The following is a 57,671-nucleotide window of genomic DNA, read 5'->3' on the forward strand; positions in this document are numbered from 1 at the left end:
AACTAAACCAAAAATACATGAAACCATTCAAACTTTTTTTTATTACCCTGATAACTACGTCAATGATTTGTTCTTGTACCCAACAAGATAGACAACCCCCTTGGGTAGATTTATTTTCCAATAATTCTTTAGATGGATGGAATATAAAAGGTGGTAAAGCAACATACATAAATGAAAATGGCACCATTATAGGTACAACAGCATTAAATACACCAAATACTTTTTTAAGTTCAAATAAAATATATGATAATTTTATTTTAGAAATAGACTTTAAAGTAGATCCTATTATGAACTCTGGCATTCAAATTAGAAGTAATTCTTTACCTTACTACAAAGATGGTATTGTTCATGGATATCAAGTAGAGATAGATCCCTCAAATCGTTCATGGAGTGGAGGCCTTTATGATGAAAAAAGACGTAAATGGCTAAACCCTTTGGAAGATAATCCAACAGCACAAGCAGCTTTTAAACAAAATGAATGGAACCATTACAGAATAGAAGCCATAGGAGATACTATTAAAACTTGGATAAACAATATACCAGCAGCATATTTAATTGATGATAAAACAGCTTCTGGTTTTATTGGCTTACAAGTTCATGGTATTGGAAAAAACGAAGACAAATTAGGAAAGCAAATCATGTGGAAAAATGCAAAAATTTTAACCACAGACCTTGCTAGATATACTACTAAGACACCACTTAATCCAGTTATTACTAAAAACAACTTAACATATCAGGAAGAGAAGTCAGGATGGAAAATGCTTTGGGATGGCAAAACTACTAATGGCTGGAGAGGTGCTAAATTAGATAAATTTCCAGAACAAGGGTGGTTTATAGAAAATGGAAAACTTATTGTTGCTGAAAGTGGTGGAGGTGAATCTACTGCTGGAGGAGATATAGTAACTACCGAAGATTATAGTAATTTTGAATTGCAAGTTGATTTTCAATTAACACCAGGAGCTAATAGTGGTATAAAGTACTATGTGGATACTGAGATTAATAAAGGCCCTGGCTCTTCTATTGGGTTAGAATATCAAATTTTAGATGATGAACTTCATGAAGACGCTAAAAAAGGAGCACATGAAGGTAGTAGAACAGTCTGTTCTTTATATGACTTAATTCAAGCCAACCCTAAAAAACCTATAAAGGCTATTGGTGAGTGGAACACAGCTTATATAAAATCTATAGATAACCATGTTGAACATTGGCTAAACGATGTAAAAGTATTAGAGTATGAGCGTGGTAGTGATAATTTTTTAAAATTAGTTTCCGAAAGTAAATATGAAAAGTGGCCAAATTTTGGAATGTTAAAAAAGGGACAAATCTTATTGCAAGATCATGGAGATAAAGTAGCATTTAGAAATATAAAAATTCGTGTACCACAGAATAAAAAGCAATAATTATGAAAACTAATAGAAGAAATTTTATCAAAAAAACTGCAACTGCAGCAATTGGAGTTAGTTTAGTTGGTACTGCTAATACCTTATCCGCCAAAAGCTACAATAATATTATTGGAGCTAATGATAGATTGAATATAGCTATCCAAGGGTTAGGACGCCGTTATTACTCCTTTATTGAAGGTATAGCAGATAAGAATAGTAATGTCCACCTCAAATATTTATGTGATGTTATGCCAAATCAACTTGACAAAGCACAAGAAAAAGTAGGAAAGGTTATTGATTATAAAATTAAATCTGAAATGGATATTAGAAATATAATCAATGACAAAAATATAGATGCCATATTCATGGCAACTCCAGATCATTGGCATACACCCGGAGCTATAATGGCTATGCAAGCTGGCAAACATGTGTATTTAGAAAAACCTTGTAGCCATAATCCATACGAAAACGAACTTGTTGTAGCTGCTCAAAAAAAGTACAATAAAGTTGTACAAATGGGAAATCAGCAAAGATCTTCTATAGAAAGTACAGAAATTATCAATGAGATTCACAACGGTATTATCGGAGATACATACAAAGCCGTAGCGTTTTACACTAATGGTAGAGGACCTGTTCCTGTACCTGTTAAAGCAATTCCTCCAGAAGGCTTAAACTGGGAGCTTTTTCAAGGCCCTTCCCCCAGAAAAGACTATACCCATGATACTTGGAATTATAATTGGCATTGGTATGGATGGGATTTTGGAACAGCAGAAATGGGAAACAATGCTACACATGAACTAGACATTGCACGTTGGGCATTAGATGTTAAATACCCAGAATATGTGGACGTAATTGCTAGTAAAAGACAATTCAAAGAAGATGGCTGGGAGATGTATGACCAAATGGAAGCTACTTTTACATTCTCTAACGATAGAATTATACAATGGGATGGAGATAGTAGAAACGCCTACAAAAAGTATGGTCGTGGTAGAGGTACTATTATCTATGGTTCTAAGGGCTTAGTAATTGTTGATAGAATAGGATATGAATTATATGATTTAAAAGGAAAACTCATTAAAGAAAATAAATCTGATGGTTCAGAAGGTGGTTTAGCTTTAGGAGGTGGTGGCAATCTAACCACTAGACATGTAAAGAACTTTTTTGGAACCATTCGTGGGAAAGAAAACTTAACTTCATCAATAGAAGTTGGTGCTATTTCTCAGATGTTAACACATTATGCAAATATTGCATATCGTATTGACAAAGGCTTTAATGTTGATGAAAATTCAGGTAAAATATTTGACAGAGATGCTATGAAACTTTGGTCTAGAGAGTATGAACCTGGTTGGAAACCAAAGTTATTATAGAGTGTTTTATATTATAAGACAGCTCAGGTTTCAAACTACTCAATTAATTACAATTAAAAAAGATTGAGATTAATATAATCTATTGAAAAACCTATTATTTTACGGTAATTACAACTTGCAACTCTCTAGATGATTCTTGAAAAAACACTTCTATAGGTAATGCCTCAACCCCAGGTACCATATTAAACGTTCTTTTCCCTGAAATGTCTTTTATTTTAATTGGTGTATTTGCCGCAATAGTAACTAAGCCTTCTGGTTTTTGAATAGTGATTTTATTTTCGCTTACTTTGGTTACAACTTCGTTTGAAGGTGATACGATTGGCAATACAAAAGCAGTTTGCACTTTAATATCTTGATTTGTTTTTACTTGAATTTCTGTTTTATCAACGGTACATTTATAAGCGATATTAAACGCTGAAGCAGTATCTTTCACCTCTGCTCTGTCTACATTTTTTAATTTTACGTTTGCCAGTAATTCTATACTACCATTCTCGTCTTTACTTGAGACTGTAGCTGGTAAATCGTAAAGATTAGTGTACCAAACGTCATCTATAAAGGTTTCTATTCTGGGTGTTAATGCAATATCTTTATTTGGTTGTTCTTGCTGATTGTAAGGTTCTACCATATGATATTCTGCCATACTTGCAGCGCATAAAAGCCCTACTTTATTGTGATATAACACACCTAATGCGCCTCCTGAGGCTTGACGAAAATCGTATTTATAGTGATACTCCGCATCATAAGCGCTTACTGTACCTCTCCAATCGCCTCTAGCAAATAGAAAAACATCTAAATCTTTAAAATGCTTGACACCATCGGCAGTTACTCGAGGTAACGCTGTATTTTTATTTATTTCTGGTAAATGTTGCCAATGATCTAACATGGCTGCGAGTGGTTTAGCGTGTGCAAATGTATGATGTACACATGGTGGAATTTGAGCCGAAATGAAGTGTGGCCCACCGTGAATCAATCCGTTAGCGGTACAAGCTTTTAATAATTCTGTGTTTTTTACAGCGGCTGTTCCAAATGCTGGATTAATATGCGCCATCATACCAAATGCTGGTTGACTACCATCGCAAGTACGACTGCCCCAATAGCTCCATTTATACATACGATTGCCCCAACTATTATCCCAAGCACCATCTGGTAACATAAACTCTAAGTGACTGTGCAATGATTTTGTAACTAATTGTAATAATGCTTCATCCTTAGCCTTTAAAGCATACATTACGATGCTATTAAGCGACTCTTCTACATTATATCCCAAATCTACACCATGCAAGCCTTTTTCACTTAGTTTGCTTGAACTCTTTTTACATTCTCCAAACAGAAGTCCTTCGTTTTTGGTGAAATATGATTTTACACCTTCTGCTAACTCTTTACTTTTGGCTTTAAAAGCATCGTTATTTAATACATCGCCTATTAAGCTTAGCCCGTAAATAGCGGTGGCTCCATAATTTATATTTGTAAAATCTATAGTGAATGTTTTATTTATATATTCACCAGCGCGTTGCAATCTATTTGTCCAAGATTTTCGAGTTGTTTCGTCTAAAACTTGCCCATGGTAATGCAATGCTTCTGCAAGTGCAATAGCTCCAAATACAGTAATACCTTTCCATGATTTTGGATTTGGCACCACCGTCCACGCTCCATTTTCCTGAGACACGTTATTCTCAGCCCAAGTCATTACCAATTTAGCAGCTTCTACATATTTTTCATCTCCTGATACATCGGCCATATACAAAAATGGATATACGGCATCCATACAACGCCCATGAATATGCGAACAAGACGGACAACCTAATGCACCATGTTCTTCTAAATTTGAGGGATTATTGATTTGAACATGTATCATACCATCACACCAGTCTTTTAAAAGATTTGAGATTAGGTTTTTAAATTCTAAAGAATGCTCTGGATGGGTTGTACAAGCATTTAAAACACCTGTTAATGGTAATGTTAAACCTACTCCTGCTAGGGTTGATAATTGTATAAAGTTACGTCTTTGCATATTTAATTAATAACATATTTATTGCCTTTTTAAAAGTATTAAAAATTAAGTGATTATCTATCCTGTTTTGTCCTGTTTGATTATATTAAAAAAGCCAGAAAACTCTGTTTTCTGGCTTTTTTAATATAAATTTTAGAAAGTATATTACCTCTTTACAAGTTTGGTATGATACACTTTATTTGTATTATCAATAACTTTAACCAGATAAACGCCCGATTTAAGATCATTATCAACTACAAGGCTATCTTTGTTGGTAGAGTTTTGATAAACAACCTTCCCTAAGACATCATAAATACTAACTTTTACACCTTTCATATTTTTAAAAGATATGGTAAATCTTTCTACCGAAGGATTAGGATACAATTTTATTCTTGAAGATGAAAGCTCATTATCATGAATACTTAGTGATTGACTTAAAGGAATAACTTCCCATTTACTTCTATCATCAGTCTCTGAAGCTGTGATATTGGTCACACTTCCATTTACTTCATGATACAAATATCTACCACTGTTACCTGCTTCAAACCTATAAGTATCATCAGAAAAATCGCGTGAAACCGTCCAAACTTTATCGCTATCACTTGATGGTGCACCTGTACCTGTACTCACTACAGCATAAGGTAAACCAGCGAATCCAGAACCTGTTGCACGAAGTACACCATAAGATTCACTATCTATATTAAAAAATGCTCCGCTTTCAGTAAAAGTCCAGTGTGTATTTGTTGCTTCACCTGAATCTGTCATTGTAACTGGCGTAGCTGACACCCCTGAATCTGTTAAGAATTTTCCTGTAGCTACATTTCTCATCCTGTAAATATCATCATCTGTTGATCCACTACCATTATCTTCAAATTCTGCTTTCTGATACATGGTATTTGCCCATCTGATTTGTGCTCTACCGCCTCTAACTCGGTAAGCACCATATCTAATACCAGATTCTGTACCTCTTTCAGGATCAGGAATATTCCAGTTAAAAACATCTCCCCCAATTACGGCATTACAGTAATGAATTTTTTTAGTGGAATCATTTGGATCTTCAGCGAAACCTATCTCCAACTCAAAGCTAGTTTCGGCATCCTTATCTACTCGCTTTAAAAAAACCACCTCTCTTCCACTACCCGATCCGCCTCGCTCTAAGATGCGCTCAGCATAAATATCGAATGCTACTTGCTTATCTGCATCTACACCAGTGCCATAAACAGGGTGCGCTCTATATAAACAAATTGCAGGATCTGGCGGTCCGCCACCACCTGTGTGTTTACCTTTGGCTTGAGCTATGTAACTACCACTTTGACCAAAAGAACCCGTATCACCTACTTCAAGGATTCTAAATACTCCTGTTAATCTTGCGAAACTTCCAACTCCTGTTTCAGTAGACCTAGGCATTGATCGTTCAATTCTTGGCTGCAAAGTGTTGGGAGCATCCCAGTGGTTAGAATTGTGCGTTATGTTATAAACGCCCCAAGTTTTACCATACACACTGCTTTCAGAATAATCAGAGTAGCAAGTTCTATCATCTGCAGTACCTACGTTCACGGAGTTTGGTATGTCTACTACTCTTGTGTTATTATTTTGAAATTCCCCCGAAGCTGGACAAGAAATGTCTGGATTTGTATCTTCATCAGGAGCTACTCCTACAGAAACTTGTACAAAAGGAATGAGTTCCCAATTACTTCTGTCATCTGTGTCCAAAACTTCAATATGAGTTACTGTTCCATCCTCATTATGATACATAAATCTACCGCTATTACTTGATTGGAATCTATATGTATCATTTGTCTGGTTATGTTGGATTGTCCATATTTTATCACTATCAGTTGTTGGAGTGTTTTTAAGAGTACTAACAACCACAAAAGCACCTCCAGGTCCACTAGAACCTGGTGCACGCAATGCACCTGAAACTTCACTGTCAATGTTATAAAACGCTCCACTTTGTACAAAAGTAAAATGTGTGTCTGGTTGTTCACCTGTATCTGACATAGTAACAGGAGCAGCACTTACGTTTGAAGCCGTTAAGAATTTTCCTGTAGCCACATTTTTCAACCTAAAAATATCATCAGAAGGTGGTGCATCTTGAGCTGTTATGCAAATAGAGCATAACATAAAAACGGAAAGCAAGATGGATTTAAAAGTATTTTTTTTCATAGCTGTTTTGTATATTTATTATATCTGTATTAAAAACAAATAACATGTAAAGTTGTTAATAATAGCTCAAAAGACTATCCTGAGCTGTCCTGCATTTAAGATAAGACACAGTACAATAAATTTTCATAAACTGATTACGAAACTATTTTATAACCAATTTAGAATAAAGCACCTTATTATCATTTGAAAAAGCTTTCACTAGATAAACACCTGTTTCAAACCTTATATTTTTAACTTCTATAACATTGCGTTTTTGTGAATTTTGATAAATAAGCTCCCCCAGAATATTATAAATTTCAACCTTAGTGGTCTTTAGGTTTTGAAATTTTATAGTAAAACTATCTTCTGCAGGATTTGGGTATATATTTATTGAAGACTCGTTCAATTCTTCATTTGATATACTCAAAGATTGACTTGTAGGTAGCACTTGCCATTTACTTCTTTCATCTGTTTCATCAACCTCTGTTGTAATTACACTTCCGTTTTCATGATAATACAAAAAACGGTTACTAGTACCTGCTTCAAATCTATATGTCTTATCATTGTCGTTATAATGAGAAGTCCAAACTTTATCAGCATCTGTTGCTGGTGAAGGTTTAGTAGTACTGACTACTAGAAAAGCACCTCCTGAAAAACCAGCGCCTGTAGCACGTAAAATACCACTATTCATATTATCTATATTAACAAAGTTTGTAGCTGAAACTTCTTTAATTTCCCATTGCCTGGAATTATCCCCTACATCATCATGCATAACAACAGGTTGCGCACTAGACGAACCTTCTCCTAAAAACTTGTCTGTTGCTACATTTCTAATCCAAAAAATATCATCTGATCCTTCACCATTACTAGTTTCTTCTCCAATAACCATACGGTCAAAATTAAAACCACCAACTTCACCAACAACTCTAATTTTTTGTACTCCTTTTTGAAGCGTAATAGTCGATTTAGTTCCTAAAAACCTTGTGAGGTTTGGTGTAGTTCTAAGTGTAATAGATTTAAGCTGAGAGGAACCTTTCATAATCTTTAGCTTTTTTGAAGCCCCTATGGAGGCAGTAAAAACCTCAATATCATAAACCCCATCTTGTGGAACATCTATAGTATATTCTGCATAGTCATTTTCGTTCCATGAGTTTAGGTAAAAAATTGAATTACTCCACCTTGTAATATTCACCCCGCTTTTAGTAGTATAATGTTCCGCTTCAATTTCTGTTGGTATTGAATGCGTTTTAGCTTTAACAGTAATTGTTTTTGAAACTTCTGCTGGTGTAAAATAATCATTTCCAGTATCAGTAACTGTTATCGTTGCAGTACCTGCTCCTAACGCATGTCTTACCTGATTATTCCAAACAATAGCTACTTGATTATTAGGGCATAAAAATCTGAAGTTCGCATCAGAATTATTACTAGTTGCGACAAGACTAAATGCTGGATCTCCAGAAGTTACTTCTGGAATAGCTGCAAAATCGATTACCTGTTGACGAATTGGCACTGTAAATTCATAACTAACTATTGGAGCTGCGTTGTATGTGTTATCACCAAATTGTAATGCATTTATTGTTGTTGATCCTGCGCGTTTTACTTGTATTTTCCCATCTACAATAATAGCCACATCGGTATTAGTACTTTCATATTGCACTAATAAACCTGAACTTGCTGTGGCATTTAAAACTTGATCTGGACTTCCCCAAGTATATGTATTTGGAGATAAACTGAACGTAATGGTTTGATTTAATTTTGATGCATCTGTATTAACCACTAAGGTTTGAAGAACCTTAGGAGCTTCATCATAAGTACCATCACCGTTTTGGCTTGCAGTAATTTCGCAAGAACCCACACCCATAATTTGCACTTCATTGCCGTTTATGATACGTGCAATATTAGTATCTGAAGATGCGTAAGATACTGTCAACCCTGAACTTGCTGTAGCATTTAATGTGAAATTAGAATTACCTTCTGTTTTTTGAGTTAATGCTCCAAAATTGATGGTTTGCGGTGTGTATTCTTCCTTTTGTAATTGAAATACAAAGCAATGAATTGGAACTGTAGCACTATTTACAGCTTCACTAAATACCACAGCAATAACACCATCATCCATTACAGTAATACTTTTTCTATCATTTATTCCTATACTGGTTCTAAAATCCTCGCGCCATGTGTAAGTTCCAGCTAATGCACTTGTTACTACAAAATTACCTCCTGTTAAATTAAACTTATACATACGATTTCCATAGAACACACCTAAAGATCCTTTATTTCTATCCTCAGCAAATTCAATTTTATCTTGTTTTCTAAGATAATTATAAGCGTCCGTGCCTTTGGGTTTTATATAGGTGTAAATATCATTTTTAGGAGAAATAGCTAACTGTGGTCCTCCTGCCCAACCTGCATTATCTGGCACACTTCTAGGATTAGCAATTAAAAACGGGGTGTGATCTATAATTGGTAAATTATAACTCTTACCATCAACTGTTGTGGCTTTATCGTTCATTCTCGAGCCTAACTCCATCACATAAACACCTTCGTTTAATCTAGTTGGAGACTCTGCCCAACGAGGTGAATAAGCGTAGTAAAACTTATTATTTATAAAATAAGCACTACCATAACTAAAACCCCTTTCGCCTTGAGTAACTTCACTCCCTCTCCCTCTAATTATTGTAGACTCCTGCGACCAATTATTACCATCATAATAAGTCATTACGATATCACCACCAACTGCAGACCCTAATCGTCTTTCAAAATACATTTCACCCAAATCGTTATTAAATAAATCTGGATAAGTTACACTTGTTATTTTCTTACCAGGTATTAAATAATCTTGCTGTGGCAAAAAATTATCAGCTGTAAAATCACTATCAGGACCAAAAGCTATATTCTTTTTTGACCTTATATAATTTAAATCTTCATTATGATGATCAAACATTAAGTGTATAGTACCATCTATAGAACAAACACCAACATTAGTAGTTAAATGTGTATCTCCTTTACCTCCTACTAGACTCATTCTAGCAGGTAATTCTACATGAACCCAATCTCCTTCTCCTATTTTTTTTCTTGAAATCATTAAAGTACGGTCTGACCACCCTCCGCGATACCAGGTATAAAACACAAAACCATTTAAAACTTTCATACAGTTACCGTGTGGATTTATACTCTGACCATAGTGAAAAGGTTTTGGATCATCTGCTTTCCAAAAATAAAGCGCTTCATCTGTTATCGTTGAGCTTTCTATGAAAGTCACTTGTGCGAAGATCTTATTAGGAACAAAGTACAATGCTAAGAATAGTAATGAAAATGTTACATACTTTTTGAAAAACACCCTTTGAAAAAGTACTTTCATAAAAATTGGTTTTAGTTTATAGTTATAACAGGATGCTTGCAGTTTGAACAACTCAATATATATTTTCGATATTATTTAAACACCAATTTTTTGTTTGATGTTGCTCCATTTTCATCCGATACCTGAATGATATAAATCCCAGAAGAAAAACCATCTGTTCTTGATAATTCAACTCTTCCATCTGAGGTATTTGTTTTGTATATTAATTTACCCAACATATCGCTAATTTTAACTTCAGCAGTGTTTAGTCCGTCAAATGTTATGATAAAACTATTTTCTGCAGGATTTGGGTATATTTTTATTGATGATGATAAATGTTGATTATCTATTGTGCTTAAAACCTGACTTGCAGGAATAGCTTGCCACACGCTTCGTAAATCTGTATCTTGAGCATTAATGTTGTAAACACCTCCATTTGCATCGTGGTATAAAAAACGTCCATTATCTTTAGATTCAAATCTAAAAGTATTATTGGTTTCGTTGTAATGTACTGTCCAAATTTTATCTCCATCGCTTGCTGGTGCTGATTTCCCTGTGCTTACCACAAGATATGCTCCTGCTGAAAAACCGCTTCCTGTAGCGCGTAATATACCGTTGTTTTCACTATCAATATTAAAGTAGTCTACACCGCCAACATTGGTTTTCACGAAAGACCAGTGTCTATTGTTTTCTTCTGCCGTGTCGTTCATAGTTACAGGGTTAGCACTTCCACCTTCATCACCTAAAAACTCACCTGTAGCCATATTACGTAATCTATAAACATCTAGTGTTAAATCACTTTCATCTACCTCGGTAACTTCAATAGTAATTTCTGATGATGTTATACTTTCTCCACCCGTTTTATAGGCTACTGCTTTCAAAGTATATGTCCCAACACTACTTGGTGTCCAATCTAGAATATAAGGCTTTGAGGTGTCTTCTTGTAATAAAGCATCATTTACCATAAACTCAACTTTTGTTATTTCACCAACATCAGCGGTAGCAATAGCATATAGCTGTATATTTTTATCTTCAGGAAACGATTGGTTATCCGTTGGTGTTACCATATTCACAGCAAACGGTTTTGGGCCTTCAATTACGTCTAAATCTATTATTTGTAAATAAGTAGGTTGTGTTTCATCATTATCTGATGTATTATTTTCTAAAAGGTAATAATAAAGTTTACCATCAGAAATATGTACTTGTCCTTTTCTAAAGCGCTTTCCAGAGGTTTGCTCATAAACTCTAGTAAAAAGATTTGTACCACCTTCTGTTCTATCTACAAATGGTCTACCTGATGAATTTAACCCAACAACAAATACATCATCACTCGAGGTATACAATGCTTGTGCTCCCGTAAAATCTGTAGAAATTATAAACTCGCTAGCACCACTAGGTTTATAACTATGTATATATTTGGTAACGTTGTTTTCATTATCTTTTACTCTACTTATTATGTGTACATCTTCGTTATCAGTTACCGTCCAGTCAAATCCACTTACAATATGTACTTTATTTTGAGCTGTAGTTTCTACATAATCCCCGGGTTCGTAAACTAAAACCTCTTCTGCCTTAACTAAAGGAAGCGTCATATCTTCACCTTTATGATTTTTCCATTGAGATTCACCTGTAGGGTCATCAGAATAAGCATAGTACACACCATTTTGATATTGATATTTATCAGCTCCCGTATTTAATCTTCTTTGAAAACCTGCTCTTATTTTACCATTAGCATATTTAATACTTCCATAAATACTCCAGTTATGAGTTTCTCCTTTTGCTTGAGCTCCTAAAGCATTAAAATACTTAAATCGTCCCCATTTGGTTTCACTTGCTTCATATTTAATAAATGCCTGTGCACCATCATGAGATGTTCCATCTCTTGCTGTTAAAAATAATTCTCCATCATCATTTAAAAAGAATTGGGGATAAGTAAATCTATCATAGTGTGGTGCATCTCTAACACCGTCCATAGTACAATGCCTATAATCATCATCTAAAGGATCTTTTACAAATTTATCTAAAGTAAACTCTTCATCAGAAAGTTCGGCAGCGTTTGGTATAGAATAAGTATACCTAAAATAATCGTTTACAAAAGCTCCACTATTTGTGTAAGCGTGCATATCATAAACCATGTGTATGGTTCCATTTATAGGACTAATACCAATAGCAATAGTATTATGTGTCTCTCCAATCCACCACTTGCCTTTTAACCCTGTATGTTGATGCGGAAATTCAATTGTTTTCATAACACCAGTTTCGGTATTATAACGTGTAAGCATTACATGCCTATCTAGTTTACCTCCTCGATACCATGTCATAAACACATATTGTTTATAGGTTTTGATACAATCGCCATGTGGTGATAAAGCTGGACCGTAAGCATAATCGTAGGGTTCTGACTCAGCTTGTCTCGTGCTATTTTGATTTTGAACACCAGTAAAGTACATCGCTAAATCTGTAACTTTAACTTCAGATTCTAAAGTTACTTGTGCTGTACTTAAAATAGGAAACAATAGTAGTACTGAGAGTAATACTGTAGTAATAGTAGTTTTTTTCATAGTAGTTTAGTAAAAGTTGGTGCTTATAGAGCACATCAATTTATTGAAAACCACAATACATTTGCATCCTGAACTATCCTGTATTTAAGCTATTTAAGTTTTGTTTTCGGTAAAAGACATTATATATAAGATAAAAAGCTCATTGATAAACTATTGTCTAATCTATTGACCTTAATTTTACATCACCAATTATACCTAATGCTTCAAGTTTTAGATTATTACCTTTCGGTGGATTTGTTGTCCAAGTCTTTTTTAAGTGCTTTGGTCTAGATGCATCAAAAATAAGTTGATTTCGCCACGTATTGGTTACTTTAATTTTAAACTGGTTTTTCCCTTTTACAACATAATCCGTTACATTAAACTCAAAAGGTGGCGCCCACTTTACGCCTACTTTTTTTCCATTACAAAACACCTCAGCTATATTAGCTACCTCTCCTAAATCTAAAATTAAACGCTGGTTAATGTTTTCTATTTCTATTGATTTTGAATAGGTTATTGTCCCAGAATAGTGGTTAACTGCAGCATTAGGCAGTTTAGTTATTGACGTTAATTCAGGTAATTTAATTTGCTCTGGAGTTTCCCAACCTTTTTCAAAATGTAATGTCCAATCTTCTTGAAGTAAAGTTTCATTAACCGCAACAGTTTTTGATAACACTTTTTCATTTAAATAAAATTTATATACGCCAGATTGAGAAGCGATAAGGTTATCATCTTCAAATTTTATTTTTACAACATCGTTAGTGTCATGAATTTTAAACCATCCTGTTTCAGAATTTAAAATAACCTCATCTTCCAAAACAATTTTTGTAGCTAATGGCTTTTTATCATCTTTAGTGAACACTATAATAGCACTTCCACTAGATGGTAATGATAATGCCACATTAGTTCTGCCATTTGTTATATTCCAAACCTTTGCCTCTTCTTGATTACCCGTATAAGCATCCCATATTTTTGGATTTCCTTTTACATTAAAACTAAGGGCTACATCAACAGGTTTATTAAGTCTTGAGGCTACAAAGTAAATATCGGCATCTTTTGTTTTTCGATGAATCCAATTAATATCTAATTCTTTAGGTACAATTACATCTGGCGATATATGTTCTGCCTCAAGAACGGCATCTAGTGTTTTTCCCCAATATACTTTACCTTTACCTACTTGTTTTACGCCGCTTTTAGAGTCTCCCCACAACTGATTTGCAATTGTTTGAAGGTGTTCTAAATCGTTTTCATCATCCATTAAACTTGGAGAATCTTGAGGTTTATCGCCCAAAATAACAGCACCAGCTTCCACTAGCGCTTTCAACTTTTGAACTGTAGATAATAACATTTCCTTTGAGTCACGAAGTGTGATTATGCGGTAGTCGCCGCCATCTTCAACATGAATTTTACCATTTTTAACACTTAATTTATCCTGCAATATTTCTGCATTTAAATAATCAAACCGGTAGCCTTCTGGGAATGCATCTAAATCGAAAGGCGGTCTATCAAAATGATCACCGCAATATCTTAGCACATCAGCCACGTATTCGCCTTGTTGCAAAACATATTGATTTCTTGATAAATAATCCGTCCAATCTTTCATATAAGGCCACCACGTTTGTTGGCGAACCAGAGGAAACCCAATATTTCCTCCAAAACTAGAACCTGGATATACATTGGTTTGTGGTGTATGTGAAAACGTATGAAATACCAAATGATTAACTCCTTTTGCGAAGTTATAGTCTATTAAGTATTTAACAGAAAATGGATGCTCGTTCCATTTAACGCCTAATTGCGTACAAGCCTCAGCAGCCAAAACAGGTTTGTTATACAAATGCGTTGCAGATGCTGCGTTGTAGATGGGTTTTGCGTATTCATTTTGAGCTGATGGCGCTTTGGGATACCAAAATTCCGTCATAGGTACATCGCTTACGCCATAATAACGCATTGGGTCTATAGGCAATACTTCACCTCCTGCGCCTTCAGTGTAAACTTCAGCACCCATATCATGGGCTACTGTAGCAAAATGTTTGAAGAAATTATCAATAAACACTTCATCCATAGTATGACGTAAATCTCTTAAAAATTTGGTGGTTATCTCAGGACTATCCACAATATATCCCATAGTTGTGGGCAAATAGGTTTTCATGCTATAGCCTCTTCTGGTTTTAAATTCGGTAAACAGATCCTGAGAATTTATAGTCCAAGTAGGCACGTGGCTTTCCCAACTATCTATTAATAAGCCGTGCAATTTACCATCTCCTATTGGACCGCCAGGTTTAATTAAATTACCAATCATTCCATTTCGTAAATGGTTCTCAATGGCTATTTTATCTAGCTTACTAGATTCCCAACCTGTAGCTTCAGGAACCGCAGGTTTATTGGTTAATCTCATGTTAATATGGCCAAAACGTACTATTGTCCAATTACCTTCAGGCACCTTCCAAGTTAAATTTCCTTCAGAAGTCATTTTATCGGTAATATTGATAATATTTTTAGACTTAATCATTGTGTTTTCAGCATAATTAAACTCTACGTCTTTTTCAAGACGCCTTAATACTTTAGCTGCTTTGGCTTCATGATTATGAAATTTTGGTTTTGAACTTAACCGCATGAATTCTGGAGCTATTGTATGTTCGCCTTCAAATGTAAATACAAATGTATTTGAGGTAGTCTCTGGAATGGCTAATGTTAAGTGTTTTCGTCTATCATTCCAATTAGCGTCTGGCAAATTTATAGTAGTAATTTCTGTTAACGTATTAGCAATTAATGCTTCAACTTTAATAGCCACATTTACTTTAGGATATTCAGTACCCATGATGATATGACGTAATTGTGGCAACGTAATTGTACGTAACGTTACAGGAGAATTAAAGCTTGTTTTTACCCAAGTTTTTTGATTGTTTACTTTTGAAATACCTTTAGCGCGATACGCATTTAGTGGCTTATCAAGTTGTGTTGTTTTTCGTGTAACTATAATTTTTGAATTGGGATTGAAGATATCCTTCCACGGCACAATTGAATTATTTGTTTCTATTTTTGAAGGATGCAAAGGTTCTATATTATCGCCTTTTGGTGTTGGAAATGCTAAAACCTGTATATCTTTATAATCATAATCTGTTGTCTGGTATACACTATCTATCGTTAAAGTATCATCAAATAGTTTACCTCCAGATATTCTGTAGATTGTTTCAACAACTTCGCGTTGCGCTTCTTCAACTGGTACCCACGGCCCACCAGTCATTGACCAACCTGGACAATTTTGCATCGTAAATTTTAAACCTAAACGTTTGCATTCATCTGCGGCATGACGAATCATATCTTCCCATTCGGGGGATAGGATTTCAATAGGTTTTACATTTGGGAAAGGTCTTCCTGCTTTATTAAATAAATGAATACCTTGCAAACCAGCTGCTTTTATAGCCTCTAAATCTAGTGTTAAACCCTCTTTACTTATATTATTTCCGTTAAGATGAAACCAGGTTTCAGGACGGTATTTATTGGAAGGTGCCTTAAACTCTTCGCTCAATTGTGATAGCGTTACATTGGGCTCTCTTGTCTCTATTATCTGGTTATTTTTTTGACAACCACAAATAATAAACAATATGGGTAAAAAGTATCTATATTTTTTCATTTTAAAGTAATTTAAACATGTCATAAATAATACCCAAGAGTTTGTAAATGTACCTAGTAGTTAAATTAAAACCCGCGGGTATTAATTTACTTTTCTAAGTTTAATACCACTTAATCGGGTTTTTCCTTTTGCAGCGTTAAAATTCACAGTGATGCCTTTATCATCTTCAACCGTAATTAAAAAGCGTTTGGCAACACCTCTGTCTACACCAAATTCAGATTTTAAATTCAAGTTATTCCAAAGGGTAATCCCATTTACAGTAATGTTCATAACGTTACTATCTCTGGTTTTTAATTCGGCTAAAAGCAAGGTTAATTCGTAACTTCCTTTAGGAACGTCAAATTTATAAGCGTCAATACCCACGCGTTGGGTTTGGTAAATTGGGTCGTTTTCAGTGCCTTTTAAACTCACATCAACACCAATATTATTTCTTCTTTTACTTTTAAATCTTAAAAAATCGCCTCCAACATAACCAAAACCTCCTTTTTCATAAGCTTTATCGGGCATCCATAAATAATCTACATTATCGGTTTCAATAAAATAACAGTAGGAGCCAACGTTAATTGCTATTTCTTTAAATGGGTTTTCTTTACTATTTAAATGTTTTGGTTGAAGTGTGAAATCAATAGTGGCAAAATCTTTTAAAACCTGACCGTTGTTTTCTGAAATCACTTCAATTACATTCTCTCCATTTTTTAGTGGCACATCAAATGTTGCAGTAGAAAAATCAAATGTTTTTTTATCTAACGATTTTCCATTGATAATAAGTTCTACTGTTTTTGAATTCCCAACAATGGTAATAGGCTGTGTGGCTACTTTACCTCCTTTAACATCGGCAATTCCTGCTCTTTTTTTCCATGATTTTGAAGCTATTTTTAAAAAAGGAGTTTTACCAAGTAAGGCTTTATAAAGGTAATAGGCATCTTTTTTCTTTCTATCTGCCGACAGCAATCCCTTGTTATTAATATGTGGCACTGCATCCTTACGATGTTCTACCTGAAAATCGGCATAATTCCAAACATTGGCTCCTACAATTTCAGGAATATCAAGAATTGCCTTCATATAAGCTTTATGAAGTAGAAACTGATACTCTACACTAAAATCAAAACGAGTTGGGTTGTAGGTTCTCAACCTTGGGTCTGCACCACCACCATATTCACTTAAAATAAAAGGTTTATCTGGATTGAGCTCTAAAGAACGTTTAACTAAATCTCTTAAGTTTTTATCTATATCTTCTAATTCTTCAATATACCATCCGTAGTATTTGTTATAACCTACCAAATCGGTTAATCGAATACCTAATTTATCTTGATAAGCTGGTTCTCTAAAAAATACCGAATAAGAATATCGGGTTTCATCTTCTTCCTTAATCGTTTTTGCTAAAGCTTCATGTGTACTTATAAAGTGTTTTGTGTATGTTTCACCCAATTTATCAGGTGCTTTCATGGTAGTTTCGTTACCTAAATTCCACGCCACAATAGCGGGATTATTATAATTAAAGCGAATGGCTTCCCGTAACATGTTAATACTATTTTGCTTTCCTGCTTCGTTGGCCGCGGCTTTATCAACAAAAGGAATTTCTAAAGTGGCTACAAAACCCATTTTATTACACATTTCTAAAATAGCAGGATCTTGCGGATAATGGGCAATTCGCAAAAAGTTTGAACCCATTTCTTTTAGCAATTTCATATCATTTCTATGAATTTCGTCACTTACAGCATTGGCTTTCCCAAGAAAATCTTGATGACGACACGTGCCTATTAACTTGGTTGGCTCATCGTTAATAAAAAAGCCTTCTTTAGCATCAAAACGAAACCATCTAAAACCTACAGGATTTTCTAAACGGTCTAAAACCTTGCCTTTAGAATCTAAGATTTCTGAGACTAATTTATACAAATATGGATTTTGGGGCGACCAAAGATTAGGATTACTGATTGTTAATTCACTAAACACATCATTTTTATATTTAGATGATGATTTTATAGATTTGACTATAGTATTTTCAGCATCAAACAACTTATGTTGCACATAGTAACGTCCTTTTTTTGGTCTTGCTAATTTTGATTGTACTGAAACTTTAGCTGTTGTTTTCGAAACCTCTGGTGTTCTAATAAAAATAGCATTAGCTCCTAAATTCGCAACCTCAAAATGAACTGGCTTGGTAATGATAAGATGCACATCGCGATAAATACCACCATAAAACGAAAAATCGGCTGCTTGTGGTACTATTTCGTCGTTATGCGCATTGTTTACCTTAACTACTATCTGATTTTTACCAAATTTTAAAGCCGAAGTAATATCTCGTGTAAAGGTTGTGTAACCTCCAATATGATCGTTTCCAACAGGTTTACCATTTACGTAAAGTGATTTTACTTGATTGACACCCTCGAACATTAAGAACACTTGCTGATTGTCGTAAATTTGCGGAATTGTCATCGTTTTTTTATACCAACCATCACCTCGGTAATACCCAGCTTCATCATCAAGAATATCGTCTGTATTCCATGAATGCGGAATTGTTACGTTTTCCCAACTAATAGATTTGTTTTCAGCAAAAGGAGTTTCTAGATTGCCTTTGTAAAATTGCCAAGACTCATTAATAGTTTCAATATGGCGAACTTGTTGCGAATAGCTTGTAATGCAACAAAAAAACAATACTAATGTGATGATTTTTTGCATTTTTGTGATTGATAATGTTATTGAAATTGAATGGTTTCACTCGCTTTAAACCCAATACGATGTGCTTTTACAAGTAATTTTGCACCTTCTGGTAAGCTTATCGGGTTTTGATAGATGGTCCAAGATTGTGGTGCTTTTCCCTTACTATTTACCAGTTTATAGCCTATTGAAGCGCCTTTAGTATCACAGCCTATTGTAACACTACCATTTTGATTTGATATGTTTGGTGCAGCTGTTACAGGCTGTGTCTCACTAGTATTCCATAACTTTTTAATAAGCTCGCCTTCTGGTAACTCTGGATTGTCACCAATAGTTTCAAGCCATTCGTCCATTTCGCCACGTAACCTGTGAAGTTGCGCCTTGTATTTTGGGTCATCGGCAAGATTGTTTAATTCATAGGGATCTACCGCGCAGTCGAACAATTCCTCTACAGGTTTTTTATCTCTAAACCACAGGCTTTGGTATGCGTTAAGCTTACCTTCATCTCGCAACCTCAACAATTCTTGCATTGCTGGAATACGCTCTCTGTAGGTAATTGGCAAATAATAGGCTTGTTCTGGCCTGTAATTTCTAATGTATTTAAATTGCTTGTCTCTTACTGCCCTAATCACATCGGTTTCTGCATCAAAACGGTCTGCAGCCGCATGAATATAATCGCGTTCTTCAGCTTTATACTTTCCTAAAAACGCTTGTCCTTGCATATAGGGTTTTGGCTGTTCTCCAATAAGCGATAGTAACGTTGGTGCAAAGTCTATAAAACTGATTAGTTGGTCGTTTTTTGTACCTGCTTGCAATTTTTTAGGAAAACGGATAATCATCGGGGTGTTTAATCCAGAATCGTAAATCAATCGTTTTTCTCTAGGTAGTGGCCCACCATGATCGCCGTAAAAAACAATTATAGTATTGTCTAGCAAACCATCGTCCTCCAATTGTTTTAAAACTACACCCACTTGCTTATCCATTTCGGCAATGTTATTGTATAGCTTCCACATGTCTCGTTGTACCACGGCGTTATCTGGCAAATATGGCGGCACTTTAAATTTTGTGTCTTTTGAAATGTGTACAGGTGTTTCTGATTCAGTCATTTTATTGTTGGCGTGGGATGCTCCAAAATTTTTCCATTTGTAGTTTTTATCGCCAGCGTGGTAATGCCTTGTTTCTATTTCTCGGAAGCCATAGGGTTCGAACAATCCAGATTCATGCGTTACTGTAAAATTAAATATTGAAAAAAACGGTTGCTTATCTGCTCTGTTTCGCCAGTGTGCATAAGGGCTATTTTCATCCCAGGCGGTTACCGGTGCTTTAAATTGATAATCGGTTTTGTAGTTATTGGTACAATAATACCCAGCGCTACGCATCCACTCGCTTATCATTTTTGTATCTGGTGGCGGTACTGCTTCATAAGCTGGTAACCCTCTTTCTTTTGTATATGAGTTAACTCGCATGTGGTTTGCCCCAATACTAGATGGATACATGCCTGTAGCTATTGCTGCTCTACTTGGCGCACAAACACCTGATGTAGAATATAGATTGGGATAAATAACGCCTTCGCTAGCTAGTTTACTTAAGTTTGGTGTTGCTACTGTTGAGTCGCCAAATGGTGGAATATACGCGCTCATATCTTCGGTTACTAACCACAGGATATTTGGACGTTCGGGCAACTTTAAATGTGTAAGATTTTTTGATGTAGTTGCTTGATCTTCTTTTTTTGTTTGACAGCTTACTACACATAAACTGAACACTAATAATACAGTAAATATTCTCATTTGAATGGTTTTTTAAAAGCACAAATGCCGCATTGTAATATATACGGCAAATAGGCTTTAAATTTTAGATGGACTTACAGCCAGCAAACAGACCCCGCGTTAGGGATTGCAGTGGAAAGCCCACAGCGGAGGCACGGAGCGAGGACTTGCAACGTAAAGCCCGACCCCTTGTGGGTAACGCCCAAAAAAATAGTGTACTAATCTAATTTTAATATCTCGCTACCCGCCATTAAAAAGGCGCCTGTACCAAAATTTTGCCAAGAATCTGCCGATGCTGGCTCTGGAAATGCGCCGATATTTTGCACCCAACCTACGCGACCATCGTCGTGCTGGCATTTTGCTATAGCGTTCCAAGCTTTAATAACTGCTGGCTTATGTTTTTTATCTAACAAACCGTTGTTGATACCCCAGGCTAAGGCAAACGTGTGGAAACCACTGCCGCTTACTTCACCATGATTATAGGATTCTGGACTTAGTAAACTTGTTCGCCAAAGCCCATCTTCTGGTTGAATTTCTAACATTTTTGCAGCCATATCTTTATATAATTTTTCGTAAAACGGACGGTGCTTATAGTCTGCCGGCATATCGTCTAGAATTAAAGCTAAACCTGCAATAACCCAACCGTTTCCGCGAGACCAGAATACTTTTTTGCCGTTTGGCTCTTTACTATCTTTATTTGACCCTGTCCAAACAAAACGCATATCTCTTGCGAATAACCGCTCTTCTTCATCATACAATTGGTTGTAAGTTTCCATGTAAAACTTATGCATATCGTCCAAATACTTAGGTTGGTTGGTGTGTTTTGCATACAGGTTTAATACTGGCGGTGCCATAAATAAGGCATCGCACCACCACCATAAAATGGTTCTTCCGTATTTTGATTTATCGGTTCCTGCTTTCCAATTATCGTCATCGTATAAATGCGCGTCTAAGAATTTTTTTGTGGGTTCTAGATCTACAAAATTCTTTCTACGGTCTGTCATATCTATATACAAATAGCTATACGAAATAGCTACATCATCGGCATGGTGTACGCGATCGAGCGTGTTCCAGTTGTTCCAATACCCTTGGTTTTTTAAAGCCGCCATATACATCATATCTTTTGTGGCTTTGTGGGCTCTAACCACGCCTGTGTAATAGGCACCGTTAGTCCAATCGGTTGGTGCAAGAGCAATAATTGGGTGTGCTTCTTGCCACTCTAAAGCATTAATCATAGATGCTTTTATTTGAGTTTTATCAATTGCGCTTTGTGCTACAGTTTTTTGAGCTACAGAACAATTAAAAAGCGTAACTACTGCTAAAAGTGTTAATGCTATTTTTTTCATTTTTTTAGTATTATTTTTTTAGTTTGAATGTTGTTTCTAAATACTCTTGAGAAGACGTACCCACTTTTACAGTGTAGTCTCCTGCTTCTAAAACTTTTTCCATTGCAATGCCTGTAAATTCTAGCATTTTTGGTGTTATAGTGAAAGAAACCGTTTTACTTTCTCCAGCGTCTAGTTCTATTTTCTCAAAAGCTTTGAGCTCTTTGTCTGGCCTTGTTACTGAACCAATTTCATCTTTAATATACATTTGCACCACTTCTTTGGCTTTAACACTACCATTGTTAGTAACTTTTACGCTAACTTCTAACTCAGTATCTGGTGTTATTTCTGCATTTGAAATTGCGATATCTGAATATTTGAAATCGCCATAACTTAACCCATGACCAAAAGGATATAACGGCCCTTTGCCCAAGAACAAATATTCTTTTTTATAGTTGATTTCTTTCATGCTATAATGGTATGGCAATTGCCCAATAGATCTTGGAATTGTTACAGGTGATTTACCTGATGGCGATACTTCTCCAAAGATGATTCTTGCTGTAGAATGATCTCCAAATTCACTTAAATCCCAAGTATCTAAAATAGCATCGGCATGTTCTGAAATGGCATTTATAGATAGTGTTCTTCTATGTTTTAATACTACAATTACTGGTTTTCCTAAGGCTTTAATTTTTTCTACCAACTCGTCTTGAGGCCCTACAGGGTCTATTGTAGCGCGGTCTCCTAAAGTACTGCTGCTAAAATAAGCTTCTTTAGCGGTGTACTTATCGCCTCCTAAAAACAATATAGATACATCGGCAGACCTCGCTTTATTCACCAAACTGGCAATGGCCTTTGGATCTCTTTCTAAAAGCTCTGGTGCACCACCTTTTTGATTGGTTAATTGAAAGCCTTTTTCTGCAATAAATTTTATATTGGAACCTGCTGCAGACTCAAACATTTGTTTTGTATCTTCATTTAATAGCGGCCCTAATAATGCCACTTTTAAAGACTTGTTTTTCGATAATGGTAAGGCTTTATTTTCGTTCTTTAATAAGATAACAGATTCTAAATCTGACTCTTTAGCTAATTCTAAAGACGACTCAGCTCTTACTCCTTTTTTAACCGCTTCAATATCGATATAAGGATTATCGAACAATCCTAAAATAAATTTTGTTCTTAGTACACGTCTTACAGATCTATCTATTAGTTTTTCTAGATCTGGATTATCTTTTACCATTTCTGGTAAGTACGCATAAGAATCTTCAGCATATAAATCAATATCTATTCCTGCTTCTAAGCCCATTTGTGCTGCGGCTTCTGGAGACTCTGCCACATTCATAAAATAATACAAGCGTGCGATATCGTTAGAATCTGACACCACGTAACCTTCAAACCCCCATTGGTCCCTTAATACGCCCGTTAGTAATTCTGGATTGCCATGACTTGCCACACCGTTTAAATCGCCATGAGATGCCATAACACCTAAGGTTTTTGCTTCTTTTACTGCCGCTTCAAACGGTGGATAAATTTCATCAATTAATGTTCTTTCAGAAATTTCAATGGCTGCAAAGTTTGAGCCTCCTAATACTTGCCCGTACCCTGCAAAGTGTTTTGCTACGGCACCAATATGTGTTCCGTTTCCTAAACCTTCGTAATTACCTTGCACACCAATTATGGCATTTTTAACCATCTGCGTTGTTAAATAGGTGTCTTCTCCAAACGCCTCACTCATACGTCCAAAACGAGGATCGCGAACAATATCTGCTTCTGGCGAGTGGCACATATGCATACCTCTTAATCGTGCTTCTCTACCTACAACATCCCACTGGCGTCGCACTAAATCTGGATTGAATGATGCTGCAGACGTCATTGGGCGACCAAATTTGGTACAACCTTCGGCATCTACACCGTTATAAGATTCTGTAACAAACAATGCTGGAATACCCCAACGGTTGTTTTCTATAATGTATTTTTGAAGTTCATTGTTCAGCTTAGCAGCAGCAACAGCATCAATATGCTCTCCTGGGTTTTTAATACCTGCAATACCCAACTTTAGCTTTTCTATAACTTTATCAGAAAGTTTTAAGTTCCCGTTTTCATCAGGTTTTGTACCAATATTAGCATGAAAAATTCGCATTTGAGCTACTTTCTCTTCAAGTGACAACTTTGGCAATAATGCTTCTACACGCTCATCAATTGATAAGGACGCATCTTTATAATCGGCAGAACTAGATGCCTTTGTATTACATGACACTACAATTAATAATACGGCTATAAAAAATAATTTCTTCATTAGTTTTTAATTATTTATTTGATTGTTAGTTTTAAATTTGAATCGGTTTAGTTTGAAAGATTGTTGGTTTACGCCTTTAAACACAAAGCACAACGACTGATTATCTTTTATATTTTTAGTTTTAAAATTTCTTTTTTGAAAGGTATAAATTTCATTTTTAGGCACATTACAAGTAAACAAGAGTATACCATTTGCATCATTTTCTCTCACTTCTATTTGTAGTGCTGCTTTTGCAATAACTTCTAATTCTAAAGTAGCTACGTTACTTAAATTCTTAATATTTGGATAGACAACGTAGCTTAAATCTTCGGTTGGTTCTATTGAAAATCCACCTTTGGTATTTTCAACTTTTACTACATTATTAGACTTGAAAAAATCTTCAGCCTCAATAGTAGTATTTGCATTATAATTGCCCACACCAACACCATCAACTCTTATCGTTGCCATTTCGCCATTAGCTTTATAATGCACGTAACTTATAAAACTATCTCTAAAATAGCGATTTCTAGTTTGACTGATATCACAATATACGTAATACCATTGGTTATGCCACTCAAAAAAACTGCCATGACGGCCTTGTAAAAATCCGTTAGGCCACGTTGGAGCTTCATATCCTTGTGCAAAACTTTCTTCTTTTATTACAGTGTCTTTATAATCGTAGGGCCCATAAACATCGTTAGACATGGCATAAAAACAACCCCAAGACAAATAGTATTTACCATTGTATTTGTGTACAAATGGTTTATCATCAGTTGGCATTTTTGTATTACTACCATCAGGATTGTAAGGTCCTCTCGGGTTATTTATAGTTATTTTTTTTGGTGTTTCAGCTAAACTTATCATATCATCATTAAGCTTTGCTATATAATAGTCCCAAACACCAAAAATGATATAGTGCGTGCCGTTATCCTCAAAAATTGCCATGTCGTATTCATGAGTTGGCGTTAATGTACTATCCAATAATGGTTTTGCTAAAACGTCTTTCCAAGGCCCAACTGGAGTATCGCCTACTACAACCCCTGTTTGTTCATTCCCTTCAGAAAAATACCAATAATATTTTCCGTTTTTATAGCCTACATCTGTAGCCCAACATCTTGTAAAGTCTTTTCCTATGTATGTATTTTTGGGATTTAACACACTACGTTTTGTCCAATTTATCAAATCAGGTGATGACCAAATCCACCAATCTTCCATGATGAATTTATCATTATTTATAGATTTATCATGTGATGCGTAAACGTATGCAGTATCGTTAAAAATATGAATATGCGGATCGTTTAATCCTTTATTTGGTACTATTGGGTTTTGAGCATAAGTAAACACTATACATCCAAATAATACTATTTTAAATAGTTGTTTATTCATATTCTTAAACATGTTTGCTTATTTACATGTTATTTCGCTGAAGTTAGCAACTTTGGCCTGTTCTAGTGTTTTATCTGTTTTAAATAGTACAAATTGATCTATAGCATGCGACCTTGAACGCCCAGAAATTTCAACATCGTAAGTTCCTGCATTATCAAATGTTACAAAAACATCATACGGATCATTATCATTTGTAGATGATCTCCAAAACCATTCTCCTAATCTATTCATATATATTTTAAACCATCCATCTTTACTAGACCCTTCTGGGTTTGGTGTTTTTCCTGAACCTCTTGGATATACCCGTTGCCCAGTATTCAACTTCTCTCCGTAAAAATCATCTCCTTTAATTCTTAACCAAGAGTCATTATGTTCTGTATTACTATTACCTGTGGTTATTCTAGAGTTCCAAACAAATTGATAAGTTCCTGGTGTATTTATTTTCACAGAAAACTTCATCAATCCTTGCCCCGGATTATTAAAATTATCAGAACCTGTCCAAACCAAATACCCATCACCTTTAAAGCCTGCTAGAACTCTAGCTTCTGTCCATCCGTTTGCTGTACTACTTGGATTCTCAATATCTACACGTACTAATCCTTCTTTTTCTAAAAACAAGTTTTCTGTTTCGCATATTGCTCCTGTGTCTTCCTCTTCTTCATTTTCTTCCTCATCCATTATCAGCATTTCATCATCAGAGGATTCACCTGAACAGGATATTAAATATAAAGGACTTACAAAGCTTAACATCACAAAAACTAAAAACGCTGTTTTTTTAACTCCCTTTATCATAATTAATACTTGTCTTTATAATATAATTTATAAAAAAATAAAGATAGAATTTGATACTCTTAGAGGTATCCTGTACTGTTCGGTAAAGTGTCTATTAGATGATTAAGCATATAATAAAAAAAGAATTAACTTTGTTACATCTGCTTAAAATATTTTTTTTGAAAACACTATTTACTGTATGTATTTTAACATTTAGTTTTAGCTTATCAGGATTTAGTAATAATAACCTAGATTCTTTATTAGTTGAACTTGAACGCACTATGAACAAAAGGATTGTTTTTGATAGTGCCAAAAAATTAAGAATTGAAAATTTAAAAAAATTACTTAAAGAAAGCAATTCTACTTCACTTCAAAATAATTATTTTTTGATTAGTGAAATCATTAAGGAGTATGAAAAATATAGTTTTGATAAAGCACTAATTTTTATTGAAAAAGGTTTAAATATCGCCAACACACTTAATGACGATAATTTAAAAAAAGAATCTCAATTAAAATTAGCAAAATTATTAGTTACTTCTGGAAGGTATAAAGAAGCTATAGATGTTTTACATGAAATAGAAAGACCTGAACTACCAGAAAAACTCTTAGATTTATACTACTACAATTACAAAGAAGGGTATTCTGGATTAAGTTTTTACACAACTGTAAGTAACAGTAAAGAAAGCTACTCGAATCTTTATAAAATCTACCAGGATTCGTTGCAATTACGATTAACACCTAATTCTAATGAATCTTTGGCTTTGATTGAAAAAGAATTTCGAGATAATAGAGAAATTAAAAAAGCATTAGAAATTAATTCTAAGAGATTATCAAAAGTTGCATTAGGCACTCCAAATTATTCACTAATCACCTTTGAAAGATCACTATTATATGGGTTGAATAAAAATACAAACGAACAGAAAAAATATTTAATACTTTCCGCAATTTCTGACATAAGAGCATCAGTTAAAGACAATGCTTCGCTTACCGAATTAGCTATGATTTTATTTGATGAGGGAAACATAGAAAGGGCTCATGATTTTATAGATTTTTCTGTTGAAGATGCTGAAATGTACAACTCTAGATTACGCTTTGTAAACATATCAAACAAACTGTCTGTGATATCAAAAGCTTATGAAGAAAAGAATTTGGAGCAACAAAATGAATTGAAAAGATTGCTCACTTTTATAAGCATTCTAGTATTATTTTTAGTTTTAACTATAATATATATATACCAACAGATTAAAAAACTATCTGCAGCACGTAAAGAGTTAAAAAAAGCCAATGATCAACTTTTAAGTTTAAACGAAAAATTAAGTTTTACAAACTCTGACCTTAACAGGCTATACAATGAACTTTCTGACTCTGACAGGATAAAAGAACAATATATTGGCACTTTTTTAAATCTATACTCAGACTACATCAACAAACTAGACACTTACCGTAAGATGGTAAGAAACTACCTTGTTTCTAATAAAACAAAAACACTACTCGAACTCACCAAATCCAAACAACTTGTTGACAACGAACTTAATATTTTTTATGAAAATTTCGATAAATCATTTCTCCATATTTACCCCAATTTTGTAGAATCAATAAACAAATTACTAAAGGAAGACCAACAAATAACACTTAAAGACGAACAAAGTTTAAATACGGAATTAAGAATTTTTGCTCTTATCAGATTAGGTATTACTAGCAGTACTAAAATTTCTAAGATTTTACGGTACTCTGTAAACACTATATATAATTATAGAGTAAAAGTTAAAAACAATGCTAAAAACAGAGACACTTTTGAAGATTCTGTAAAAAGAACATCTTAGTATTATTCACAATTATTTATTCCTGAAAATCGTTATATTTTTCTCACATATGTAATATAAACATACTTTTAAAAAACCACTATTAATCTACTTTTTTTTATATATAAAAAATTACAAATAAATGATTATCAGTTATTTATTTATTTTATAAACATTTTATAATCTACTTTTTTAATACTCTCATTTGATAAACACATTTGTTAGGTTGTAAATTTGTCTTCCAGCGTCATATAGTTTTAAACTATTGAACGCAAGCCACTAACTAAATACATTATTAATGATTACCATAAAGAAAATTCTATTTCTCACTTTTCTTGTACCTGCATTTTGTTTAAGTCAAAATATTATAAGAGGAAAAGTTACTGACAATTCTGGACAACCTATTCCTGGAGTAACTGTCTTAATCAAAGGCACATCTAATGGTGCCTCGACAGATTTTGACGGACTATACTCATTAGACGCCTCGGTAAATAATGAATCCATCTTAGTATTCAGCTATTTAGGCATGAAAACTATTGAAGAAACTATTAACGGTAGAGTCTCTATTGATGTATCAATGGAAGAAAACACTCAAGCCTTAGAAGAGATTATTGTAGTAGGCTATGGGGCACAACAAAAGAAAGACATAACAGGGTCTGTATCTCAAATTAAATCAGAAGTATTAGAACAACGTAGTAATGCGCAAATTGGCTCTCTTTTGCAAGGACAAGCTACTGGTGTTGAAGTTTTAGCAAACTCTGGTAAACCATCAGCAGGTTTAAGTATAAGAATTAGAGGCACAAACTCAATCACTTCTGGCAGTGAGCCCTTGTATGTTGTAGATGGTGTTCCTACCACAGACACACGTTCTATTAACCCTGCTGATATAGACGCTATTTCTGTTTTAAAAGACGCATCTTCAGCTGCAATATATGGAGCTCAGGGCGCAAATGGTGTAGTTTTAATTACAACAAAACGAGGTACTACTGAGAAAGCAAAATTAACATTCGATACCTATTTAGGTATCTCTCAAGTATGGAATACACTTCCTGTATTAAACGGTGAACAATACAGGGATTTAATGACTGAACTTGGACAAACTACAGATTGGGAAATGTTTAATCAAAATACAGATTGGCAAAATGAAATTTTTCAAAACGGGATTTCTAATAATTATCAATTGTCTATGTCTGGTCGAAACAATGGAACTAACTACTATGTCTCGGCAGGTTATACTAACCAAGAAGGTATAGTTAAAAGCTCAGAACTACAACGCTTTAATTTCAAAATTAATTTTGATCAAGATGTTAATGATTGGCTTAAAGTTGGTACAAGAATAGCTTACACACAATATAGTGACGTAGATGTTAATGATAACAACAATGTTAATCAAGGTGGTGTTTTACTTGGCGCATTAACTACACCTTCTGTAATAGGAATTTTTAACGAAGATGGCTCATTTACAAGTAATCCATTTCAAAACTGGGAAAACCCTTTAGCTTCGACTGATGGTTTAGATCGTGAATTTAATAGCCAACGATTCTTGGGGAATTTATACTTTGAGATTAAGCTTATTAAAAACTTGAAGTTTAAAACAAATGTAGGTATAGATAATAGTTTCGGTGTATTTGATTCTTTTCTAGACCCATTTAGAACTGGCTTTGGTAGAGCACTTCAAGGTAGAAGTATAAATTCTACCAATAAGAGTTCATATTATATAATTGAAAACACTTTGTCTTATAATAACGTAATAAACAATCATAAGATTGAAGGTTTAATTGGTTCTGTTAATCAAAAAAATAAATTTGAAAATAGTAATATTGAAACACGAAATTTTGCAAGTGCCACAGTTACTACCACTAATGGTGGTTCAGAAATATTTGATGCTTCTTCTGATAAAGCAGAAAAAGCAAACTCATCGTTTTTAGGTAGACTAAATTACAGTTATGCTGACAAATATTTGGTTACAGCGAATTTTAGAGCCGATGGCTCAAGTGTTTTTGGACCTAATAAGCGTTGGGGATATTTCCCATCGTTCTCTCTAGGTTGGAGAATTTCTCAAGAAGGCTTCTTAGAAAACTCTAAAACCATAAGTGATTTAAAGTTTCGAGCGGGGTGGGGCATAGTAGGTAACGATCAAATCCAAAACTATGCATATTTAGGTCGTGTTGGTAGTGGTGCCAATTATCCAATTGGTGGTGTTGTACAACCAGGAACTTTTCCTGCTTCAATAGAAAATTTAGAATTAAAATGGGAAGAATCCAATCAAACGAATATAGGTGTAGATCTAGCTTTATTTTCTGGAAAAGTAAATATTACTGCTGATGCTTATATAAAGAGAACAAAAGATTTACTGTTCGATGCTCCTCTACCTAATGCTACAGGCTTTACAAGCGCCATTCAAAATATTGGAGAACTTGAAAATAGAGGTATTGAATTTAGCTTGAGAACACAAAATATTGATAGCAAAATCTTTGCTTGGGATTCTAACATTAATATTTCTTTCAATAGAAATAAAATTACAAAATTAGTTGACTCTGATGTATTTCAAGGAGGAATTGCTGGTGGTCGTGGAGAAGCCGCTTTAATTCGAGAAGGAGAACCTTTAGGTATTTTATTTGGTTATATATATGGTGGTGTAGACCCGCAAACAGGTAATGCATTTTACATTGATAGAAATGGTGCTTCCACATTTAATCCAACCGCAGATGATAGAGCAATAATTGGAGATGCTAATCCAAGTTTCACTTATTCTGCGACCAACAATTTTTCATATAAAAATTTCAGCTTAATGATTTATTTACAAGGATCTTATGGCAACGATATGCTCAATGCCACACGTATTGAGACTGAGGGATTAATAGATCCAAAAAACCAATCTGTTGCAGTTTTAGACAGATGGCGACAACCAGGAGATATTACAACCATACCAAGAGCTGTTTTTGGTAACTCAGACAATTCTAGAGTATCTACCCGATTCATTGAAGACGCTTCTTACCTGAGAGTTAAAGCGGTTACCCTAGGGTATAATTTCCCTAAAGAAATTTTAGAAAAAATAAAGATAAGCGCTTTAAAATTATACGTTACAGGAGAAAACTTATTGACGTTTACAAATTACTCTGGGTTTGACCCTGAAGTAAATGCATTTGGAGGTAGCAACACCATAAGAGGAATAGACTTTGGTACTTTCCCACAAGCAAGAACTACTCTTTTTGGTTTAAGTGTAACGTTTTAAAAAATTCAACTATGAAATTAAATACTATATTAATAATCTTAGGTCTTTTACTATTTACTAATTGTGATGACTTTTTAGATCTTACGCCAATTTCTGAAGAAACTAGTGCAGATGCGTACACCACTGCTTCACAAATTGAAGCTGCCTTAACTGGAAGTTATGAATCTTTTCAATCTTCAGAATATTATGTTTGGGACTATTTATTATTTCAAGATATGCGCGCCGATAATAATTATGCAGGTGGTGATAATCCTGAAATATTCGCTATAGACTTTCTAGATATAGCCCCTACACATTCCAGACTATTTACACATTGGTCTAATCTATACAACGCAATTTCTAAAGCTAATGTAGTTTTAGAACGTGTAAATCAAATATCAGATGCTCAATTAACTGATGAAAGAAAGGCACAAATAAGAGGAGAAGCTCTCTTTTTAAGGTCTTATCACTATTTTACTTTAGCAAAACTATGGGGCAGCGTGCCTTTGATTACAAGTTCAATTAAAGCAACTACTGCAGAAAGCGTAAATATTCCTAAATCACCTATTGAAGACATATACGCTCAAATTACTGACGATTTAGAATTGGCTGCTACACTATTACCAGATACTTATGGAAGTAGCTCAATTACCAAAGCAAGAGCAACTGCAGGTGCTGCACATGCTTTGGCTGCTAAAGCCTATGCGCAACAACCAAACCCTAATTATGATGCTGTATTAGCACATATTCGTGAAGTAGAAAATAGTGCTGCTGGATATACTTTAATAAACTACAGTGAATTATTTGATGGTAATAATCCAAACAATGCTGAATCTATTATTGAAGTACAATATTTAGGAGGTAATGAAGGTAATTTTGGACCTCAACTATTGTTACCGCCTTCAGTTACTGGCGATACTTGGAGAAAATTTGTAACACCATCGGTTGACTTAATTAGCGCATTTGATGCGGAAGAAGATACTGTTAGAAAAAATGCATCTATCCTTTTTGAACAAGTACAATGGGTTGATGAGTTTTGGGGAAATTCGGCAGGCAGCACCATTCCTTTTAGTTATAAATGGAAAAATGCTAATGGTTTTGCTAGTCCAGACAACACTTACTTAATACGATATGGTGATATTGTTTTATTAAAGGCTGAAGCTCTAAATGAATTAAATCAATTAGATGCTGCCGTAATCGAAGTAAATAGAATTAGAAACAGAGCACAATTACCTGACCTTACCGACACTCAAAAAAGTTCCAAATCTGTTTTAAAACAAAACATTCTTAAAGAACGTCGTTTAGAATTATTTCAAGAAGGACAACGATGGGATGATTTAGTTCGCTATGGTGAAATTATCACAACAATGAACAACTTGCTTGAAATCGACTTAAGAACCAATACCGCTATAAACTATAATATGACTGCTTCTAAAATATTTTTACCAATTCCGCAACAGGAATTAGATAGAAATCCAGCTTTAGAGCCTTAAAAAAATTGATTATGAAAACGCTATTTAAAAATGTATTGTTTTTAATTTCTATGACTGCTATTCTAGTGGCTTGTGAAACTGAAAATAATTTAGAAACGGAAGGACTTTGGCAACTTAGTAATCCTTCTATAACATTACCAAGTGATAACTTGATAGTTCTAGACGAAACAACGCCTAATGACATTATAACTTTTAGCTGGGAAGCAGCAGTATCGTCAGCTAATTTTATAGTAAGTTATAATGTAGTTCTAGACACTTTAGGCTCTACCAGTTTTGATACGCCTATCTTAAAATTAACTCCCGAAAATAGTGGACGAGCACTATCAGCTTCAATCTCGTATGAAACTATAGACCAAGCATTATCGTTTGCTGGTTATCAAGCCAATAGTGATGTAGAATTAACTTGGGGGGTAGTAGCTAGTAGTATTAACAAAACATCTGTTGATTCTAATACCTTAACTATAAAACGTTTTGAAAATGAAATAGTACCTAACCGTTTATTTATATCTGGTACAGCTACAGAAAACAACAATAATTTATCTAATGCTATTCTTTTAAGACGCTTAAATGATGTTGAAGGAAAACCTTCTAATATTCATGAGGTTTACACAAGTTTAAAAGCAGGTAATACTTTTAAATTTTATAGCGAACAATCTTTACCTGCCTTAGTTTATGGAGGTACTCAAGAAGGAGAAATCATAAAATCTGGAACGCCAATTTCTGTTAATGAGGATGGACAATATAGAATAAAAGTAGATTTAGATAACAATACGTATTCTCTTCTAAAAGTTGAACGATGGAATATGAAAGGAAGCCCTATTATTGGCGGATGGGGAAGTGATGAACCTTTAGAATACATTGGCGGAGGTATTTGGCAAGCTTCTATTCAACTAGTAAATACAGGTGGATTCTTATTTAGAGCAGATGTTGATGGAGCAGACTTTTGGTCTTATTTACTAAAACGTATTGTAGGCACTTCTAATACATTAATTATCGAGACTGATGCTGCTACACAAGGTGTAAGTTTTGAGGATATCCCTTCTGAACAATTAGGTACTAAATTAGTAACTTTAAATCTATCGGCAAGCGCATATACTTACACTATAGAAAATGACCCAAATGCTGCTGAACCTCTAGAAGCACCAAACGCCTTATACTTATTTAAAAACAATCAATTGGTAGGAGAACTTACTAAAGATGGAGACACATTTAGAACTGAAAATTACATTGCATTACAAAATGGAGACGAGGTAACCCTCAATACATCATCTGATGGATCGGGTGATAGTTTTACCACTTTCGACAATATTGGAGCTACCACAGAACCTGATGGTATAAATGTTAACGAAAGCCCTGATCTATCAGAAGGCACTAATGTTATTGGTGTTGAGAGAGATCAAGCTTATACATTTACTATAGATTTTGCCAACGCCAAGTTTCAGTGGAATTATTATAATATCTTCTTATTTCATTGGGATGAAATTAATCAGAAATGGGAGGAAAGAAATGAATTTTTAATGACTTATGAACATCCTTATACGTTCATAACCACAGTGGATATAAGTGCTAATTTCGACATGAAATTTATCTCGCCATGGGATAATGATTTTGGATCAGAATCTCCTTCTGAATTATCGGGTAATATTACCAACAGAGGTGGATCTAATATCAGAAATATCACTACAAATGGAAATTATCGTGTTTCTATTGAGGTTACACCAGACTTTTCTTCTGGCACTTATGAATTTGTTCAACAATAAAATATAAAACTGCTGTAAAAGCTTGTTATAAAATTATGAAAAAGGAAAATTTAAAAATAGTTTACAGGAGCGTATCGCTTATCATGTTGGTTGGAATACTTTTTAGTTGCCAAAGCTGTCAAGATATTGATAATGAATTTAACACAATTCCACCTCCAATGTCAGAAACAGTAAATGTTAATTTTTACCTAACAAGACCAGATCAATCTGCATTATTTAGTAAGCAACAATCAGGTATTAGTGCTTTCAACGAAAATTCCAATTTTTCAATCAACGTATCAGATGGTACAATGTATCAAGAAATGTCTGGATTTGGCTTTTCTTTAACTGGTGGTAGTGCTTTACACATAAATAACATGTCTTCATCAGCTAGAAATACTCTATTAAATGAGCTTTTTAAATGGGACGAAAATAACATTGGTGTGAGTTACTTAAGAGTTAGTATTGGCTCGTCTGATTTAGATATTGAACCTTTTTCATATAACGACTTATCTAGTGGAGAAACTGATATTGATTTAGATAGATTTTCTATAAATAAAGACAGAGTTAACCTCATCCCCGTTTTAAAAGAAATTTTAGCTATAAACCCTAATATCACTATTGCAGCTTCACCTTGGTCTGCTCCCGCTTGGATGAAAACCAATCAAAGTACCATAGGCGGTAGTTTAAAAACAGAGTACAATGAAACCTATGCTAACTACTTTGTAAAATACATAGAAGCCATGGCTGCTGAGGGCATCACTATAAATGCAATAATTCCTCAAAACGAGCCATTAAATGAAACCAATAACCCTAGTATGGTAATGCAGCCTACAGAACAGGCCAATTTTATAAAAAATTATTTAGGTCCTGCATTTCAAACAGCAAATATTACAACTAAAATTATTGCTTACGGACACAATCCTGACAGAACAGATTTCCCTATAACGGTATTGAATGACAATGAAGCAAACCCTTTTATAGACGGTTCTGCATTTCATTTATATGCTGGTCGAATAGATAATTTAAGTTTAGTTCATAATGCTCACCCTGATAAGAATATTTACTTCTCTGAGCAGTGGGTTGGTGCTTTTGAAGAATTTTCAGAAAGTTTAAAATGGCATACGCGTGAATTACTTGTTGGTGCTACCCGAAATTGGTCTAAAACAGTTTTAGAATGGAATTTAGCAGCAGATGCAAATCAAGACCCTCATACAAATGGTGGTTGCACAGAGTGCTTAGGAGCTTTAACTATTGAAGGTAACAACGTAACCAAAAATGTAGCCTACTACATTATTGCGCATGCTTCAAAATATGTAAGACCAGGCTCTGTAAGAATAGAATCGAACTTTTCTACAGAATTACCCAATGTAGCTTATAAAACACCTGACGATAGCATTGTTGTTATTGTTTTAAATAATACAGGTACTCGAAAAGATTTTAACATCAAAGTTGGAGACCAACCGATATCTACAGCATTAGATGCTGGAGCTGTTGGAACTTTTATTTGGTAAGTACTTCCTATAATAATTATTATGAATTTGAAAAAACATATCCTTATCATTTTTAGCTTAGCTATAACTCTATCTTGCGAAAAACCTAAAACATCGCCAACATTAGCATTAGCCGAAACAAGTAGAGAAATAACTATTGACTATAACGGTAAAACACTAAAGGTTTATACGACAGCTGAAAATACAGATTTAAAACTCTCATTAACTAATGAACTACGTTTTAATCCTGCAAATCAACCTTTAGAGACTGAAATTGCAGTTTTTGTTAACCCAAAAAAAACATTCCAAAAATTTCTAGGAATTGGAGGAGCGATAACAGATGCTTCTGCTGAAGTTTTTGCAAAATTAAGTAAAGATAAGCAACAAGAATTATTACATGCATACTACAGTGACACTGGTATTAATTACAATATTATCAGAACCAGTATACATAGCTGCGATTTTAGTTCTAAAAGCCATACATACATTAAAGAAGGTGATACAGAGTTAAAAACATTCTCTATTGAAAAAGACAAGAAATACAGAATACCAATGATAAAACAGGCAACAACCTTAATTAAAAACGATTTGGTTTTTTATGCTAGTCCATGGAGTCCTCCAGCATTTATGAAAACCAATAAAAACATGTTACAAGGCGGTAAATTACTGCCTGAATATTATCAAACTTGGGCAGACTATTTTGTAAAGTTTATTCAGGCTTATGAAGCAGAAGACATCCCTGTTTGGGGTGTAACTATACAAAATGAGCCTATGGCAAAACAACGCTGGGAATCTTGTATTTATACTGCTGAAGAAGAACGGGATTTCTTAAAAAATAATTTAGGTCCAACATTTGAAAAAGCAGGATTTAAAGATAAAAACATAGTTGTTTGGGATCATAATAGAGATCTTATTTCTCATAGAGCCAATACTATTTTCGAAGATCCTGAAGCTGCTAAATACGCTTGGGGTATTGGCTTTCATTGGTATGAAACGTGGACAGGTGGCGATCCTAAATATGATAATTTATCAAATATTAAAACATCTTTTCCTACTAAAAATTTATTATTCACTGAAGGTTGTCAAGAAAAATTTAGTGAAGCGCATTACTTCAGATGGTCTAATGCAGAACGCTACGGCAACTCTATGATTAATGATTTTAATAATGGCACTGTAGGTTGGACAGATTGGAATATTCTGCTTGATGAAACTGGAGGTCCAAACCACGTTCAAAATTTATGCTTCGCTCCTATTCATGCAGATACCAGAACTAACGAACTCATTTATACACCTTCTTATTATTACATAGGTCATTTTTCTAAATTTATAAAGCCTAATGCATCAAGAGTAAGTACCACTACAAGCAGAAGCACTTTAGAAAGCACATCATTTGTTAATGAAAACGGACAAGTTGTTACAGTAATCATGAATAAAAGTGACACACCAATTGATTACAAACTTATTGTTCATGAGAGCGAAGTAGCTTTAAAAATACCTTCTCATGCAATGCAAACTATCTTATACTAATAATCCATTAAAATTTAAAATTATGAAAACAAATTACTTGAAAGCAGCATTAGCTGTAGCTATGTTTATCTGTACTTTAAGTACTCAAGCTCAAATTATTGCAGATGGCACTTATAATATTTACAACCCAAATTTATCAGAAGTTATTGGTGTTAACAGAATCGCTATAGGCGAAGCTGGAAACCCACAAGACATTATCATAGGAAGAGCACGAATGCAAACTTATGACATTAGTAACAGTGATCAAGAATGGTCTTTTATCCATCAAGGTAGCGATGTTTATAAAATAACAAATGTTGGCGACAATTCAGCTTTGGGTGTAAAAGACGGTTGGTGTGGAGATTTTGGTGATGTTCAGGTTGGATTTACAGACTCAAGTCCTTACACATTATTTAAAATTATTAATGGTGTAGCAGCAAACACTTATGTATTCCAAATTGCATTTGATGGTGATTGCAACTTTGGCTCAACAAATGTTCCTATTAAAGCGTTTGATATTGACGGAGGAAGTTCAGGCTCTAAAATAAATACATTTCCAACGGATTCTGGTAATGCAAATCAAGAATTTGAAATAGTAGCCCCAGGTACTCTAGGAATTGATGATGCTTTTCTATCTGATAAAATATCTATTTTTTATAATACAGCTGAAGGCTTAGTGGTAAATTCTACAACAAATAATGAAATAGAAATTAGTGTATTTGATATGGCTGGACGCTCTATAATAACTAAAAAATCTATTAATAGCCGTACAAATATTAAACTTCATACTACAAGTACAGGAATCTATCTTGCTAAAATTAAGGATACCAATAACAATACACTGGTTAAGAAATTTTTAGTGTTCTAAAAAATAATCACTCATAGTAAAAAAATTAATTTACTATAGATAGATTAATAGCCATCGTATAGTCAAATTAATGTTTAGTTTAGTTGAATGAGTAAGCCTGCAAAAATTTTGTAGGCTTATTTTTTATTTTTCAGCTTGTATTAACAAAACCCAATCGCTTTGATTTTGGCTAGGTGGCAACCCTAGCAGAACTTTTCCTGCTGCTTTAATTAGAGTAATGGACCCATTATGCAAGTCACCTCCATTTCTGGGGTCGTACCATTTAACTTTATAAATCTTATTAGTTTTACCTAAATCCAACTTAATTTTTTGGGCATTCGCTTCAGCATAAATAACATAAACCTCGTCCTGTTTGGCAAAACAATAGGACATGTCTTCTGTAGTTATTAATTCATTACGAGGTTCCATCTCCCAAAATGGGATATATGTATTAAAAAAATGAAGTGCATATCTATTTTGATCCCAAAATAAATCACGACTTCTAAAATCTTCACAGGTTAAATCAGAATTTGGACTTGCATAACCAAAATACCATTCAACACCAAAACCACCCGCCATAAGTGTTCCCCACATTGCTCTGGATCGCGCAAAATTATGTTCAGAATCTTCATCATCTGGTAATAAAGCAATATTCGCTTTACCAGGCTCATCAACGGCTAAAGCCCATTTTCTCCCTGTGGCATTTGATTTGTTTCTCCATTTTAAAACTCTTGGATGTACATCGTTAAACTCAGGATGGCTTAGTTGTAGTGACGCTCCTGTTAAAGGTGATTGATTACCAATTAATTTTGCATACCTATCGTCTTTATTCGGAAATGTATGAATAACTAAATGACTGTTATAAGCGTCTAATTTTGAAACATATTCTGCCACTTTTTTAACCTCTTCAATGGGTTGATTATTTTCTTCACCTAAATTCCAATTCATAGATAGATGATGCCCAAATCTCGCTATTAGCTCTCTATAATATAGCTTTCCCTCTATTCCAAAAACACCTTTGTCCATCAAATGATCAGTTTCAGTTTCATGAGTTTTAAAATGCAGAAACATGCCTTTTGTTTCGGCATATTCAAATATGCGTTCCCATTGGTCTAGTTTTGAAACATCAAATCGAGTTTTATGAAACATAGTTTCCCAAGCTTCTTTATTTTTCTTGATACTCGCATAGGTTTCATAGTCTTCAACAGGAACTTTTAATAAATGAGGAAAAATATTCCTATCATCTCCATCTACATTAAAGGTTAAAAATGAAAACACATTAAGCTCTTCGCTCGCTAAATAATTAATAGCACCTAAAAGGTTTTTTCCTTTAGTTTCTTGCCACAAATATGGTATTCCACTTTCATCAAAGTCTTTTGCATGAGGCTCCCATTGCTTTTGAAAACCTAGTGCATTTGTAGAAACATCAAAATCTGTATATGCTAATAAATTCTCAGGAGCATCAACACCTAATTTTATGAAGTATTTTTGACTTTCGGCAAACTTTAAATACGATTCACCAACGTATTGAAGCCTTCCTTTAGCACGATTATCTATTCCTTTTTTATCTGATTCTAATATTGTAAAGGTTCCTGTTTGTCCATCCATAAAACCTGCGCTAAAGGCTTTACTTAAATCATCAGACACAGCAATATTGTCTCCCTTTTTAAAAGAAACAGAATAAGTCCATTCTCCAATTTTATTGGGTGTAAAACGAACTTGCCAAATATTTCCAGTATCGCTGCCTGTTTCTGCGGCATTACCATCGGCAGCATAAAACCCAGGGATTATATATTCTTTTTCCTTATTTCTAAAAGTAACATCTAAACGATAATTTAAAAATGGGTTTTTTATATCCATCTCGCTAGTTTGTGGTCCTTCAAAATTTAAAACAATTCTGTGCCACTTTTTTAACTCTCCTTCTACTTGTACTTCTTTATGTTGATTACATGAGTAAAATGAAATAGTTATAAAAAGAAAATATAGGTATGAAATTCGTTTTAGCATATATGCTCTTTATTTAAGTATCAGCTTTTTTAAAATTTTACTGCTATCAGAAGCTAACTCCAAAAAGTAAATTCCTTTGGAATGGTTAGAAAAATCGACTTGCTTTTGCGAAACTTTTCCTTTATCCAAAGTTTGTCCCTGAATATTGATTAAAGTGTATTCAAGATTTTGAATATTGGATTGAATATTAAAAACCCCTTCACTAGGGTTTGGATAAATAGTAACCTCATTTAGATTGAGCGCATTAACGCTCAAAGGTGTTTTCAAAAATAATTCCAGCTTATCTGGTTCACTAGATAGCGAGCGTTCCTGCTTTAGCCTTACTACGTTTTCACCCTGAGTTAATTCAACATTAGGAATTGTATTCTGCCCATAAACATTCCAATCTCCAGTTTTTTCCATTAATACATTATCATACAATTGCCCGTTCACTGTAATATCCATAGTTGAATCATCCCTGTTTCTAACCGCTACAAACAGCACTAAATTATATAAACCCGTTTGAGTCACTTGAAATCTATATTCCAAAAATTGATCTTTGGCAAATGAGTCTATATATTCACCTCCTGAAGCACTAGAGTTTGTGCCTACCACTATATTAGACGATGCTGTTGTATAATCTTCTGCCTCTAGTAAGTAATCAGGAACTTCAACAACAGGAATATCCTCTTCTGAAAGGGTAAATACTTGTACATGTAACGGACGAGCATCGCCACCAGCTTGTTGCATTAAATACACATAGAGTTTATCATTTTGTACAAAAGCATCAAAATGCATAAAACTTTCGCTAACAGTTCCTGTATAAATTATTTTCCAATCACTATCATCTTCCAAAGTAGTTTTAATATTTACCTTACCTCCCAAAAGCTCCACCATAAACACATGGCTTTTATAACTATAAATTTCACCTCTAACGCTTGGGTTAGGTATTAATCCATCAACACTACTTAAAAACTCAGTAGCTCCTGGAGCCCTATAATAGTGAACATTTCTATTATCTACACGTGTTATAAAATGTATTGCTTCATTCTCTGTAACTGTCCAAGCAGGATCTGAAGTTGTTCTAGGGAACGTTGCCGTACCATAATCGTCTCCTGGTTCTGCAATTTTTACTGGATCTAAGTTTTCGTCTATATTATTTCGTATTGGTAATGTAATAGCTTGATTATCTGCGTTAAACCATTGACTTGATTGATTTTTGGGCACTACATTAGTATAAGCATAATACAAGCCACTATTAATAGAATACCCATTAGTTGGATTAGAACTTGTATTATTAGCATACCTAATAGCAAAACCACTATAAAATTTACCATTTAAAAAACGTTCACCTCCGTACATATTATTTCTATTAGGTAAAGGAATTGAACCATCATGAAATAACCAATTGTCTGTCCATACATTTCCATCATAGTGTGCCATAAAAATATCCCCATTACCTGAACCACCCACTCTATAACGGGTAACTAAACTTCCATCATCAGCTCTATGAATCATTGGATAGGTTATTCTTTCATAGTTTTCACCTTGTTTCAAATAATTTTGCTTTGGATTAAAAATATCTAAAGTAAACTCACTATCTGGCACAAAAGCTTTATTTTTCAAAGATACTGAGTAATTAAAAAAGTCGTTTGGCAATGATGATGAGCTATAAGCATGCATGTCATACATAATATGAATTGTATTATCTATAGTGCTTACACCTATAGCAGCGGTATTGTGGGAATCTCCTTTTGTTGGATCAGTTCCTCGAAAACCCACATGCTTATGAGGAAATTCTATGGTTATCCAACTTGAATTTGCTACATTTAAGTTTTTCCTAGAAAGCATTAAGTTACGCTTGTCCATACCACCTTTGTACCATGTAACAAACACATAACCATTGACAACATCTATACAATCACCATGAGGTGTAATACGTGGTGAAAATTGATAGGCCACACCCCTTTCTCCATCAAAATACAATCCGTTATTGGCAACGATAGTAGATTCATCTAAGTTAGCAGCTAGTTGTTTTTGAGCTTCAACTAAATAACAAAACACTAATACCAAACATAACCCTAAGTAGTACTTTTTCATTTTTTTTTAATAATATATCTTTGATCTTATACAAAGCTTACAAAAAAGCCAGTAAAATAAACTATTACTGGCTTTAAAATAATTTTACACTCTTTTCTAAAAGGAATTTATTTTTAACTGAATAACATGTTTACCAGGTTCTAGTCTTATAGATTCAAAAGCAGATGGCACTTTTTCACCATTATGAATCAAATCTTTTCCATCCAAACCGTTTAAAGAAAACTCTGCTACCATATTGCCTGGTATTTCAACTTCATACGTTTGCAATCTGGCACCGTTATATGTGTACTTCCCTTTGATTGTGCCTCTTACCGTTGGCACTTCTATCATACTAGATTTTAAAGTACTCATTTGAGGCTTTATAGTTGCAACACCAAACCCAGGAGTTTTTGGTTGTATTCCCCACAAACCTCTTGGTATTACATTTGCGGGTACTGCACCCCAAGCGTGATTCCAATCTAAATTATTTTTGTACTTATTGTCCCAAGCTTCTAAAGTGATGGTAGAACCAATTTTTATCATGTTATACCAACTTCTATCTGAAGTATCGGTTAATAAGTCTAATGCATAATCAGCCTCACCTGCATTGTATAGACCATCCATTAAAAATTGCGCACCATAAACGCTACAAGCCATTCCTCGAGATTTCACATAATTTACAACAGATTCAAAATGTTCTTCCGGCACTAAACCAAAAGCTAAAGGCATCATATTAGCATGAAGCGATGCATGGTCTGTACCAATACCATCAACATAAATCCCTCTTGTCTTATCAAACATTTGCTCATTTACTGCTTTTTTTGCTTTTGCAGCTCTTAATTCAAAATCTAAAACTTCTTGAGTTTTACCAAGAATTTTTGCGAATTCTGCCATGATTTTCATATTCTCATAAAAGAATGAATTAATCACAGTACTATAAGGTTTAAACACAAAGCCATCACGCTCGCCTTTAGTTTTGCTACCATTAAAGTTTGGTCCTGGCCAATCAACAATATCAGTTAATGGCTTTTTATAGCCATCAGGAAAACCAAGTTTTTTCATGAAAGCAGCATCAACCTTTGTAGAGGTTATTAAACCATCTTCATTAGATAATTCGAATAACGATTTATGTTTTAAAGGCTCGTAATAACGCTCAATAAGCTCGGTATTCCCCGTATACATGTAGTCAGCGTAAATTAATAATGGCACGTGTTGCTGCCACTCTGTTGGCCATGTTGGGTTTTTCATAAAATACTCGATAGTACGTCTTGCCATAGCATATTCTCTATCGGTAGTATAATGACTTAGTTGATTTAAATATGCATCTGCTTCATACGGTATACGTTCTCTATCTCCATCAACATATAACCCATTAAAGGTTGTAGCTTTTATGGAATATTTACATAAGTCCCATACTTGGTTTAAGATGTTATTGTTACTCTCAAAACCGCTAGCGTTTTCATCCCAATAGGTATGAAATGCCAATTGGGTAAAATCTTCAGCGTTTAAATTGCTTTTAGCACCTTCAACCTCTGCATATCTAAATGGCACTAAAGGAGGAAAACCATTTGGCAGTGGTACTGCTTTATTAGCTCTAGTGTTACGCTCATCTTGTTGAACTTGTATTTGATATTTGGTTTGTCCTGGTTTTACATCTACTTTAATTTCTTGGTAGCGAATATTACTTTTCTTTGGTGGTGTTCTATTTACGCTACCATCGGTATTAACCATTTCGCCTACTCGAACTGTAAGTGTATGTGGTGTTTTTGCTGTATAGTTAAAATTCATAGTTGCAAAAGCAGCTTTTCCAAAATCAATAGTGTATAATTCTCCTTTTTTGTTAAACTTCACAGGCTTAACTTCAGTGGTTATAAATTTATTTTCTGTTGAAATTATATAGCTATCACTTTTTCCTGTAGTAAATTTTTGAGGCTCAGAATAATCAACTAACCTATTTTCTTGTTCCCAAATTCTAACTTTCCAATAGTATGTTCTTCCAATTTCTAAAGCAGTTCCGTTATATTCAACATCAGTAGATTTTGTTGATGCTACACGTCCACTATCCCAAACATCGCCATTATTATTATCGATACTTGCTTTATTTGAAGCTACCAAAATTTGGTACGCACCTTGGTATTTAGAGCCCAGAGGTACCGTCCAACCAAACTCAGGTTTTAAATCAAAAATCTTAACATCTGTTGCAGGTTCTCTAATTAATTCTACAGTTAAATCTGTAGGCGCAGCTCTAAACGCATTGCTATTTTTCTTGATTAACTCGTCAAGCTTAGTTCTTAGTTTATTAGCTACTGTTTTGTATTTTTTCTTTCCAATTAGGTTTTTAATCTCTTGAGGATCTTTTTCTAAATCATAAAGTTCTTCGATAGATTTATCGTTAACGTATCTAAAATACTTCCACTTTTTAGTTCTTACACCTTCACTTGGTGGAATATTTTTGAAATCCCAAATATGCTCGATTAAAATTGTATCTCTAGCTATAGTATTAGTTTCTTGCTTTACTATTGGCAATAAACTTTTTCCCTGCCAAGTACTTGGTGCTTTAACACCCGCAATATCTACAATGGTTTGTGGCACATCTATATTAAGCACCATATCATCAACATCTTGATGTTTGTTTACTCTTGGGTCAAAGACAATTAAAGGTACACGAATAGAATTATCATACATTAACCATTTTCCAGCAAATTGGCGCTCTCCTAAAAAGTAACCGTTATCGCCCATTACAATGATAACAGTGTTTTTATCTTGCCCTGTTGCTTTAAGTTTTTCTCTAATTTTTTTAATTTCTATATCTATTCCAGAAATCATTCTATAATAGCCTTTTAAACTATGCTGATACTTTTCTGGAGTATCGTAACGCCACGTCCAACGCAATCTATTAAACCCATCTCTTACAATTTTAGGTTGCGCTAAAAAGTACTTGTCGTCTCCTAATTCTGGATCTGGTATTGTTGTACTTTCTAACATTTTGTCCATTTCAGATTGCCAGAAATATTGCTTAGGTGCACGGTCATGCGCATGTGGTGCACTAAAACTTAATGACAGGCAAAACGGTTTATCATTACTTGCATTTTTATCAATAAAATCAAGTGCTTTTTGCCCTGTATATCGTGTTAGGTGTACAGTATCATTGTCTATAGTTTTATAATAATACCCTCTTCTGTCCTTATATTGGTTATTTCTATCGTACGACTCATATTCGTCAAATTGTTTATCTAAATCATTATAACGCACGCCGTATTTACCAAAAAAACCTGTGTAATACCCATTATTTTTTAACACTGTAGGATACGAATTTGCCATATACGCTTCTCTAACGTTTCCGGTTTGAAAGTTAAAGTTATGAGCGCGCTCATGTAATCCTGTAAATAAACTAGCTCTACTTGCAGCACAAATAGGTGTTGTAACTATAGCTGTATTAAAATAAGTACCAGACTTTGCTAAATCATCCATTTGTGGTGTTTCAACAAACTCGTTACCTGCATAACCAATAGCATCAAAGCGCTGATCATCAGTTAAAATAAAGATAATGTTTGGTTTTTCGTTATTATTTTGTTGTTGTGCCTTAATTACATTTACAACACAGAATAAAGTAAATAGTACTAAAAAATAGCTTTTTTTGAACATAGATAAACGTCTTAAGTATTTGATTCTTTTCTTGAATATTTAAACAATATTCATAGCTTTTAAAATTACAGTATTCTTACACATAACCTATCCTGCTGTATCCTGAAAATAATAGTAAAAGTTTAATAATAAATATTGTGGCTATTTCTAAAAAGGCAGTATGCACTTTTACCAAGCATCTGTTCTAAAAACAGATATTGGCAAACCGGATTTCGTTTTTAAATTACTTTCAAAACAATCTTCAAATCCATAGCGAACAGCGACTGGGTTTTTCACTTCTTCATTATAGAGTATTATGCTCTTCATATCGTTACTAAATAGCACTTTGGCTGGATGAAATTTTCTATTTGATGCAGCAATAGTAAATCCCTTTACTTCTTTTTGACTAATAAAGGCATCATTTTTCTGAAATTTAAATCGTAGTGTAATATGATTATTTTTTATTACCATTTTCTGAAATTCGGCACTTCTATAATTTACATTTTTGTAGTTATATTTCTCTACTAGAGCAATATTTAATAAACGCTTTGCTATAATTTCTTTTTTTGAAGGATGAATATCATCACAGTCTCCTGCATCAGTAGTTACTACCACTCTAGTATTTTTAATTCCCTGTGCTATTTTCAATTGAGACTCACGAATAATATTTGCTTTTATTCCAGAAGATTTTCTATGCTTAGTATAATTATATGGCGCAATTTGCACAAAATAGAATGAAAGTTTTTTGTTTCCCCATTGGTTCCTCCAGGAAGCTATTAAATCTTGCATATAGTCATAGTAGGATTCTGGTTTAGATCTATTAGACTCTCCTTGATACCAAAGCACTCCTTTTATCTTAAACTCTTGAAAAGGGTGAATCATAGCATTATATAAGAAAGAAGGCTTTTTTTGTTTATTTAGATCTATAGGTAACTTATTAGCAAACTTAATATTTTTGTATTTAAGAAGAACTTGTTTAGGAATCCAACTTTCAATCTTAGTACCACCCCAAGCAGACTCAATGACACCTATTGGAACATCTAATTTTTTGAAAAGTTTTATTCCAAACATAAATCCTATTGCACTAAATTGTTTTGCTGTCTCTACATCAGACACTTCCCATTTCCCATTTACATCATAACTAGGAAAAACACTAGCAGACCTTGCATTGTTGAACAATCGAATATTTTTATTAGTAGCTATTTTAAGATATTTATCAGCATTTGAAACCAATGATTTTCTTAACCCTTTTAAGGGCATTTCCATATTAGATTGACCTGAACAAAACCAAACTTCTCCTATAAGCACATTATTAATTTCTTTAGTATTACTTCCTTTTATTGATATGCTTTGGGATTCAAAAGAGCCTCTTTTAGTTTTGATTATTGTTGACCACAGCCCCTCTGAATTTGATACTGTATTTGTTTTAACTCCCCAACTTGTAACTATTGTTATAGCAGTATTTGGAGTATCTTTCCCCCATATAGACACCCTTTCATTTTGTTGTAACACCATATTATCTCCAAAAAATGCAGGCAATTCTATTTGTGCATTTATAGTAACTGTCCAAAGAGAAATAAAGTAAATAAAAAAATGTAATGTTTTAGTCATTTTTATTGAATTGTTCTATGGGACAAACAATACCAACAAAATAATTAAATAATTTGAGAGTTAGTGTATTTTTTAACCAAAAAACCCTCCATTTTTAATGGAGGGTTTTGAGAACTAACTCATTTAATTAAGATATATTATTTAATATATAATAAACTTAATTAAATGAGATAGATTATTCAAGTTCTGGTAACAAAACTCTATCAATTACGTGTACTACACCATTTATTGCCGTTAGGTCAACAAAAGTACTACTTATATTAGCTAATCTACCATTAGGATCTGTAACCGTTAGATTATCAGGGTTTGGATCTATAAACAGTAGTTCATTTTTAAATGATGGAATTGGAAAAGGTCTTCCTATCTCAATTAATTCTCCAGAAGTAATAGCTGCTATATCTATCAAATGAGTGAAGATTGCATCTGCTACTAGAGAAGAATCTAATTCGTCTAATTCAGCCACACCTTGCTCTACCAACAAATCATTAAAAGCAGCGTCAGTAGGCATGAACAAAGTTCTTGAAGCTCCTCTATCTACTAACCTAAATCTTAAATTTGGGCCATTCCCCTCTTCATCCCTAGCAGTTTGTGCAAAATTAACTGCATCGTTAAAGATTGATAATGATGGATCCATAATTGAAAAATCTAACAATACTGGTAAATCAATAACCCTATCAACTATATGCAATGCTCCATTATTTACTTGAACATCCGGATCGATAACATTAGATTCGCCATTTATGCTTACTCCATTTGCAGTATTTATATACATCGAAATGTTGCGTGGATTATCTCTTGGCCCCACTACAACCGAAGATGTTGTATATCCTGAAACAAAATCTGATGAAGCAAACTGACCAACTAAAACATGATTTAGAATGACAAGTTCTATATCATCTGGGTTCAAATCTGATATAGCATCAATACCACTATTATCTAACCATGCTTGAAAAGCAGTATCATTGGGAGCAAATAATGTGGTATTTGTATTAGGAAGGTTTAACTGACTTAATAATTTAGTATCAGTTTCTTCTTCCAATATACGTAAAGCAGTTTCTAATATACTTAAATCATCTCTTGCAATAATAATTTGCGTTAAAGTTTCTGGATTTTCTACAACACCAGCTTCAAAAGGGATGAATATCTCATCATCTTCTGGAAAATTACAGGAAAACATCATAAATGATGCTAATACCCCTGTAAACAAATACTTTATATTTATAATTTTATTCATTTTTTTTGTTTTTATATAAGATTAAATCTTTTTTAACAATAACTTGATATTAATCTACAGAGAAATTTTCGTATAAAGGAAATGGTTGATATCTTACTGTATCATTTAAATAATGACCAACACCATTATTGAATACATAATTATGAGCTCTAACTCTTTCATTAAACCCCTGTTGCACAGCTGTTGAAATAAGTGGCGCATTTACATTGTTAACTTCCATTCTCCATTCAATATCACGCCTTAAAGCTATATCAGCTCTTTCACCTGATAAACCAAGAGGCTCACCTGTAATAGGATCTACTCTTACTTCAGGTAATAAGGTCTTGAATATAAAATCTTTGTTAAATATTGTGATTTTAGGCACTTGAGCAACTTCTTCCTCTACAATATGGTATTTCAAAATTGCCTTCAACTTATTAATTTCTTCAGGTGCAGTAATTGAAGCCATTAGCGTATCTGCATTAACGGCTCCTCCGCCCTGTGTTGTACCTGTTACAGCTCTGATAATATCTCTATCACGGTTATTACCTGTAAATGCATTATTATTTAATAAAAAGAACGTTCTCTTAGTAGCTGTTTGACTGTATAGATCTTGATAACCTACATGCTTAATAGCTGCAATCATAAAATCTAATTCTTCCCCATCAAGAACTTTTCTATTTTCATCATCAATGATGGCATTAGTTGTTCTAGTTTGAATATAATCCCATGCTGTTGTGTTCCCAAAGGGATCAGCAAAATTATTTTCAGGATTAAAATCAAACTCTTCTTGCTGTTGTAGAGTACACGAATGAAATCCTACAATGATAGCAGCAAGCATTATAATTTTTAAAAATGTTTTCATAATATCTTAATTTTTCTAAATTATTTTATCTCCAGCCTGGATTTTGCTCTAACAGATCATTCTCATTAAGATGATCTATAAAAATAGGCCACACTATTTGGTTTTCAGCAAATGGCTCAACAGCTCCCTCTTCTCTATTTTGTAGAATAGGTGTCATAACTTCAATAGCTCTATCATTTCTTACTAAATCCCACCAGCGCTTAGCTTCACCAAATAATTCAAATTGTCTTTCGTCTAATAAAAAGTCTAACTGATCATCAAAAGTAGTTCCAAAATCTGCTTCAGAAGCTAAAGGTAATTGCCTTGCTGCTCTTATTTCATTTATCAGTTCTAAACATCTACTTGGGTTATTTAGTTTTAATTCTGCTTCTCCTAATAATAAAAGCATATCAGATAAACGGTATACTGGTATATTAGTATCATCCATGTTAGGATCTAAACCAGATCTATTCTTAATCCACTTTAAACACCTTGCAATTCCGATATCAGTTGATCCAGGACCATCTTCATACTCATCCCCATTTCTTGTTATAAAGTGTCTCCAATCACCATAAATAGGCTCAATGTAAGTTGTATCTGGCTCTTCCACTAATCTTGTAAATACAGGATCAGTATCTGGATATTTAGTAGCCCAACTTAATGAATCTAGAGGAAATCTTCTAATCCATTTTATTTCTGTATCTACAGAGATAACACTTACTGCTGCTCCTGCATTATAAGCTCTAGCCAACCCTGAAGTATTTGCATCAGAATAAGCAAGAGAGAATATTAGTTCAGTACCTGATTGCACTTTACCTCTTCCTTCTGGAGCCAAGTCATTTTCTATTTGATTGTAAAATAAATCTTCCCACGCTTGAGGCGTTCTTACTAAGCTATATGTACCAAGTGCTAATAAATTTTCAATTGCACCTTTAGCTAATTGCTCTTCGTTTTCCCACATATAAACTTCAGCCTGTAATGCATAAACCCCTCCTTTAGAGAAGGTTACTTCAGAATCCAAAGATGTAATTAACTCATCAGCTTTCAGCATATCAGGAATAACTATGTTTTCAATAACGCTAGCATAAGGTTCTTGCGGACGAAATGCTTCAGAAATTGTAGCTATAGGAGCAACAAACACAGGGATATTTTCCCAAACACGTGCTATATCAAAATAAACCTTGGCTCTAATGGCATGAGCTTGACCAAGTATATTAGCATCAAGACCATCTACATTATCTGCCGCTATTATTATTCTATTTACTGCGTCAATGGTTCTATATAGGTTTTGCCACCTTAAGTAACCTTCACCAGGATCAATTGTACTGTTATGTAAAGAGCTTCTGGAAGCATTCGAACCTCGTGGATCAAAATTATCTGATCTAAACTCCCCGGTGTTAATAGCAAATTGGCTATATGCTTGCGAAAATATACCGTAAGCACCATCTAGGGCCAACTGTAATTCATCATTATCTCTGTAAAATCCTTCAGGAGAAATATCACTAACAGGAATTTCATCAACAAAATCATCACAGGAATACACCATTCCTATAGATACAAAAAGTATAAATCCTACTTTTAGCTTTTTTATTATATTATTTATATTCATAACTATTATTTTTTTTTAAAATTGTGCCCTTAAAGTTAATATAAATTCTCTATCGTTAGGGTATCTTAAAGTATCTTCACTTGGTGTAAGAGGGTTGCCTCTAGAACCAAACTCTGGATTATAACCAATATAGTTAGTCCATGTTAAAAGATTATTAATTGCAAGATTGAAACTCAAATTACTTAAACCAAGATCAAGTGATTCTAGTATATCCTTTGGGAATTTATAACCTATACGTACATATCTCCATTTGATAAAACTACCATCAGAAACAAAACTACTATTAGAAGTACTACCTGAAAAATCAAATCTATTTTGATTTCTAGCACCTCCAGGTTCTAAAGTTGGCCACTGAGCTATATCCCCTTGATTTCTCCACGCATTTTCAAGTCTATCTGGAGATACTGTTAATACAGAAGCTCTTAAACTATTTCTATCATGATCATAACGTCTTGTGATATCATTACCAAAACTATAATCAAATGAAGTACTAAAAGTCCAATTTTTGTATCTAATATCATGATTAAAACCTCCAAAAACAGTAGCTAGACCATTTCCTAAAATTTGTTCATCATCACTATCTATAAAACCATCATTGTTAATATCATCCCAAATATAATCTCCACCTCGTAAAACATTTCTACTAGATCTGTGCGTTAATTGCCTTACTTCAGCATCTGCTGGGTATAGTTCTCCATTTTGTCTGTTATAGCTACCTAGGAAAAATCCGTTGGCATCAAAATTAGGAAGTAATCTATCTCCTTCAGGTGTATAAGCATTGGACTCATCATATTGATACACACCAAAGTTTTTATAGCCCCAAATATTTCCAATAGGCTCCCCTTCTTGTGTTATAAATCGTCCTGTTCGGATAGGGGTATCTAATTCTAGAACTTCGTTCTCTAAAATACCTATATTGAATCCAGCTCGCCATGAAAAATCTTTAGTTTTAATAATGGTACCATCAATACTAATATCAATACCCTTATTTTGTATAACCCCTCTATTTTCCCTAACATTTGCAAAACCAGACTCTTCAGGTATTTCAGAATTAACAAGAAGACCATCTGTAGTTTTTTCCCAAAAATCTAAAGATAGATTCAAACGTCTTCCTTTGAATAAACTTAATTCTAGACCTATATTTTTAGACTCTGACTCTTCCCATTGTATATTCTCGTTTCCTAAGGTTAGTGGAATAAAACCTCCTCTAGCACTAGGCCCCAAAGTTGTTGCGAAGCTATATGGTGTAATCCTATCATTACCCGTGATACCCCAAGTCGCTTTAATAAGTAAATTTTTTATTAAATTACTTCCTTTTAAGAAATTCTCATTACTTACTCTCCAACCTAAGTTTCCAGAAGGGAAATATCCATATTTATTACCCTCACCAAAATTTGAAGAACCATCTCTACGAATTGTAGCTCCTATTAAATATTTATTTGCGTAGTCATAATTAAAACCACCGAATAACGAAAATATCCCTGTTGTAACAATTTGAGTTCTATCACCCCCATCTCTATCTATGACTACTGTATTGTTTTGTTCTGGATTAGCAGGATCTATAGCAAGATCGTTAAGTGCATTATTCCAAGTTTGAATCAAATCATTATTAAATTCAGCTAAATATCTAAAATTGTCGACTTTTCTTCTTTGCAACTGCATTCCTGCAAAGGCAGAAATTTCATGATCTCCAAATGACTGTAGATAATTTAATGTATTATCCTGTTGGATTTGATATGTAAGTGTTTGTCTTTGATCACCTCTATTTATACCATTATTGAAGTTTCTAGGATCAAGAATAGCAGGTACAAAATTATCTCTTCTGTCTAAAAAGAAATCAACACCTAAAGTTGATCTAACAAATAAATTAGGTGTAAAGTTAAACTGAACATAATTAAAAACATTACCTCTATACCTATGTCTATCATTTTTTCTAATAGTAGCGTTTTGGATTGGATTTAAACTAAACTTATTTGGCGAACCTGGAGTAAAAGACCCATCTGGCTCAAACAATGGCAAATACGCAACTCTATTCAAAAGGTGCCCAAGTACTGGACCAGTACTTATGCTGTTGGTATACTCGTACGACAGATTAATTAAAGTACCTAACTTAAATTTCTTATTTGGTGTAACGTCTACTTTTAAACGTGTATTAATTCTTTTATGTTCACTATTTATGATAAGTCCTTCTTCATTGAAAAAGCCAGTATTCCAATAAAATTGAAATTTTTCAGAACCTCCACTTAGTGCTACATTAGTTTGATGCCTAACAGCTGGCCTTGTAACTAGTTTTTGTATATCAAAAGAATTTCTTGCAACCAGACTTAATGAATCTCTTCCAGCACCAACTCCCCATCTAGTATTCTGAAGCCTTTCTTGTTCAAATCTTTGATTAGCATTAGAAGCTGGTAAATCACCCACAAGTGTATTAACACCTGTAACAGTAGTAATACTTAAATTGATTTTACCAACTTTACCTGATTTTGTTTTAATAATTACAACCCCATTACCAGCCTGCGCACCATAAATTGCTGCAGTTGCACCATCTTTTAAGACCTCTAATGATTCAATATCATTAGGATCTATATTGTCAATATTAAAAGTCTGTTGACCATCAACAACATATAAAGGCCCAGTTGCTCCTGCGGTTAATGTAGAAACACCACGTATTTTAATATCGAAACCTTCACCTGGCCCGTTATTTGTTAAAACCTGTACACCTGATAACTTACCTTGAATACCTTGAAGTGCATCAATAGGTGCAGCTTTCTGAATCTCTTCAGCTTTAATGGTCTCTACAGCACCCAGAATTTTCTCCCTTTTCACTGCTTGAAATCCAATAATTACAATTTCGTCTAAGCCTTCTATATCTTCTTCTAAGGTTACTGTAATAGAACTCTTATTCTCTACAGACACTTCTTGAGTTTGATACCCAAGATAAGAAAACACTAAAGTTTTTGCTCCTGAGGTTAACTGTAAAGAAAAATTACCATCAAAATCGGTAACTGCTCCTTTATTTGTTCCTTTCTGAACGACATTCACACCAGGGAGAGGCAATCCATTTGGATCAGAAACCGTTCCCGATACCCTTTCTTGAGCTTGCACGTTAATAGCTGTAAAACTGGAAAAAACCAGAGCTATTATTAATGCTAATCCAGAAACAGAGCATTTTTTCATAAATTTTTGTTTCATTTTGAGTTTTAGTTTTAACATATTATAGTTTAATTTAGTAAAATGACTTTTAGAGTAAGCACTCATGTAAAGCCATAATAATATGGTAACAATTTTACTAACAATCTTCAAGGAAAGTATCCTGTTCTATCCTGATGTTGACAATATATTGTACAATTTAACGTATTTGCAATGAAAACTAACTCTGAAGTAAATGAGTCATTCTATAATAAAAAGCTCTTTTTTTAGACTATTTCAAAATTCAATAATATTAAAACTAACTCGTACAACTACTTCGCTTAAAGTAACTATGTACAAGTTCCTAATTAATGGTAAGTTGAAACCTAGATTAGAAAACTTTAATCGATCCAATCTTTAACTTTAATTATTTACTATGTAATTTCACATGAGACTCTGATTATTGCGAATGCATTACATACAGTATCTTAATCAATATTTAAGTAAGTTCCTTTAAAATTTTGGTTAAGAACCATAACTTGTAGTTGTTTATTTTCAGAAAACTTTTTCACTTCAATTGATGCTTGCCCATTCGCCATTTCTATTATCTCACTCCCCGTTGGTGTACCTTGACTTATCAAAGCTTGTCCACCATTTAAGCATTGAAAGTAAACACGTGCTTCATAATCTAAACATCGTAATCCCTTATCGTCAATTGCTGTGGCTGTAATTAAATAATTGTTATTCTCTAATTTTTTATAATTCAATTTAATATCTCTTGCTTTACCATTTTTTGTAAACCTATAGTTCACCTTCAACTCATCTTTTACTTTACTCCCATCTTTAGCAATCCCAATAGAAGTTAAAACATTTTCCCCTTGCTGGAAATTCAAACTCCAATTCAATCCAGCTGCTGGAAAATCTTTAGTATTTCTTTTTTTAACACCTAGGCTCTTTCCATTTAAAAGAAGCTCAACTTCAGGACAATTACTATAAACACTTACATCTCTGGGTTTTTCTTTAGGACCTTGTCGATCTGTCCAAGTATGTGATTCAATGTAAGTAAATGGTTCATCACTCCAGTAACTTTTAAATACATAAAATGCATCTTTGGGTTTCCCAGTTCTATCTACTAGTCCTTTTTGATTCATGTAAGGGATGGCATTTTCAGGACGTAAAGGTGTACCAAAATCTTTAAATGCCCATTGTACGTTTCCTACAAAAGTGGAATCATTCTCAGAAATGCGTAAGTGCCAATCAAATAAATCTACAATGTAGTTCTCACTCCAATCTCCTATTTGAGCAATATTAGCAACGTCAGTTTGAACTATAGCTTCTTCCCATCCATCAGATTGAATTTTACCTTCTCCTGTTATTGGGTTTTCGGTATGTCTTCCTACATGACTGGAACCACCATATTCCGCATGTAAAAAATGTGGGTATTCTGCTTTATATTGATCTATCGCTTTTTGATAACTCTTATAACTCCCTGAATACCATCCAGACCATATGGATGGTGAAAACACATCAACAATATCTGCACCTTCATAATACTTTCTTATCGCTGTTTTTCTAGAGGGATCTAGTTCGTGAGCATAATCATTTAATTCTTTTAAAAACTCATTTATTTTGGTTCTATCATCACCATTTTCAAAATCTGGCAACCAATAAATTTCATTACCTAAAGACCATAAAATAATGCTAGGATGGTTAAAGTTTTGAGTTATAATCTCTTTCAACATATTTTTAGTATTGGCTTTCCAGGTATTGTTACCTAAACCGCCTCGACACCATGGTAATTCATCCCACACTAAAAGTCCTAACTCATCACATGCTTTATAAACTTCTGGGTCTTGTGGATAATGTGCTAAACGCACAAAATTTGCCCCCATCCCTTTTATAAGTTCCATATCAGCTCTATGCTGTATGTTAGACATTGCTGCGCCTACACCAGCATGCTCTTCGTGCCTATGAGTTCCTCTAAGCAGTAAACGCTCACCATTTAAGTAAAAAGCTCCATGATCTTTAAACTCAAACCATCTAAATCCCATTTTTTTTGACAGTTTATCTATTAGAACCTCATTATCAACTAATTCTAAATCAAGGGTGTACAGATTTGGATCTGATGTGTGCCAAAGTTGAGGATTTTTAATATTCGTGAATATAATTTTTGATGTATTATTAACAATATTGAATTTTGAAGTAGTAACCACTTCTCCTTTTGGGCTTAATAGTGAAGCTTTAATTTTTAAGTCTTTACTTCCATCTAGATTATTTACAACGACTTTAGCTTGAAGTTGTGCATTTTCCTTTGATACTTGCGGTGTTGTAATTTGTAAATTAGATAAATTTTGGAATGGCATTGATTCTAACCAAACATCTCTAGTGATACCTCCAAAAATGAAAAAATCACTTTTTTGAGATGGTATTACTTCTGGATTATAACTATTATCAACCCTAACCAATATTTCATTTTTTCCATTTGAAATAACATCAGTAATGTCAACTCTAAAACCTAAATATCCCCCTGTATGAGCTCCAACCTTTTTCTTATTTACATAGACTTCACTTTCAATATTTACTCCTTCAAAATACAGTACATATTTTTGATTTTTAAAAATTGCTTTTATATTAATTTCCTTTTTATACCAACTTGCACTTCTTCTGTATCCTGGTGTAACGTCTGTAGCATCTAATGCATTCCAAGTATGTGGTAAATTAACACTTACCCAACCACTTTGTGACAAAGCATCATCAACTGAACTTGTATTATCTTCTAGATAAGCCCAATTTTCATTAATGCTTATTTGAGTTCTCTCTAGGTTAATATCTGCATTTGTATTGCAGGAAATAAAAATTAAACTTACCCATACAAGGCATATCATTTTATGCATAAACTTCGGTAC

Annotated in this window: 29 protein-coding genes; 9 read left to right on the forward strand and 20 right to left on the reverse strand. The window is 33.9% G+C overall.

The genetic code is table 11. The annotated features are described in order from the left end of the window. Positions 1-62 precede the first annotated feature (62 nt). Both Q0772_RS00830 and Q0772_RS00835 read left to right on the forward strand, forming a co-directional pair. Positions 63-1,400 carry a DUF1080 domain-containing protein gene (locus Q0772_RS00830; protein ID WP_298340587.1) on the forward strand — a complete coding sequence of 446 codons (1,338 nt, stop codon included), beginning with the start codon at positions 63-65 and terminating at the stop codon, positions 1,398-1,400. A gap of 2 nt (positions 1,401-1,402) precedes the next feature. Then, positions 1,403-2,749 carry a Gfo/Idh/MocA family oxidoreductase gene (locus Q0772_RS00835; protein WP_298338867.1) on the forward strand — a complete coding sequence of 449 codons (1,347 nt, stop codon included), beginning with the start codon at positions 1,403-1,405 and terminating at the stop codon, positions 2,747-2,749. A 94-nt stretch (positions 2,750-2,843) separates the two neighbouring features. Here Q0772_RS00835 and Q0772_RS00840 read toward each other — a convergent pair whose 3' ends face one another. The 11 genes from Q0772_RS00840 to Q0772_RS00890 form a co-directional block, all read right to left on the reverse strand. After that, complete coding sequence (locus Q0772_RS00840; RefSeq protein WP_298338869.1) at positions 2,844-4,760, reverse strand: hypothetical protein; 1,917 nt, start codon at positions 4,758-4,760, stop codon at positions 2,844-2,846. Between the two features lie 144 nt (positions 4,761-4,904). After that, complete coding sequence (locus tag Q0772_RS00845) at positions 4,905-6,905, reverse strand: T9SS type A sorting domain-containing protein (protein ID WP_298338871.1); 2,001 nt, start codon at positions 6,903-6,905, stop codon at positions 4,905-4,907. A 142-nt stretch (positions 6,906-7,047) separates the two neighbouring features. Then, positions 7,048-10,242: a BNR-4 repeat-containing protein gene (locus Q0772_RS00850; RefSeq protein WP_298338873.1), complete on the reverse strand. Its 3,195-nt coding sequence runs from the start codon at positions 10,240-10,242 to the stop codon at positions 7,048-7,050. 71 nt (positions 10,243-10,313) lie between these two features. Then, positions 10,314-12,782 carry a BNR-4 repeat-containing protein gene (locus Q0772_RS00855; RefSeq protein WP_298338876.1) on the reverse strand — a complete coding sequence of 823 codons (2,469 nt, stop codon included), beginning with the start codon at positions 12,780-12,782 and terminating at the stop codon, positions 10,314-10,316. A 157-nt stretch (positions 12,783-12,939) separates the two neighbouring features. Next, positions 12,940-16,395 carry a glycosyl hydrolase gene (locus tag Q0772_RS00860; protein WP_298338879.1) on the reverse strand — a complete coding sequence of 1,152 codons (3,456 nt, stop codon included), beginning with the start codon at positions 16,393-16,395 and terminating at the stop codon, positions 12,940-12,942. An 81-nt stretch (positions 16,396-16,476) separates the two neighbouring features. Further along, on the reverse strand, positions 16,477-19,074 hold the full coding sequence (locus tag Q0772_RS00865; protein WP_298338882.1) for a glycoside hydrolase family 2 TIM barrel-domain containing protein: 2,598 nt from the start codon (positions 19,072-19,074) through the stop codon (positions 16,477-16,479). A gap of 17 nt (positions 19,075-19,091) precedes the next feature. Next, on the reverse strand, positions 19,092-20,840 hold the full coding sequence (locus tag Q0772_RS00870; RefSeq protein WP_298338885.1) for a sulfatase: 1,749 nt from the start codon (positions 20,838-20,840) through the stop codon (positions 19,092-19,094). Positions 20,841-21,037: 197 nt separating this feature from the next. Continuing rightward, complete coding sequence (locus tag Q0772_RS00875) at positions 21,038-22,165, reverse strand: glycoside hydrolase family 88 protein (RefSeq protein WP_298338888.1); 1,128 nt, start codon at positions 22,163-22,165, stop codon at positions 21,038-21,040. A gap of 10 nt (positions 22,166-22,175) precedes the next feature. Further along, positions 22,176-24,440 carry a glycoside hydrolase family 3 N-terminal domain-containing protein gene (locus tag Q0772_RS00880; protein ID WP_298338891.1) on the reverse strand — a complete coding sequence of 755 codons (2,265 nt, stop codon included), beginning with the start codon at positions 24,438-24,440 and terminating at the stop codon, positions 22,176-22,178. Positions 24,441-24,446: 6 nt separating this feature from the next. Then, positions 24,447-25,805, reverse strand: coding sequence for a family 43 glycosylhydrolase (locus tag Q0772_RS00885; RefSeq protein ID WP_298338894.1), 1,359 nt, complete (start codon positions 25,803-25,805; stop codon positions 24,447-24,449). Between the two features lie 18 nt (positions 25,806-25,823). After that, on the reverse strand, positions 25,824-26,597 hold the full coding sequence (locus Q0772_RS00890; RefSeq protein WP_298338897.1) for a hypothetical protein: 774 nt from the start codon (positions 26,595-26,597) through the stop codon (positions 25,824-25,826). A 158-nt stretch (positions 26,598-26,755) separates the two neighbouring features. On the opposite strand from Q0772_RS00890, the gene Q0772_RS00895 reads away from it, so the two are divergent. From Q0772_RS00895 to Q0772_RS00925, 7 genes are all read left to right on the forward strand, one after another. Further along, the gene (locus Q0772_RS00895; protein WP_298338900.1) at positions 26,756-28,399 is read left to right on the forward strand and encodes a DUF6377 domain-containing protein; all 1,644 of its coding nucleotides are present in this window, start codon (positions 26,756-26,758) and stop codon (positions 28,397-28,399) included. Between the two features lie 277 nt (positions 28,400-28,676). Then, positions 28,677-31,613: a TonB-dependent receptor gene (locus tag Q0772_RS00900; RefSeq protein ID WP_298338904.1), complete on the forward strand. Its 2,937-nt coding sequence runs from the start codon at positions 28,677-28,679 to the stop codon at positions 31,611-31,613. Positions 31,614-31,624: 11 nt separating this feature from the next. Further along, positions 31,625-33,085 (forward strand): RagB/SusD family nutrient uptake outer membrane protein, encoded by a 1,461-nt coding sequence (locus Q0772_RS00905; RefSeq protein WP_298338907.1) that lies wholly within the window; start codon positions 31,625-31,627, stop codon positions 33,083-33,085. Between the two features lie 11 nt (positions 33,086-33,096). Beyond that, positions 33,097-34,845 (forward strand): SusE domain-containing protein, encoded by a 1,749-nt coding sequence (locus Q0772_RS00910; protein WP_298338910.1) that lies wholly within the window; start codon positions 33,097-33,099, stop codon positions 34,843-34,845. A 35-nt stretch (positions 34,846-34,880) separates the two neighbouring features. Further along, on the forward strand, positions 34,881-36,338 hold the full coding sequence (locus Q0772_RS00915) for a glycoside hydrolase family 30 beta sandwich domain-containing protein (protein ID WP_298338913.1): 1,458 nt from the start codon (positions 34,881-34,883) through the stop codon (positions 36,336-36,338). A gap of 21 nt (positions 36,339-36,359) precedes the next feature. Beyond that, positions 36,360-37,844 carry a glycoside hydrolase family 30 protein gene (locus Q0772_RS00920; protein WP_298338918.1) on the forward strand — a complete coding sequence of 495 codons (1,485 nt, stop codon included), beginning with the start codon at positions 36,360-36,362 and terminating at the stop codon, positions 37,842-37,844. A gap of 22 nt (positions 37,845-37,866) precedes the next feature. Then, positions 37,867-38,691 carry a T9SS type A sorting domain-containing protein gene (locus Q0772_RS00925; RefSeq protein ID WP_298338921.1) on the forward strand — a complete coding sequence of 275 codons (825 nt, stop codon included), beginning with the start codon at positions 37,867-37,869 and terminating at the stop codon, positions 38,689-38,691. Positions 38,692-38,814: 123 nt separating this feature from the next. On the opposite strand, the gene Q0772_RS00930 is transcribed toward Q0772_RS00925, so the two are convergent. From Q0772_RS00930 to Q0772_RS00970, 9 genes are all read right to left on the reverse strand, one after another. Then, positions 38,815-40,677, reverse strand: coding sequence for a DUF5060 domain-containing protein (locus Q0772_RS00930; RefSeq protein ID WP_298338924.1), 1,863 nt, complete (start codon positions 40,675-40,677; stop codon positions 38,815-38,817). A gap of 9 nt (positions 40,678-40,686) precedes the next feature. Then, complete coding sequence (locus Q0772_RS00935; protein ID WP_298338927.1) at positions 40,687-42,756, reverse strand: BNR-4 repeat-containing protein; 2,070 nt, start codon at positions 42,754-42,756, stop codon at positions 40,687-40,689. Positions 42,757-42,852: 96 nt separating this feature from the next. Continuing rightward, positions 42,853-46,380: a sulfatase-like hydrolase/transferase gene (locus tag Q0772_RS00940; RefSeq protein WP_298338930.1), complete on the reverse strand. Its 3,528-nt coding sequence runs from the start codon at positions 46,378-46,380 to the stop codon at positions 42,853-42,855. A gap of 168 nt (positions 46,381-46,548) precedes the next feature. Then, positions 46,549-47,970, reverse strand: a complete 1,422-nt coding sequence (locus Q0772_RS00945) for a sialate O-acetylesterase (RefSeq protein ID WP_298338933.1) — start codon at positions 47,968-47,970, stop codon at positions 46,549-46,551. Positions 47,971-48,145: 175 nt separating this feature from the next. Then, positions 48,146-49,204, reverse strand: coding sequence for a fasciclin domain-containing protein (locus Q0772_RS00950; protein WP_298338935.1), 1,059 nt, complete (start codon positions 49,202-49,204; stop codon positions 48,146-48,148). Positions 49,205-49,253: 49 nt separating this feature from the next. Next, a complete protein-coding gene (locus Q0772_RS00955) occupies positions 49,254-50,048 on the reverse strand; it encodes a hypothetical protein (RefSeq protein WP_298338938.1) in 795 nt (264 codons plus the stop codon). Between the two features lie 25 nt (positions 50,049-50,073). Further along, positions 50,074-51,636, reverse strand: coding sequence for a RagB/SusD family nutrient uptake outer membrane protein (locus Q0772_RS00960; protein ID WP_298338940.1), 1,563 nt, complete (start codon positions 51,634-51,636; stop codon positions 50,074-50,076). Positions 51,637-51,651: 15 nt separating this feature from the next. Then, positions 51,652-54,828 (reverse strand): SusC/RagA family TonB-linked outer membrane protein, encoded by a 3,177-nt coding sequence (locus tag Q0772_RS00965; protein ID WP_298338942.1) that lies wholly within the window; start codon positions 54,826-54,828, stop codon positions 51,652-51,654. 425 nt (positions 54,829-55,253) lie between these two features. Next, complete coding sequence (locus Q0772_RS00970; protein ID WP_298338944.1) at positions 55,254-57,650, reverse strand: glycoside hydrolase family 2 TIM barrel-domain containing protein; 2,397 nt, start codon at positions 57,648-57,650, stop codon at positions 55,254-55,256. Between the last annotated feature and the right edge of the window lie 21 nt (positions 57,651-57,671).

This window comes from uncultured Algibacter sp., from assembly GCF_947490405.1.
Classification (GTDB): Bacteria; Bacteroidota; Bacteroidia; order Flavobacteriales; family Flavobacteriaceae; genus Algibacter_B.

Bases quoted from the DNA above. Each gene is read 5' to 3' on its own strand.
- Q0772_RS00870 (WP_298338885.1), bottom strand. From the start codon at position 20,840: ATGAGAATATTTACTGTATTATTAGTGTTCAGTTTATGTGTAGTAAGC.
- Q0772_RS00900 (WP_298338904.1), top strand. From the start codon at position 28,677: ATGATTACCATAAAGAAAATTCTATTTCTCACTTTTCTTGTACCTGCA.
- Q0772_RS00845 (WP_298338871.1), bottom strand. From the start codon at position 6,905: ATGAAAAAAAATACTTTTAAATCCATCTTGCTTTCCGTTTTTATGTTA.
- Q0772_RS00955 (WP_298338938.1), bottom strand. From the start codon at position 50,048: ATGAAAACATTTTTAAAAATTATAATGCTTGCTGCTATCATTGTAGGA.
- Q0772_RS00915 (WP_298338913.1), top strand. From the start codon at position 34,881: ATGAAAAAGGAAAATTTAAAAATAGTTTACAGGAGCGTATCGCTTATC.
- Q0772_RS00835 (WP_298338867.1), top strand. From the start codon at position 1,403: ATGAAAACTAATAGAAGAAATTTTATCAAAAAAACTGCAACTGCAGCA.
- Q0772_RS00920 (WP_298338918.1), top strand. From the start codon at position 36,360: ATGAATTTGAAAAAACATATCCTTATCATTTTTAGCTTAGCTATAACT.
- Q0772_RS00875 (WP_298338888.1), bottom strand. From the start codon at position 22,165: ATGAAAAAAATAGCATTAACACTTTTAGCAGTAGTTACGCTTTTTAAT.
- Q0772_RS00960 (WP_298338940.1), bottom strand. From the start codon at position 51,636: ATGAATATAAATAATATAATAAAAAAGCTAAAAGTAGGATTTATACTT.
- Q0772_RS00930 (WP_298338924.1), bottom strand. From the start codon at position 40,677: ATGCTAAAACGAATTTCATACCTATATTTTCTTTTTATAACTATTTCA.
- Q0772_RS00950 (WP_298338935.1), bottom strand. From the start codon at position 49,204: ATGAATAAAATTATAAATATAAAGTATTTGTTTACAGGGGTATTAGCA.
- Q0772_RS00880 (WP_298338891.1), bottom strand. From the start codon at position 24,440: ATGAAGAAATTATTTTTTATAGCCGTATTATTAATTGTAGTGTCATGT.
- Q0772_RS00850 (WP_298338873.1), bottom strand. From the start codon at position 10,242: ATGAAAGTACTTTTTCAAAGGGTGTTTTTCAAAAAGTATGTAACATTT.
- Q0772_RS00830 (WP_298340587.1), top strand. From the start codon at position 63: ATGATTTGTTCTTGTACCCAACAAGATAGACAACCCCCTTGGGTAGAT.
- Q0772_RS00860 (WP_298338879.1), bottom strand. From the start codon at position 16,395: ATGAAAAAATATAGATACTTTTTACCCATATTGTTTATTATTTGTGGT.
- Q0772_RS00940 (WP_298338930.1), bottom strand. From the start codon at position 46,380: ATGTTCAAAAAAAGCTATTTTTTAGTACTATTTACTTTATTCTGTGTT.
- Q0772_RS00890 (WP_298338897.1), bottom strand. From the start codon at position 26,597: ATGATAAAGGGAGTTAAAAAAACAGCGTTTTTAGTTTTTGTGATGTTA.
- Q0772_RS00970 (WP_298338944.1), bottom strand. From the start codon at position 57,650: ATGATATGCCTTGTATGGGTAAGTTTAATTTTTATTTCCTGCAATACA.
- Q0772_RS00885 (WP_298338894.1), bottom strand. From the start codon at position 25,805: ATGAATAAACAACTATTTAAAATAGTATTATTTGGATGTATAGTGTTT.
- Q0772_RS00840 (WP_298338869.1), bottom strand. From the start codon at position 4,760: ATGCAAAGACGTAACTTTATACAATTATCAACCCTAGCAGGAGTAGGT.
- Q0772_RS00905 (WP_298338907.1), top strand. From the start codon at position 31,625: ATGAAATTAAATACTATATTAATAATCTTAGGTCTTTTACTATTTACT.
- Q0772_RS00945 (WP_298338933.1), bottom strand. From the start codon at position 47,970: ATGACTAAAACATTACATTTTTTTATTTACTTTATTTCTCTTTGGACA.
- Q0772_RS00865 (WP_298338882.1), bottom strand. From the start codon at position 19,074: ATGCAAAAAATCATCACATTAGTATTGTTTTTTTGTTGCATTACAAGC.
- Q0772_RS00965 (WP_298338942.1), bottom strand. From the start codon at position 54,828: ATGAAACAAAAATTTATGAAAAAATGCTCTGTTTCTGGATTAGCATTA.
- Q0772_RS00910 (WP_298338910.1), top strand. From the start codon at position 33,097: ATGAAAACGCTATTTAAAAATGTATTGTTTTTAATTTCTATGACTGCT.
- Q0772_RS00935 (WP_298338927.1), bottom strand. From the start codon at position 42,756: ATGAAAAAGTACTACTTAGGGTTATGTTTGGTATTAGTGTTTTGTTAT.
- Q0772_RS00925 (WP_298338921.1), top strand. From the start codon at position 37,867: ATGAAAACAAATTACTTGAAAGCAGCATTAGCTGTAGCTATGTTTATC.
- Q0772_RS00855 (WP_298338876.1), bottom strand. From the start codon at position 12,782: ATGAAAAAAACTACTATTACTACAGTATTACTCTCAGTACTACTATTG.